The sequence below is a fragment of the Phenylobacterium sp. genome (assembly GCF_041913825.1).
Taxonomy (GTDB): domain Bacteria; phylum Pseudomonadota; class Alphaproteobacteria; order Caulobacterales; family Caulobacteraceae; genus Phenylobacterium.
This window is the reverse complement of record NZ_JAYSEO010000025.1, coordinates 1-54665: the sequence shown is the minus strand read 5'-3', so window position 1 is coordinate 54665 and position 54665 is coordinate 1. Positions and strand designations below refer to the sequence as shown.

Annotated in this window: 56 protein-coding genes (1 of these 56 running past the window's edge); 33 read left to right on the top strand and 23 right to left on the bottom strand. The window is 72.1% G+C overall.

Annotation, left to right across the window (positions count from 1 at the left end):
• The 6 genes in view from cpaB to ACE3Q8_RS18645 are tightly spaced (at most 14 nt apart) and all read left to right on the top strand, a layout consistent with a single transcriptional unit that may run on beyond the window.
• Positions 1-8, top strand: the final stretch of a protein-coding gene (cpaB, locus tag ACE3Q8_RS18670) for a Flp pilus assembly protein CpaB (protein WP_374471810.1). The gene continues 910 nt to the left of window position 1, outside the view; only the last 8 of its 918 coding nucleotides appear in the window; its start codon lies beyond the left edge, outside the window; it ends in the stop codon at positions 6-8.
• A 14-nt stretch (positions 9-22) separates the two neighbouring features.
• Positions 23-1336 (top strand): type II and III secretion system protein family protein, encoded by a 1314-nt coding sequence (locus ACE3Q8_RS18665; RefSeq protein WP_374471809.1) that lies wholly within the window; start codon positions 23-25, stop codon positions 1334-1336.
• A gap of 4 nt (positions 1337-1340) precedes the next feature.
• A complete protein-coding gene (locus ACE3Q8_RS18660) occupies positions 1341-2540 on the top strand; it encodes a CpaE family protein (RefSeq protein WP_374471808.1) in 1200 nt (399 codons plus the stop codon).
• Positions 2540-3985: a CpaF family protein gene (locus tag ACE3Q8_RS18655; RefSeq protein WP_374471807.1), complete on the top strand. Its 1446-nt coding sequence runs from the start codon at positions 2540-2542 to the stop codon at positions 3983-3985. The genes ACE3Q8_RS18660 and ACE3Q8_RS18655 overlap by 1 nt, the downstream gene beginning before the upstream one ends.
• Positions 3979-4938: a type II secretion system F family protein gene (locus tag ACE3Q8_RS18650; protein ID WP_374471806.1), complete on the top strand. Its 960-nt coding sequence runs from the start codon at positions 3979-3981 to the stop codon at positions 4936-4938. The genes ACE3Q8_RS18655 and ACE3Q8_RS18650 overlap by 7 nt, the downstream gene beginning before the upstream one ends.
• A 4-nt stretch (positions 4939-4942) precedes the next feature.
• A complete protein-coding gene (locus ACE3Q8_RS18645) occupies positions 4943-5902 on the top strand; it encodes a type II secretion system F family protein (RefSeq protein WP_374471805.1) in 960 nt (319 codons plus the stop codon).
• An 80-nt stretch (positions 5903-5982) separates the two neighbouring features.
• Here the strand turns inward: ACE3Q8_RS18645 and ACE3Q8_RS18640 are convergent, their stop codons facing one another.
• On the bottom strand, positions 5983-7056 hold the full coding sequence (locus ACE3Q8_RS18640) for a hypothetical protein (protein ID WP_374471804.1): 1074 nt from the start codon (positions 7054-7056) through the stop codon (positions 5983-5985).
• A gap of 156 nt (positions 7057-7212) precedes the next feature.
• On the opposite strand from ACE3Q8_RS18640, the gene ACE3Q8_RS18635 reads away from it, so the two are divergent.
• The 3 genes from ACE3Q8_RS18635 to ACE3Q8_RS18625 are packed head-to-tail and all read left to right on the top strand — an operon-like array spanning position 7213 to position 9922.
• Positions 7213-8517, top strand: coding sequence for a cytochrome P450 (locus ACE3Q8_RS18635; RefSeq protein ID WP_374471803.1), 1305 nt, complete (start codon positions 7213-7215; stop codon positions 8515-8517).
• 26 nt (positions 8518-8543) lie between these two features.
• Positions 8544-9542, top strand: coding sequence for a phosphotransferase family protein (locus tag ACE3Q8_RS18630; RefSeq protein ID WP_374471802.1), 999 nt, complete (start codon positions 8544-8546; stop codon positions 9540-9542).
• The gene (locus ACE3Q8_RS18625) at positions 9539-9922 is read left to right on the top strand and encodes a hypothetical protein (protein WP_374471801.1); all 384 of its coding nucleotides are present in this window, start codon (positions 9539-9541) and stop codon (positions 9920-9922) included. Before ACE3Q8_RS18630 ends, ACE3Q8_RS18625 begins: the two co-directional genes overlap by 4 nt.
• Here ACE3Q8_RS18625 and ACE3Q8_RS18620 read toward each other — a convergent pair.
• The 4 genes from ACE3Q8_RS18620 to ACE3Q8_RS18605 are packed head-to-tail and all read right to left on the bottom strand — an operon-like array spanning position 9919 to position 11390.
• Positions 9919-10341: a DUF1810 domain-containing protein gene (locus ACE3Q8_RS18620; protein WP_374471800.1), complete on the bottom strand. Its 423-nt coding sequence runs from the start codon at positions 10339-10341 to the stop codon at positions 9919-9921. The two genes, ACE3Q8_RS18625 and ACE3Q8_RS18620, sit on opposite strands and share 4 nt — an antisense overlap.
• An 11-nt stretch (positions 10342-10352) precedes the next feature.
• Positions 10353-10742, bottom strand: a complete 390-nt coding sequence (locus ACE3Q8_RS18615) for a nuclear transport factor 2 family protein (RefSeq protein ID WP_374471799.1) — start codon at positions 10740-10742, stop codon at positions 10353-10355.
• Positions 10735-11085 carry an antibiotic biosynthesis monooxygenase gene (locus ACE3Q8_RS18610; RefSeq protein ID WP_374471798.1) on the bottom strand — a complete coding sequence of 117 codons (351 nt, stop codon included), beginning with the start codon at positions 11083-11085 and terminating at the stop codon, positions 10735-10737. The genes ACE3Q8_RS18615 and ACE3Q8_RS18610 overlap by 8 nt, the downstream gene beginning before the upstream one ends.
• Entirely contained in the window at positions 11082-11390 is a 309-nt protein-coding gene (locus ACE3Q8_RS18605; protein WP_374471797.1) for an NIPSNAP family protein, read from the bottom strand. The genes ACE3Q8_RS18610 and ACE3Q8_RS18605 overlap by 4 nt, the downstream gene beginning before the upstream one ends.
• Before the next feature lie 97 nt (positions 11391-11487).
• Here ACE3Q8_RS18605 and ACE3Q8_RS18600 point away from each other — a divergent pair, with 97 nt between their 5' ends.
• From ACE3Q8_RS18600 to ACE3Q8_RS18560, 9 genes are all read left to right on the top strand, one after another.
• Positions 11488-12165: an ArsR/SmtB family transcription factor gene (locus tag ACE3Q8_RS18600; protein ID WP_374471796.1), complete on the top strand. Its 678-nt coding sequence runs from the start codon at positions 11488-11490 to the stop codon at positions 12163-12165.
• Between the two features lie 105 nt (positions 12166-12270).
• On the top strand, positions 12271-12807 hold the full coding sequence (locus ACE3Q8_RS18595; RefSeq protein ID WP_374471795.1) for a cytochrome c: 537 nt from the start codon (positions 12271-12273) through the stop codon (positions 12805-12807).
• Positions 12804-13823 (top strand): cytochrome c oxidase subunit II, encoded by a 1020-nt coding sequence (gene coxB, locus ACE3Q8_RS18590; RefSeq protein WP_374471794.1) that lies wholly within the window; start codon positions 12804-12806, stop codon positions 13821-13823. The genes ACE3Q8_RS18595 and coxB overlap by 4 nt, the downstream gene beginning before the upstream one ends.
• Positions 13820-15748 (top strand): cytochrome c oxidase subunit I, encoded by a 1929-nt coding sequence (gene ctaD / locus ACE3Q8_RS18585; RefSeq protein ID WP_374471793.1) that lies wholly within the window; start codon positions 13820-13822, stop codon positions 15746-15748. Before coxB ends, ctaD begins: the two co-directional genes overlap by 4 nt.
• Complete coding sequence (locus ACE3Q8_RS18580) at positions 15745-16350, top strand: heme-copper oxidase subunit III (RefSeq protein WP_374471792.1); 606 nt, start codon at positions 15745-15747, stop codon at positions 16348-16350. Before ctaD ends, ACE3Q8_RS18580 begins: the two co-directional genes overlap by 4 nt.
• The gene (locus ACE3Q8_RS18575) at positions 16347-16691 is read left to right on the top strand and encodes a hypothetical protein (RefSeq protein ID WP_374471791.1); all 345 of its coding nucleotides are present in this window, start codon (positions 16347-16349) and stop codon (positions 16689-16691) included. Before ACE3Q8_RS18580 ends, ACE3Q8_RS18575 begins: the two co-directional genes overlap by 4 nt.
• On the top strand, positions 16688-17560 hold the full coding sequence (locus ACE3Q8_RS18570; protein ID WP_374471790.1) for a cytochrome c oxidase assembly protein: 873 nt from the start codon (positions 16688-16690) through the stop codon (positions 17558-17560). The genes ACE3Q8_RS18575 and ACE3Q8_RS18570 overlap by 4 nt, the downstream gene beginning before the upstream one ends.
• Positions 17553-17960 (top strand): cytochrome c family protein, encoded by a 408-nt coding sequence (locus ACE3Q8_RS18565; RefSeq protein WP_374471789.1) that lies wholly within the window; start codon positions 17553-17555, stop codon positions 17958-17960. Before ACE3Q8_RS18570 ends, ACE3Q8_RS18565 begins: the two co-directional genes overlap by 8 nt.
• A gap of 37 nt (positions 17961-17997) precedes the next feature.
• Positions 17998-18903 (top strand): NAD(P)/FAD-dependent oxidoreductase, encoded by a 906-nt coding sequence (locus tag ACE3Q8_RS18560; RefSeq protein WP_374471788.1) that lies wholly within the window; start codon positions 17998-18000, stop codon positions 18901-18903.
• A gap of 68 nt (positions 18904-18971) precedes the next feature.
• Here the strand turns inward: ACE3Q8_RS18560 and ACE3Q8_RS18555 are convergent, their stop codons facing one another.
• Positions 18972-19826 carry an MBL fold metallo-hydrolase gene (locus ACE3Q8_RS18555; protein ID WP_374471787.1) on the bottom strand — a complete coding sequence of 285 codons (855 nt, stop codon included), beginning with the start codon at positions 19824-19826 and terminating at the stop codon, positions 18972-18974.
• Positions 19827-19920: 94 nt separating this feature from the next.
• Positions 19921-20346, bottom strand: a complete 426-nt coding sequence (locus ACE3Q8_RS18550; protein WP_374471786.1) for an Lrp/AsnC family transcriptional regulator — start codon at positions 20344-20346, stop codon at positions 19921-19923.
• Between the two features lie 121 nt (positions 20347-20467).
• Between ACE3Q8_RS18550 and ACE3Q8_RS18545 the strand changes: the two genes are divergently transcribed.
• From ACE3Q8_RS18545 to ACE3Q8_RS18530, 4 genes are all read left to right on the top strand, one after another.
• Positions 20468-21577 (top strand): saccharopine dehydrogenase family protein, encoded by a 1110-nt coding sequence (locus ACE3Q8_RS18545; RefSeq protein WP_374471785.1) that lies wholly within the window; start codon positions 20468-20470, stop codon positions 21575-21577.
• Positions 21578-21583: 6 nt separating this feature from the next.
• Positions 21584-23116 (top strand): aldehyde dehydrogenase family protein, encoded by a 1533-nt coding sequence (locus tag ACE3Q8_RS18540; RefSeq protein WP_374471784.1) that lies wholly within the window; start codon positions 21584-21586, stop codon positions 23114-23116.
• Positions 23117-23252: 136 nt separating this feature from the next.
• Positions 23253-24203, top strand: coding sequence for an AAA family ATPase (locus tag ACE3Q8_RS18535; protein WP_374471783.1), 951 nt, complete (start codon positions 23253-23255; stop codon positions 24201-24203).
• A gap of 4 nt (positions 24204-24207) precedes the next feature.
• The gene (locus tag ACE3Q8_RS18530; protein WP_374471782.1) at positions 24208-25560 is read left to right on the top strand and encodes a VWA domain-containing protein; all 1353 of its coding nucleotides are present in this window, start codon (positions 24208-24210) and stop codon (positions 25558-25560) included.
• Here the strand turns inward: ACE3Q8_RS18530 and ACE3Q8_RS18525 are convergent.
• The 8 genes from ACE3Q8_RS18525 to ACE3Q8_RS18490 all read right to left on the bottom strand — a co-directional run bounded on the left by ACE3Q8_RS18525 (position 25557) and on the right by ACE3Q8_RS18490 (position 36076).
• The gene (locus ACE3Q8_RS18525) at positions 25557-26129 is read right to left on the bottom strand and encodes a YbhB/YbcL family Raf kinase inhibitor-like protein (RefSeq protein WP_374471781.1); all 573 of its coding nucleotides are present in this window, start codon (positions 26127-26129) and stop codon (positions 25557-25559) included. The genes ACE3Q8_RS18530 and ACE3Q8_RS18525 overlap by 4 nt on opposite strands.
• 59 nt (positions 26130-26188) lie before the next feature.
• Positions 26189-29470 carry a carboxyl transferase domain-containing protein gene (locus ACE3Q8_RS18520; protein ID WP_374471780.1) on the bottom strand — a complete coding sequence of 1094 codons (3282 nt, stop codon included), beginning with the start codon at positions 29468-29470 and terminating at the stop codon, positions 26189-26191.
• Positions 29471-29640: 170 nt separating this feature from the next.
• Positions 29641-31854: a molybdopterin cofactor-binding domain-containing protein gene (locus ACE3Q8_RS18515; protein ID WP_374471779.1), complete on the bottom strand. Its 2214-nt coding sequence runs from the start codon at positions 31852-31854 to the stop codon at positions 29641-29643.
• A 4-nt stretch (positions 31855-31858) separates the two neighbouring features.
• Complete coding sequence (locus tag ACE3Q8_RS18510; protein ID WP_374471778.1) at positions 31859-32320, bottom strand: (2Fe-2S)-binding protein; 462 nt, start codon at positions 32318-32320, stop codon at positions 31859-31861.
• A 56-nt stretch (positions 32321-32376) separates the two neighbouring features.
• Entirely contained in the window at positions 32377-33747 is a 1371-nt protein-coding gene (locus ACE3Q8_RS18505) for a sensor histidine kinase (protein ID WP_374471777.1), read from the bottom strand.
• Between the two features lie 96 nt (positions 33748-33843).
• The gene (locus tag ACE3Q8_RS18500) at positions 33844-34551 is read right to left on the bottom strand and encodes a TPM domain-containing protein (RefSeq protein WP_374471776.1); all 708 of its coding nucleotides are present in this window, start codon (positions 34549-34551) and stop codon (positions 33844-33846) included.
• Positions 34551-35363, bottom strand: coding sequence for a YgcG family protein (locus ACE3Q8_RS18495; protein ID WP_374471775.1), 813 nt, complete (start codon positions 35361-35363; stop codon positions 34551-34553). Before ACE3Q8_RS18495 ends, ACE3Q8_RS18500 begins: the two co-directional genes overlap by 1 nt.
• Positions 35363-36076 carry a LemA family protein gene (locus ACE3Q8_RS18490; RefSeq protein WP_374471774.1) on the bottom strand — a complete coding sequence of 238 codons (714 nt, stop codon included), beginning with the start codon at positions 36074-36076 and terminating at the stop codon, positions 35363-35365. Before ACE3Q8_RS18490 ends, ACE3Q8_RS18495 begins: the two co-directional genes overlap by 1 nt.
• A gap of 138 nt (positions 36077-36214) precedes the next feature.
• Here ACE3Q8_RS18490 and ACE3Q8_RS18485 point away from each other — a divergent pair, with 138 nt between their 5' ends.
• Entirely contained in the window at positions 36215-36979 is a 765-nt protein-coding gene (locus tag ACE3Q8_RS18485; protein ID WP_374471773.1) for a class I SAM-dependent methyltransferase, read from the top strand.
• On the opposite strand, the gene ACE3Q8_RS18480 is transcribed toward ACE3Q8_RS18485, so the two are convergent.
• Entirely contained in the window at positions 36976-38847 is a 1872-nt protein-coding gene (locus ACE3Q8_RS18480; protein WP_374471772.1) for an ABC transporter ATP-binding protein, read from the bottom strand. The two genes, ACE3Q8_RS18485 and ACE3Q8_RS18480, sit on opposite strands and share 4 nt — an antisense overlap.
• Positions 38844-40700, bottom strand: coding sequence for an ABC transporter ATP-binding protein (locus ACE3Q8_RS18475; protein WP_374471771.1), 1857 nt, complete (start codon positions 40698-40700; stop codon positions 38844-38846). Before ACE3Q8_RS18475 ends, ACE3Q8_RS18480 begins: the two co-directional genes overlap by 4 nt.
• A gap of 259 nt (positions 40701-40959) precedes the next feature.
• On the opposite strand from ACE3Q8_RS18475, the gene ACE3Q8_RS18470 reads away from it, so the two are divergent.
• The gene (locus ACE3Q8_RS18470) at positions 40960-42543 is read left to right on the top strand and encodes an AMP-binding protein (RefSeq protein ID WP_374471770.1); all 1584 of its coding nucleotides are present in this window, start codon (positions 40960-40962) and stop codon (positions 42541-42543) included.
• Between the two features lie 136 nt (positions 42544-42679).
• Positions 42680-43972, top strand: a complete 1293-nt coding sequence (locus tag ACE3Q8_RS18465; RefSeq protein WP_374471769.1) for an amidohydrolase family protein — start codon at positions 42680-42682, stop codon at positions 43970-43972.
• 23 nt (positions 43973-43995) lie between these two features.
• Here ACE3Q8_RS18465 and ACE3Q8_RS18460 read toward each other — a convergent pair whose 3' ends face one another.
• Entirely contained in the window at positions 43996-44913 is a 918-nt protein-coding gene (locus tag ACE3Q8_RS18460; RefSeq protein WP_374471768.1) for a LysR family transcriptional regulator, read from the bottom strand.
• Positions 44914-44975: 62 nt separating this feature from the next.
• On the opposite strand from ACE3Q8_RS18460, the gene ACE3Q8_RS18455 reads away from it, so the two are divergent.
• Both ACE3Q8_RS18455 and ACE3Q8_RS18450 read left to right on the top strand, forming a co-directional pair.
• The gene (locus ACE3Q8_RS18455; RefSeq protein WP_374471767.1) at positions 44976-45722 is read left to right on the top strand and encodes a TorF family putative porin; all 747 of its coding nucleotides are present in this window, start codon (positions 44976-44978) and stop codon (positions 45720-45722) included.
• Positions 45723-45806: 84 nt separating this feature from the next.
• A complete protein-coding gene (locus ACE3Q8_RS18450) occupies positions 45807-46973 on the top strand; it encodes a DegT/DnrJ/EryC1/StrS family aminotransferase (RefSeq protein WP_374471766.1) in 1167 nt (388 codons plus the stop codon).
• 14 nt (positions 46974-46987) lie between these two features.
• Here the strand turns inward: ACE3Q8_RS18450 and ACE3Q8_RS18445 are convergent, their stop codons facing one another.
• Both ACE3Q8_RS18445 and ACE3Q8_RS18440 read right to left on the bottom strand, forming a co-directional pair.
• A complete protein-coding gene (locus ACE3Q8_RS18445; RefSeq protein ID WP_374471765.1) occupies positions 46988-47851 on the bottom strand; it encodes a patatin-like phospholipase family protein in 864 nt (287 codons plus the stop codon).
• Positions 47852-47902: 51 nt separating this feature from the next.
• Positions 47903-48739, bottom strand: a complete 837-nt coding sequence (locus ACE3Q8_RS18440) for a sulfotransferase (RefSeq protein WP_374471764.1) — start codon at positions 48737-48739, stop codon at positions 47903-47905.
• Positions 48740-48863: 124 nt separating this feature from the next.
• Between ACE3Q8_RS18440 and ACE3Q8_RS18435 the strand changes: the two genes are divergently transcribed.
• Genes ACE3Q8_RS18435 through ACE3Q8_RS18425 form a run of 3 tightly spaced genes read left to right on the top strand, consistent with a single transcriptional unit; the run spans position 48864 to position 51206 of the window.
• Positions 48864-49829 carry a zinc-binding alcohol dehydrogenase family protein gene (locus ACE3Q8_RS18435; RefSeq protein ID WP_374471763.1) on the top strand — a complete coding sequence of 322 codons (966 nt, stop codon included), beginning with the start codon at positions 48864-48866 and terminating at the stop codon, positions 49827-49829.
• Positions 49830-49839: 10 nt separating this feature from the next.
• Complete coding sequence (locus ACE3Q8_RS18430) at positions 49840-50625, top strand: SDR family NAD(P)-dependent oxidoreductase (protein WP_374471762.1); 786 nt, start codon at positions 49840-49842, stop codon at positions 50623-50625.
• On the top strand, positions 50622-51206 hold the full coding sequence (locus ACE3Q8_RS18425) for a histidine phosphatase family protein (RefSeq protein WP_374471761.1): 585 nt from the start codon (positions 50622-50624) through the stop codon (positions 51204-51206). The genes ACE3Q8_RS18430 and ACE3Q8_RS18425 overlap by 4 nt, the downstream gene beginning before the upstream one ends.
• A gap of 3 nt (positions 51207-51209) precedes the next feature.
• Here ACE3Q8_RS18425 and ACE3Q8_RS18420 read toward each other — a convergent pair whose 3' ends face one another.
• The gene (locus ACE3Q8_RS18420) at positions 51210-51908 is read right to left on the bottom strand and encodes an HAD hydrolase-like protein (RefSeq protein WP_374471760.1); all 699 of its coding nucleotides are present in this window, start codon (positions 51906-51908) and stop codon (positions 51210-51212) included.
• Positions 51909-51978: 70 nt separating this feature from the next.
• Positions 51979-52218 carry a hypothetical protein gene (locus tag ACE3Q8_RS18415; RefSeq protein WP_374471759.1) on the bottom strand — a complete coding sequence of 80 codons (240 nt, stop codon included), beginning with the start codon at positions 52216-52218 and terminating at the stop codon, positions 51979-51981.
• A 121-nt stretch (positions 52219-52339) separates the two neighbouring features.
• On the opposite strand from ACE3Q8_RS18415, the gene ACE3Q8_RS18410 reads away from it, so the two are divergent.
• The 3 genes from ACE3Q8_RS18410 to ACE3Q8_RS18400 are packed head-to-tail and all read left to right on the top strand — an operon-like array spanning position 52340 to position 54037.
• Entirely contained in the window at positions 52340-53086 is a 747-nt protein-coding gene (locus ACE3Q8_RS18410; protein ID WP_374471758.1) for a YebC/PmpR family DNA-binding transcriptional regulator, read from the top strand.
• Between the two features lie 5 nt (positions 53087-53091).
• Positions 53092-53298 (top strand): hypothetical protein, encoded by a 207-nt coding sequence (locus ACE3Q8_RS18405; RefSeq protein WP_374471757.1) that lies wholly within the window; start codon positions 53092-53094, stop codon positions 53296-53298.
• 43 nt (positions 53299-53341) lie between these two features.
• Positions 53342-54037 carry an MgtC/SapB family protein gene (locus ACE3Q8_RS18400; protein WP_374471756.1) on the top strand — a complete coding sequence of 232 codons (696 nt, stop codon included), beginning with the start codon at positions 53342-53344 and terminating at the stop codon, positions 54035-54037.
• A gap of 10 nt (positions 54038-54047) precedes the next feature.
• Here ACE3Q8_RS18400 and ACE3Q8_RS18395 read toward each other — a convergent pair.
• Positions 54048-54665, bottom strand: a 618-nt coding sequence (locus tag ACE3Q8_RS18395) for a hypothetical protein (RefSeq protein WP_374471755.1), incomplete at its 5' end; no start/stop codon positions are given.

Below are 54665 nucleotides of genomic sequence, written 5' to 3'. Positions count from 1 at the left end.
CCGACTGAGAGTGAGCTTACCCATGTCCCGCAAGTTCGCCGGCGCGCTCTGCGCCACCCTCGCCCTGCTCGCCGCCGGCGCGCCCGGCCCGGCCGCGGCCGACGTCTTCCAGTCGGAAGCGGCGCTCAGCCGGGTGATCTACGTGCCCCGCGACAAGTCGCTGTCGTTCCGCCTGGACCTGCCGGCCGCCAAGATCGTGGTCGCCCAGCCGGACACCGCCGAGATCGTCGCCACCACCGACCACAGCTTCTACGTCCGCGGCCTGGAGTACGGGGCCACCAACCTGCTGGTCTACGCCCCGGGCGGGCGCCTGCGCGAGGTGATCGACGTGCGCGTCGGCCACGACGCCGCGGCGCTCGAGGACGACCTGCGCCGGGCCCTGCCGGGCGAGCAGATCCAGGTGCATACGCTGGGCGAGGGCCTGCTGCTGACCGGCGAGGTCTCCACCCCGTCGGTGGCGGCCAAGGCCAAGGCTATCGCCGACCGCTTCGCCCCCGAGGCGGTGACCTCGACGCTGACGGTGCAGGCCTCGCAGCAGGTGGTGCTGGAGGTGCGCGTGCTCGAGGCCACCCGCACCGCGCTGAAGGACTTCGGCCTGTCGGGCGTGATCCAGGGCAACGACTTCATCTTCGGCTACGGCAACGGCCTGATCGGCGCGAGCCAGCCGTCCGGCGTGCTGCGGCTCTCGGGCCGTTCGGGCTCGACCACCTTCGACCTGGAGCTGCAGGCGCTGGAGGAGAAGGGCGTCGTCCGCACCCTGGCCAGGCCCAACCTGGTGGCGGTGTCCGGCGAGAAGGCCAGCTTCCTGGCCGGCGGGGAGTTCCCCTATCCGGTGCCCCAGGACCTGGACAAGATCACGCTCGAGTTCCGCACCTACGGCGTGAAGCTCGACTTCCAGCCGGTGGTCCAGGACAACGGCCTGATCAAGCTGTCGGTGGCCCCGGAGGTCAGCCAGCTCGACCCGGCCAACAGCCTGCGGATCAACGGCGTGAACGTGCCGGGCCTCACCACCCGGCGGACCTCGACCACCGTGGAGCTGAAGAGCGGCGACACCTTCGCCATCGCCGGCCTGCTGCAGAACGACTACCAGAACACGGTGCGCCAGGTGCCGGTGCTGGGCGACGTGCCGGTGCTGTCGGCCCTGTTCCGCTCGGCCCGCTGGCGGCGCAACGAGACCGAGCTCGTCATCGTGGTCACGCCCCGCCTGGCCACCGCCCAGGACCTGCGCGCCAAACCGGCGGTGAGCGGCGCCGAGCCCAACCCCATCGACATGATCCTGCTCGGGAAGGCGCTGGACAAGCCGCTGCCGCGCGACCCGCTGAAGGACGCGAAGTAAGCCGATGCTGAAGTCGAAGAAGACCCAGCCGGCCGCGACGGCGCCCTCCGCCCCCCGGGTCCTGGCGCTGGGCGCCGCCCTCGCCTCCCTGGCCGACACCGCGCTGGCCGGCGCGATCCTCGATCAGGCCGGCCTCGATCGCCTGGCCGCCGCCCGCACCGCCACCTGCGACCTCGTGCTGATCGACGCCGACGCGTGGGAGGCCCCGGCGCTGGCCCAGGCGCTGCAGGCGCTGTCCACGGCCCCTGCCGCCCCCCCGGTGCTGCTGGTGGGCGAGCGCCTGCCGACCACGGTGGTGCGCAACCTGCTGCGGCTGGAGCGCTCCGACGTGCTGGAGGCGCCGTTCACGCCCGAACAGGTGGCCCAGGCCATGGCCGCCCTGCTCGCCGCCGCCGCGCCGGCCGCGACGCCGCAGGCCGACTCCTCCCGCTGCTGGGCGATCACCGGCGCGGTGGGCGGCGCGGGCGCCACCACCCTCGCCGTCGAGGTGGCCACGACCCTGGCCGCCCGCGCCGGCAAGGAGAAGAGCGTCTGCCTGATCGACCTCAACCTCGCCGACGGCGCGGCCGCCGCCTACCTCGGCGCGCAGCCGGCGCTGCGGCTGGCCGGCATGGGCGCGTCCGCCGAGCGGATCGACGCGGCCATGCTGCAGGCCTTCGTCACGCCCGTGAGCAAGCAGCTCGACCTGCTGGCCGGCCTGCGCGAGCCCGGCGCCTTCGACGCCATCGGCCGCGAGGCGGTGCTCCGGATGCTGGAGGTCGCCTGCGAGTGCTACGAGTGGGTGATCCTCGACATCCCCCGCCACCGCCGGCCCTGGACCCTGGAGGCGCTGTCGGGCTGCGACGAGGTCCTGGTGGTCTCGGAGCTGACCGTGCCGGCCCTGCTCGCCGCCCGCTCGCTGGCCGACGAGATCGAGGAGGCGCTGGGCCCAGACCGGAAGCCGCGGATCGTGCTGAACCGCCTGGCCAGCCGGATGTTCGGCCCGGCGCCGTCGATGTCCGAGGCCGAGCGCGCGCTCGGCCGCAAGGCCGACGCCGGCGTCAGCTCCGACTGGGAAGCCGCCGCCGCCAGCGTGAACCTGGGCGGGCCGATCGCCCAGCACCGGCCGAAGTCCAAGATCGTCCGCGACGTGCAGGCCATGGTGGAGCGCCTGTCCGCCGAGCCGGGCCGCAAGGAGCAGGCCGGCGCGAAGAGGGCCGCCTGATGGGCCGCTTCAGCCTCGCCCGCCAGGCCGCCCCCGCGGCGGAGGCCGCGCCGGCCCCCGCTCAACCCGAACCGACACCGGCTGCCACCCCCGCGCCCGCGATCCCGGCCGCTCCGGCTCCCGCCAAGGCCAAGGCCGCTCCGGCCGCCGCCTCCGGCCCGCCGCGCGGCGAGCAGCTCGAGATGCGGCTCCGGCTGCATGCCCGGCTCATCGACGAGCTCGACCTCGCCAAGCTCGACAAGCTGTCGGAACCCGAGCTGCGCCGCGAGGTGATGAAGCTCACCGCCGACTTCGCGCGAGCCGAGCGGATGGCGCTGAACACCGCCGAGCTGCAGGAGCTGGGCGCCTCGATCTACGACGAGATGGTGGGCCTGGGGCCCATCGAGCCGCTGCTCAAGGACGAGAGCATCAACGACATCCTGATCAACGGCCCCTACCAGGTCTATGTGGAGCGGCGCGGCGAGCTGGAGCTGACCCCCGTCCACTTCCGCGACAACGACCACCTGCTGCGGATCGTCAACCGGATCGTCGCGGCCGTCGGCCGCCGGATCGACGAGAGTCAGCCGATGGTCGACGCCCGCCTGGCCGACGGCAGCCGGGTGAACGCGGCCATCTCGCCCATCGCCATCGATGGCGCGGCGGTCTCGATCCGGAAGTTCTCGAAGAAGCCGCTGACGCTGGAGAAGCTGGTGGAGGTGGGGGCCATGCCGCAGTGCGTGGCCGAGTTCCTCTTCGGCGCGGTGCGGGCCCGGGTCTCGACGGTGATCTCCGGCGGCACCGGCTCGGGCAAGACCACGCTGCTGAACGCGCTGTCGGCCGCCATCAGCGAGGGCGAGCGGACGATCACCATCGAGGACGCCGCCGAGCTGCAGCTCCAGCAGCCGCACGTCGTGCGCATGGAGACCCGGCCGCCGAACATCGAGGGCAAGGGCGAGATCCGCCAGCGGGAGCTGGTGAAGAACGCGCTGCGGATGCGTCCCGACCGGGTGATCCTGGGCGAGGTCCGCTCCGAAGAGGCCTTCGACATGCTGCAGGCCATGAACACCGGCCACGAAGGCTCCATGGCGACGATCCACGCCAACAACCCGCGCGAGGCCATCGGCCGCCTGGAGCAGATGATCGCCATGGGCGGCATGGCCATCAGCCCCGACGCCATGCGCGCGCAGATCGCCTCGGCGGTCGGCCTGATCGTCCAGGCCATGCGCCTGCCCGACGGCAAGCGGAAGGTCACCCACGTGACCGAGATCGTCGGCATGGAAGGCAATGTGGTGCAGATGCAGGACATCTTCACCTTCAACCGCACCCACACCGATCCCGACGGGACGGTGCACGGCGAGTTCCGGGCCTCGGGCCTGCGCCCGCGCTGCCTCGACGAAATGAACCGCCGGGGCATCCCCTACGACACGGCCAACTTCGACCCCTCGAAGGTGCTGCTGTCGTGCTGAGCCTCGCCCAGACCGCCTTCCTGGTGCTGGTGTTCGCCGCGGTGTTCACCGCCGCCCAGGCGGCCATCGGCCTCCTCACCATGGCCGGCCAGAAGCGCAAGCTGAACGCCCGCCTGAAGGTCGCCGAGAAGGTCGACGGAGTCTCGGCCCTGGTCATGGAGCTGCGCAAGCAGCGGGGCCTGAACGCCGAGGGCAAGAAGGGCGAGCGGCTGAAGTGGCTCTCGGACCTGATCGTCGCCTCGGGCGTGAAGTACGAGCCGCGCCGCTGGATCCTGATGTCGGCCACGGCCGGGGTGACGGTGGGCTTCTGCGTGGCGGTGATGACCAAGACGCCGATCCTCGCCCTGCCGGTGGCCGTGATCGTCGGCGTCGGCGGGCCGTTCTTCTGGCTGAAGCACATGGCCGCGAGCCGCGCCAAGAAGCTGGGGTTCCAGCTTCCCCAGGCGCTGGACATCATCGTCCGCAGCCTCGAGGCGGGCCACCCGGTGCCCACCGCCATCGCGCTGGTGGGCCGCGAGATGGGCGACCCCGTCGGCACCGAGTTCGGCATGGCCGCCGACGAGATCGCCTACGGCGCGACCCTGGCCCAGGCGGTCGAGCGGATGTCCGAGCGCTGCCAGCACCCGGACGTGGACCTGTTCGCCGCGACCGTGCGGCTGCAGGAGCGGGCGGGCGGCAACCTGACCGGCCTGCTGAAGCTCAACGCCAACACCGTGCGCGAGCGGCACAAGATGCGCCTGAAGATCAAGGCCGCCTCGGCCGAGGGCCGCGCCTCGGCGATGATCCTGACCGGCGCGCCGTTCTTCGCGCTGGGCTTCATCATGATCACCTCGCCCGGCTTCTACGGCGACGTCATCCACGACCGGTTCGTGCAGATCGGCATCGGCGTGCTGGGCTTCTGGATGTTCCTCGGCAACATGGTCATGCGGCGCATGATCGACATGCGGCTGTGATCCCATGACCGCGACGCAGCTTCAGACCCTCATCTGGATCGCCGGCCTGGTGCTGGTGATCGGCGCGCTGGCCGGCGCGGCCTGGATCGCGGCCACCGAGATCCGTCTGCGCGCGGTGCGCCGGCTGCGGCTGTCGCCCGCCGTCGGCGGCGGCGCCGCGCCCGTGGCGGCGCCGCCGAAGACCGCCGCGGCCCTGGGCGGCCAGCTCCTCGACACGGTGCGCCGGCTCGGCCAGCAGAGCGCCGTGCGCGACCCGGCGAAGCTCTCGCAGCTCCGCAGCCGGCTGATGCAGGCGGGCTTCTACAACCGCGAGGCGCCGGTGATCTTCCTGGGCGTCAAGGCCGCGGCCCTGGTGGTGGCGACGCTGGGGGTCGTCCTGACCCTGCCGATGATCATCGGCGGCCAGGCGGGGCTGGGCGGCCTGCTCGTCGCCTGCCTGCTCTCGGGCCTGGCGGTGATGGGCCCCGACCAGGTGCTGAAGTCGCGCAAGACGGCGCGGGAGCGGGAATACAGCGACGGCTTCCCCGACCTGCTCGACCTGCTGGTGGCTTCGGTGGAGGCGGGCCTGAGCCTCGACGCCGCGGTGACCCGGGTGACCGACGAACTCGCCCGGCGCTACCCGAACCTCACCGTCCACCTGCGCTTCCTGGTGCTGGAGCTGCGCGCCGGCCGCGCCCGCAAGGACGCCTGGAGCGCGCTCGCCGACCGGCTCGGCATCGAGGACGCCCGCGCGCTCGCCACCATGCTGCGGCAGGCCGAGGAGATGGGCACGAGCCTCGGCGACACGCTCTCGGTGTTCTCGCAGGACATGCGCGCCAAGCGGATGCTGCGGGCCGAGGAGAAGGCGCTGGCGCTGTCGGCCAAGCTGACCGTGCCGCTGATCATCTTCATCTTCCCCTGCCTCCTGGGCGCCCTGATGCTGCCGGCGGTGGCGCGGGTGATGCAGGTGTTCGGGCAGCAGTAGGCTCATCCGATGCGCCGGCGCGCATCCCCCCTCTCCCCAACCTCTCCCCTCCCACCGCGTGTGGGGGAGAGGAGGTGCTGCTAGAGGCCGTAGGGGCGATAGGGGCCGAGGATGAGCTGCTCGAAGACGCCGACACCCTGTTGCGGCGCCTCGCCGGGAGCTTCGTAGCTAGCGCGGCTGATGGCCTGGATGTGCAGGTTCTCCATGGCGCCCATGTCGGCGGCGGCGAGGTCGATGTCCTCGCGGGCCACGGCGAGCTCACCCTTCAGGGCGCCGTGCCGCCACTCCCCGCCATAGCCGATGCCGCGCATCAGGAAGGTGGTGACGGGCTCGAGCCGCACCGTCGCCTCGCCCTGGGCGAGCGGGATCTTCAGCGTCCCGCCCCTGGCGTGGCGGGTTCCGGGGATCAGGTCGACGTCCTCCATCCGCGGCGCCTCGGCGTGCCAGCCGCCCTCGGGGCCGGCCCCGTCCGGCAGGATGACGGCGCGGGTGTTCCACGGCCGGCCGTCGGGGTCGGCGTTGACGTGGAAGAAGACGCTGCGGTCCTGAAGGTTGATGGGCGTCCACTGCCAGAAGAAGCCGGGGATGCCGGCCCCCGGCGTCGGCTGCGGGTCGGGCGCGCCGACCGGGCGGATGCCCCAGGAGCGGTCGCGCGAGCCGGTCCAGCCGGAGAGTTCCTGGCGCTCGCCGTCCACCTCGATCCAGCCGGAGACGCGCACGTTCTGCGTCAGGCGGGTGTAGTCCATGAACAGGCGCGGGCCGTTGCGCTTCACGAAGCGCGGCTCCTCGATGGGGAAGGCGCGGCCCTCGAACAGCAGGTCGGCGGCCAGCCCCTCCCCGCTGACGGCGACGCGCAGCTTCTGCAGCGGCTCGAGAACCTCGATGGCGATGGGGCCGACCGTGAGGTCCATGCGCTCCAGGCCGAGCACGCGGGAGGCGTGCAGGCAGTGCTGGGTCCCGCCGCGGATCACCGAGACATGGGCGTCGGCGACGTTCAGCGCCGGGTAGACCCCGAAGGCCACGGCCACGAAGTCCCGCCCGTCGGGCGAATAGGCGTTGAAGAAGTAGCGGTCGTAGAAGTTGCGGTCGGAGCCCGCATAGGCGATCGGCTCCGGCGTCTGGTGGATCGGGTAGTCGTCGCCCCGGGTCAGCATGCAGGCTCCCTCCCGGCCTCGTCGCGGGCCGTTGTCGTCCGCCACGGCTAGCGGACCTTACCCTTGGTCAGTCTTGCGGCTTGTGGCGGCCGAGTATCAAGTGAGCCCCAAGAACAAGACAAGGGAGGCGCGCGCCCGGGCCAGCCGGGGCCGCGCATGGGCGACATGAGCGTGATGAGCGCTGCGGACCACCGCATCCCGCAGGACAAGGCCCTGGGCCTGATCGAGCCCGCCGCCTACGCCGACGGCCGCATCTACGAGACCTATCGCTGGCTGCGGAGGAACGAGCCGCTGGGCCTGGCCGAGATCCCCGGCATCGACCCCTTCTGGGTGGTCACCCGGCACGCGGACCTGCTGGAGGTGAGCCGGCAGAACGAGCTGTTCCACAGCGGCGACCGCTCCACCACCTTCACCACCCAGGCCATGGACCGCAAGGTGCGCGAAATGATGGGCGGCAGCCCGCACCTGCTGCGCACCCTGGTCCAGATGGACGCCCCGGACCACCCGAAGTACCGGGCCCTGACCCAGTCGTGGTTCATGCCGCCGAACCTGCGGGGGCTGGAGGACCGGATCCGGGCGATCGCCCGCCAGGCGGTGGACCGGATGGCCGCCCGCGGCGGGCGGTGCGACTTCGTCAACGAGGTCGCCCTGCACTATCCGCTGCACGTGATCATGACGATCCTGGGCGTGCCCGAGAGCGACGAGCCGCGGATGCTGAAGCTGACGCAGGAGCTGTTCGGCGCGACCGACCCGGAGCTGACCCGCGACGCCGAGGCGCTGGGCAAGCCGCCGGAGGAGCGCGAGTTCGACATCTCGGTGATCATCGACTTCTCGAACTACTTCCGCGAGCTGTCCGAGCGGAAGCGGGCCGAGCCCACCGACGACCTGGCCAGCGTGATCGCCAACAGCACCATCGACGGCCAGCCGATCTCCGACCTGGAAGCGATGAGCTACTACATCATCGTCGCCACCGCCGGGCACGACACCACCTCCTCGTCGGTGGGCGGGGCCATGTGGGCGCTGGCCGAGAACCCGGAGGAGTTCGCCAAGGTGAAGGCGGACCCGTCGCTGATCCCCTCGCTGGTGGACGAGTCGATCCGCTGGACCACGCCGGTGAAGACCTTCATGCGCAGCGCCACCCAGGACGTGGAGTTCGCCGGCCGGGACCTGAAGAAGGGCGACTGGCTGATGCTCTGCTACGCCTCGGCGAACCGCGACGAGGCGGTGTTCGAGGAGCCGGACCGGTTCAAGGTCGACCGCAAGCCGAACCGGCACGCGGCCTTCGGCTACGGCGCGCACCTGTGCCTGGGCCAGCACCTGGCGAAGATGGAGATGCGGATCCTCTGGGAGGAGCTCCTGCCGAGGCTGAAGTCGGTGGCGCTGGACGGCGAGCCCGCCATGAGCCAGGCCGTCTTCGTGAACGGGCCCAAGCGCCTGCCCATCCGTTTCGAGATGGCGTGACCATGGGCCATCCCCTGGAGCCGCGCGTGGCGGCGTACATCGCGGGCAAGCTGGGCTGCGAGGTGGCGGTCGAGGGCCTGGAGCGGATCTCCGGCGGGGCGAGCCGGGAGACCTACCGCTTCGTCTGCCGCTGGGCCGAGGGCGGCGCGCCGCGGTCCCGGCGGATGATCCTCCGGCGCGACCCGCCGGCCAGCCTGATCGACACCGAGCGGCGGATCGAGTTCGCGGCCTACCGCGCCTTCCACGGCTCGGCGGTGCCGGTGCCGGAGATGCTGTGGCTGGAGGAGCAGGACGGCCCCCTCGACCATCCGTTCTTCATCGCCGAGGAGCTGGCGGGCTTCCAGGCCGCGCCGCAGATGCTGCTGTCCGGCGCCTACGACGCGGTGCTGCCGAAGATCGCGGAACGCAAGTGGACGATCCTGGGCGAGATCGCCCGGGCCGACCCGCAGGCGCTGGGGCTGACCGAGGTGATGCCGGCGCCGGCGCTGGACGGCTGCTGGTCCAAGGAGCTGGCCCACTGGGAGGCCGCGCTGGACCGCGACCAGGCCGAGCCCCTGCCGATCACCCGGGCGGCGATCCGCTGGCTGAAGGCCAACCCGCCGCCGCCGGCGCAGAAGCTGTCGGTGGTCCACGGCGACTACCGGACGGGCAACTTCCTGTTCGACGAGGCCGGCGAGATCCACGGGGTCCTGGACTGGGAGATGTGCCACCTGGGGGATCCGCTGGAGGACCTCGCCTGGAGCTTCAATCCCGTGTGGGGCTTCGGCCAGCCGGATCGGGCGGGCGGGCTCGCCTCCCGGGCGGAGGCGGTGGCGATCTGGGAGCGGGCGAGCGGGCTGAAGGCCGATCCCGCGGCGCTGCACTGGTGGATCCTGTTCAACTGCGTGAAGGGCCAGGCGATCTGGGTGGGCTCGGCCCGCGCCTTCCTCGACGGCGGCAACAAGGAGCCGATCATGGTCTATCCGGCCTGGTGGCTGATCAACGCCCAGGACCGGGCGATCCTGAAGGTGATGGGCAAGCTATGAACCCGCCGGTCCCCGCCGTCCTGGCCGAACTCGCCGGCCTGGCCATGCGCTACGCCGCCCCCGACGCGCCGCCGGCCGAGCGGGCGAGCAACCTCGGGCTTGCCGCCATGCTGCTGACGCTGGCGGCCGAGGTCTGGGACGGCGCGGCGGCGAAGCTCGTCGAGGAAAACCGGGCGATCCGCACCCTGCTGGGCGAGCCCGGCGAGGACCCCGACCTGCGAATCTCCGCCCTGAAGGCCGAGAACGACCGGCTGCGCGAGGCGCTGATCGCCGCCCAGATCGAGGCCGAGCAGGCCGGCGACGCGGCCAGCGAAGACGCCATCTGGGCCGAGCTGCGCGCCGCCACCGAGCGGCGCCGGCTGTCGGTGTCGCTGGTCTAGGCCAGCAGGGCGAGCGTCCGCGGGTCGGGCTGGCCGCCGAAGTACCGGGCGAGCGCCTCGCGGAAGGCCGGCTCGGCCGGCGCGGCGGCGGCGAACAGGGTCATGGACGAGCGGAACTTCAGGTCGTCGGGGCTGCCGAAGATCTCGTGGGCGGAGCGGTCCTGCACGGCGAGCAGGGCGGCGGTGCAGGCCATCAGGCGCGGGCCCAGCACCGGGTGGGCGAGATAGGCCTTCGCCTCCTCCACGCCGGAGACCGCATACCGCTGCGCCGTCGGGCTCGAGCCCAGGCCGGCGAGTTGCGGAAAGACGAACCACATCCAGTGGGTCCGCTTGCGCCCGGCGGAGAGCTCGGCCAGCGCGGTGTCGTACACGCCGGCCTGGGCGGCGACGAAGCGGGCGAGGTCGAACGGATCTTCCATGGCCGCGCGCCTCAGGCCTCGCCCACCAGCCGGTCGATCAGCGGCTGGTCGGCGTCCAGCACCCAGCACTCGGCCAGCCGACCCTCGGCCACCCGGTAGACCAGCACGCGCTCGACCTCGGCGTCGCCGAACGCCTCGCGGGCGATGATCGACCCGCGGCCGGCGCCGCCCGCCAGGACGTCGACGATGGCCACGAGCCGCCGGCCGGTGCGCCGGGTGAACTCCACCAGCACCCGCACGGCCTCGGCCTTGCCGAGATGGTCGCCGGAGAGCGCGTTGCGTCCGCCGTAGTGCAGGACGAAGTCGTCGGCGTAGCAGGCGGTCATGGCCGCGAAGTCGCCGGCCCGCCAGGCGTCGGCGTAGCGCTCCAGCGTGCGGCGGATCTCGGGATCTTCAGCCATGGCGTGTCCTCCCCGGCGCATCAGGCGGCGCCTCCGCCCGCGCGTCCAGGCCATAGTCGCGGACCACCTGGGCCACCCGCAGGCGGTAGTCGCGGAACACCCCGCCGCGGCCCTCGTGCTGGGCGGCGCGGTGGGCCTCCTCCCGCCGCCAGGCCGCCACCGCCGCCTCGTCGCGCCAGAACGACAGGGACAGCAGCTTCCCCGGATCGGCGAGACTCTGGAAGCGCTCGATGGAGACGAAGCCGTCCATGCCGGCGAGCCGCCCGGCCAGGCCGGCGGCCAGCTCGAAGTAGCGGTCGCGCCCGGCCTCGGTGGGCGCGACCTCGAAGATCACCGCGATCATGCCGCCACCGGCGTCAGGAAGGTGCGCCGCTCGCACTGGATGAACCGCTTCTCCTGGGCCATGCGGAAGTTGGCGGCGCCGAGCGGATGGGCCTTCAGCCGGGCGCGGTAGGCCTCGTAGGCGGCGAGGCTTTCGAAGCCGATCATCGCCAGGGCGACGTCGTTCGTGCCTTCGTAGGGCATGAAGTAGCCCAGCAGGTCGCCGCCACAGGCGGGGATGATGGTCAGCCAGTTGCGGGCGTAGTCCTCGAACGCCTCGCGCTGGAAGGGGTCGATCACGTAGCGGATGCAGCAGACGACGGTCATGGGTCCTCCTTGGGAGCCCCTGCCTACCGCGGCCGGCCCCGCCCATGTTTCGGCGCCGGCCGAAGCATTCCGGCGCGGCGCGAGCTATGCTGGCCGGATGAGGCTCGGGCCCGACATCACCCGCATCGCCGCCCTGCTGGGCGAGCCGGCCCGCGCCAACATGCTGGCCGCGCTGATGGGCGGCCAGGCGCTGACCGCCGGCGAGCTCGCCCGGGAGGCCGGGATCACCGCCCAGACCGCCAGCGGGCATCTGGCGAAGCTGGAGGCCGGCGGGCTGCTGGTCCGCCGGCGCCAGGGCCGCCACAGCTACTTCGCCCTGGCCGGCGAAGAGGTGGCCGAGGCCATGGAGCAGCTCCTGGTCCTGGCCGGCCGCGAGGGCCACCTGCGCACGCGGCCGGGGCCCCGCGATCCGGCGCTGCGCCGGGCGCGGGTCTGCTACGACCACCTGGCGGGGGACGCCGGCGTGGCCATGCTGGAGGCCCTGGTGGCGACCGGGCGGATCGCCGACCACGACGGCGCGCTGGCGCTCACCGAGGAGGGCCGACGGTTCGCCGCGGCGTTCGGCCTCGACCTCTCGGCCCGCGGGCGGCGGCCGCTGTGCAAGGCCTGCCTCGACTGGAGCGTCCGGCGCAGCCACCTGGCGGGCGTCATGGGCCAGGCGCTGCTGGCGCGGATCTACGCGCTGGGCTGGGCGCGGCGGCTGGACGGCACGCGCGTCGTGCAGTTCAGCGCGCCCGGCGAGGCGGCCTTCGCGCGGACCTTCCGCCCGATCTGAGCCGCGACGGCTCCGCCTGAACGAACCCCCGCCTCGTGAGTTGATGAAGCGGGAGGATGTGGATTGGGACGCGCGATTGCCAGCATCGCGGGACGCTGCGCGGCCGTGACCGCCGTCGCCGCGCTGGGCGCCTGCAACCGCGAGCACCGCCCGCTGCAGCCGGAGCCCGCCGTCGAAACGGGGCCCAAGGGCGTGGCGGTGAGCGGCCTGTTCCCGGGCCAGCCCTCGCCCACGCCCACCGATCCGCGCGCCGTGCAGTACGACGGCAACGCCTTCCACATCGGCCAGGGCCAGACCTACTACACCTGGTTCAACTGCAACGGCTGCCACTTCAACGGCGGCGGCGGCATCGGCCCGCCGCTGATGGACGACCAGTGGCGCTATGGCGGCGAGATGGAGCAGATCTACGCCTCGATCGTGCAGGGCCGGCCGAACGGCATGCCGGCGTTCAAGGACAAGATCCCCGACCAGCAGGTCTGGCAGATCGCCGCCTATGTGAAGTCGATGTCGGGCGAGGCCGACAAGCTGGCGGCGCCCAGCCGCGGCGACAACCGGATGCGCTCCACCCCGCCGCCCAACAACCAGGACCCGCAGGGCCAGGCGGGCGACCCCGCGCCGGCGCAGTCCGGAACCGCGCGATGAGCGTGCGCCTGCCGGGGCCGCTGCGGGCCGCGGCCGCCGCGCTCCTCCTGGCCGGCTGCAGCGGAATCCAGACGACCCTCGACCCGGCCGGCGACCAGGCCCGCCACATCGACGTGGTCTGGCGCACCATGCTGGTGGTCTGCGGGATCATGTACCTGCTGGTGATGGCCTTCCTCGCCTGGGCGCTGGTGCGGGCCAGGCGCGCGCCGCCGAGCGACGCCCCGGTCACCGGCGAGACGGCGGCGGAGCCCGCCATGCGGCGGGGCCTGGCCGGCTGGGCGGCGCTGATCGCGTCCGGCCTGGTGGTGCTGACGACGGTGAGCTTCCTCGTGGACCGCAGCCTGGCCGAGCAGGGCCCGGAGCCGCTGAAGGTCAAGGTCATCGCGAACCAGTGGTGGTGGTACGTGGAGTACCAGGGCGACCTCCCGTCGGAGACGGTGGTCACCGCCAACGAGCTGCACCTGCCGATCGACCGGCCGGCAGTGATCCAGCTCACCTCCAACGACGTGATCCACTCCTTCTGGGTGCCGAACCTGGCGGGCAAGATGGACCTGATCCCCGGGCGCACGAACTACGTGGCGGTGACGCCCCGGCGGACCGGCGCCTTCCGTGGCCAGTGCGCCGAGTTCTGCGGCTTCCAGCACGCCAAGATGGCCTTCGACGTGAAGGTGGACGATGCGGCGGGCTTCGAAGCCTGGAAGCGGCGCCAGATCGCCTCGGCCGCCGATCCGGCCGCCCCGGACGCGGTGCTCGGCAAGCAGCTCTTCAACTCCAAGGCCTGCGTCATGTGCCACCGCGTGCAGGGCACGGACGCCGGGGGCTCCACGGGACCGGACCTCACCCACCTGAAGAGCCGCACCCATATCGCCGCCGGCACCCTGCCCAACGACCGCGGCAGCCTGCAGGCGTGGATCGCCGACCCGCAGTCGTTCAAGCCCGGCACCAAGATGCCGCGGGTGGACCTGACGGCCGAGGAGCTGAACGCCATCGTCGCCTATCTGGAGACGCTGGGATGAGCGCCTCGCCGACCGCGCTCGAGGCCGCCGAGCACGAGACCCTGCACCGCGCCTGGGCGGAGAAGCCCGGCCTCTGGGGCTTCCTCACCTCGGTCGACCCCAAGGAGATCGGCAAGCGCTACGTGGCCACCGGCCTCGTCTTCCTGGTGCTGGGCGGCCTGCTGGCGGCGGCGATCCGAGCCCAGCTCGCCCGGCCGGAGAGCGGGCTGATCGACCCGGACCGCTACAACCAGATCTTCAGCCTACACGGCACGACGATGATGTTCCTGTTCGCCGTGCCGATCATGGAGGCCATGGCGGTCTATCTGACCCCGCTGATGGTCGGGGCCAGGACCATCGCCTTCCCGCGGCTGGTCGCCTTCAGCTACTGGGTCTACCTGGCCGGCGGCGTGCTGATCTGGGTGGCCTTCGCGCTGGACGTGGGGCCGGAGACCGGCTGGTTCTCCTACGTGCCGCTGGCCGGGCCGCAGTTCTCGCCGGGCAAGCGCACCGACATCTGGGCCCAGATGGTCACCTTCACCGAGGTGGCGGCGCTGGCCACCGCCGTGGCCACGTCGGTCACCATCCTGAAGCTGCGGGCGCCCGGCATGACGCTGGCGCGGATGCCGCTGTTCAGTTGGGCGAGCCTGGTGACGGCGGTGATGATCATCTTCGCCATGCCCGCGGTGATGCTGTCCACCAGCTTCCTGATCTCGGACCGGCTGATCGGCACGCACTTCTACAACACCGCCGAGGGCGGCTCGTCGCTGCTGTGGCAGCACCTGTTCTGGTTCTTCGGCCACCCGGAGGTCTACATCATCTTCCTGCCGGCGCTGGGCATGGTGTCGGAGGTCGTGGCGACCTTCTGCCGACGGAGCGTCTTCGGCTACCCGGTGATGGTGCTGGCGCTGATCGCCACAGGCTTCCTGGGATTCGGCCTGTGGGTGCACCACATGTTCGCCACCGGCCTGCCGAGACTCGGCAACAGCTTCTACACCGCCGCCAGCATGACCATCGCCCTGCCCTCGGGCGTGCAGATCTTCTGCTGGATCGCGACGATGTGGGACGGCAAGCCCAGGTTCCAGACGCCGCTGCTGTTCGTGGTCGGCTTCATCGTCACCTTCGTGCTGGGCGGGCTGACCGGAGTGATGCTGGCGTCGGTCCCGCTCGACCTGCAGGTCCACGACACCTACTTCGTGGTCGCCCACTTCCACTATGTGCTGATCGGCGGGGCGGTGTTCCCACTGCTGGCGGCGATCCACTACTGGTTCCCCAAGGCCATCGGCCGGATGCCCTCCGAGACGGCGGGGCGGTGGAGCTTCTGGCTGATCTTCCTGGGCTTCCACGTGGCCTTCTTCCCCATGCACATCCTGGGGCTCTGGGGCATGCCGCGGCGGGTCTACACCTATCCGCAGGAGATGGGCTGGGGCGACCTCAACCTGCTCTCCAGCGCCGGCGCCTACGTCATGGCCGCCGGGGTGGCGGTCTACCTGCTGAACCTGATCGTCAGCGCGCGGAAGGGCGCGCCGGCCGGTCCCGATCCCTGGAAGGCGGGCGGCCTGGAGTGGGCCACCTCTTCCCCGCCGCCGACCTACAACTTCGGCCTGACGCCGGTGGTGGAAGGCCGCGAGCCGCTGTGGCTGGCCAAGGGGGCGCTGCCGGTGATGACCGGCATGGATCGTGAGCGCCGGCAGGTGCTGCTCACCAGCGTCAGCGACGCCGTCCCCGACGTACGGGAAGGCTCGCCGGAGCCCAGCATCTGGCCGTTCCTGAGCGCGATCGCCGTCACCATCCTGTTCACCGGCTCGATCTTCAACGAATGGGCCCTGGTCTGGCTGAGCCCGCCGCTGGTGATCTGCATCCTCGGATGGTTCTGGCCCCGGCCATCGCATTCCAAGCTGACGTCGCCCGAGGACGAGCGCGTTCCGCCGGGAGCCATTGCATGAGCCCGCGGATCGTCGGCGACCTCTCGCACCTGCCCACCGCCGGCTTCCGCAGCCACGGCCTGTGGTGGTGGGCCGGGGCGGGATTCATGCTGATCGAGGGCGCGGGCTTCCTGCTGGCCTTCGCCGCCTACGTCTACCTGATGAACGGGTCCACCCAGTGGCCGCTGGACGCGCCGCCGCCGGACCTGCTGTGGGGGACGCTCGGGACGGCGGTGTTCCTGGCGAGCCTGGTCCCCAACGCCTGGGCCTCCAACGCGGCGCGGCGCCGGGACCTGCCGGCCGCCCGCCGGCTGGCGGTCGCCATGACCGCGATCGGCGCCGCGATCCTCGCGATCCGGGCGTTGGAGTTCACCCACCTGAACAGCCGGTGGGACCAGGACGCCTACGGCTCGGTGACCTGGGCGCTGATCCTGATCCACTCGGTCCACCTGATCACCGACTTCCTGGACACCTTCTTCCTGACCGTCTTCCTCTTCACCCACCCGGTGGACACCGAGCGGTTCTCGGACGTGGACGACAACGCCGGCTACTGGGCCTACATCGTGGTCTTCTGGCTGCCGACCTACCTGCTGATCTACTGGGCGCCGAGGTGGGCGCCATGAAACCCGCGCTCAGCCGATCGCATCTCGCGCCCTGGGCCGGGGTGTTCCTGGGCGCCGCGGCCTGGTTCGCCCAGCACCAGACGGGCTCGAACGCCGTCTACTGGGACTGCAGGCTGGGCGGGCCGTGGCTCACCGCGGCCACCGGCCTGGCCTGCGCCGCGGTGGTGGTGGCGGGCGGGCTGATCTCGTGGAAGGCGCGCGCCGCGCCGCCGGAGAGCGCCGACCGGCCGGAGACCCGCGCCTTCGCCGCCTATGTCGGCGCCGGGACAGCGGCGATCTTCCTGCTGGCCGTGACGCTGCAGACCCTGAGCGGCTTCATCGTGCCGGGGTGCTTCCGATGATCCGGCTGGCGCTGCTGCTGGCGCTCCTGCCGGGCGCCGCCCTGGCCCACGCCCCGGAGCCGACCGGCTGGGGCGGGCCGGAGGCCTGGATCGCCGCGCCCTGGCTGCTGACCGCCGCCCTCTACGGCGCGGGGTTCCTGCGGTTGTGGCGGCGCTCCACCACCGGGCGGGCCGAGCTCGCCCGGCGCGGCCGGATCTTCGCGGCCGGGCTCGCCACCCTGGCGGTCTCCTCGCTGTCGCCGCTGCACGCGCTGAGCGGCCGCTCGTTCACCGCCCACATGATCGAGCACGAGCTGATCATGCTGGCCGCCGCCCCGCTGTTCGTCTGGTCCCGGCCGCTGGGCGTGATGCTCTGGGCCTTTCCGGCCCGCGGCCGCCAGGGGCTCGCCGCCGTCCCGCGCAGCCGCGCCGGGGCGGGGCTCTGGCGGTTCTTCTCCGACCCGCTGCTGTCGACCACCCTTCAGGCGGCGGCGGTGTGGGTCTGGCACCTGCCGTCGCTGTTCGACCGGGCGCTGAAGCACGAGGGCTGGCACGCGGCCCAGCACCTGTCGTTCTTCGTCACCGCGCTCCTGTTCTGGTCGGCCATGCTGGGGCCGAGGCGAAACGTCTGGGTGGCGGCCTTCTGCCTGTTCGCCACCTCGATGGTGACCGGCGCGCTGGGCGCGTTCATGGCCCTGTCCGAGAGCCCCTGGTACGGCCCCTACGCGGCCCTGGGCCTCGCCGCCTTCGGCCTGACCCCGGCCGAGGACCAGCAGCTCGCCGGCCTTCTGATGTGGGTGCCGGGCGGGCTGTTCCACGCCGTGGTGGCCGCCGCCCTGCTCGCGCCGCACCTGCGCGGAACGCCGCTGAAGGAGGCGCAGCATGGCTAGCAAGGCGCTGGTGGGAGGGCTGGTGGCCGGAGCCCTGGCCGTGATCGTCGGCGGGGCGGTGACGGTGGACCGGCTGCTGTCGCGCCAGGACCTCGAGAACCGCGTGCGCACCATGACCGGCGGCGACCCGCACGCAGGCAAGGCGGCCGTGCAGCGCCGCCCCTGCGGCGGCTGCCACGTGGTCCCCGGCGTGGCGGGCGCCAAGGGCAAGGTGGGCCCGCCGCTCACCGGCTTCGCGGGCCGCGTCTACATCGGCGGGCGGGTGAACAACACGCCGGCCAACCTCGTGGCCTGGATCCAGGACCCGCACCAGATCGACCCGAAGAGCGCCATGCCGCCCATGGGGATCGGCGAGGCCGAGGCGCGCGACATCGCCGCCTTCCTGCTGACCCTGAAATAGGGGAGCCGGGCGGGCCGCCGCGCGTTGCCGCTCCGCCATGGGTGACAATCAGATCCTCGACTGCCTGGTGGTGGGCGCAGGCCCCGCCGGCCTGACCGCCGCCATCTACCTCGCGCGCTTCCGCAGGACCTTCCGGGTGATCGAGTCCGGGGCGAGCCGGGCCGGCTGGATCCCGCGCAGCCACAACCACCCGGGCTTCCCCGAGGGGGTGCGCGGCAAGACCCTGCTGGCGAGGATGCGCCGGCAGGCGGAGAAGTACGGCGCGCGCATCGACGCCGGGCGGGTCGAGGACCTCCGGCGGGAGGGCGAGCTGTTCGTGGCCGAGACCAGCCTGGGCGAGGTCCGCGCGCGGGCCGTGATCCTGGCCACCGGCGTGCTGGACAACGAGCCGAACCTGCCGGGCCTCGACGAGGCGGTGGCCCGCGGCCTCGTGCGGATCTGCCCGATCTGCGACGGCTACGAGGTGATCGGCCAGCGGGTCGGCGTCCTGAGCCACGACGCGCACGGCGCGGCCGAGGCCAGGTTCATCACCACCTATTCGGACCAGGTGGCCCTGATCCACGTGGGGGCCGAGGACGCCCTCCCCGCGGACGAACGCGCCCGCCTCGCGGCCGACGGCATCGAGGTGATCGAGACGCCGATCGAGAGCGTCCGGCTGGAGAAGCGGCGGATCACCGCCCTGTGCTTCAACGGCCAGGCGCGCGAGTTCGACGTGATCTACTCGGCGCTGGGCGTCACGCCCCGGACCCAGCTCGCGGTCAAGGCCGGCGCGAGGCTGGAGGAGACCGGCCGGCTGGTGGTGGGCGACCACCAGGAGACAACCGTGCCCGGCCTCTACGCCGCCGGGGATGTCGTTCGTGGCCTCAACCAGATCTCCACCGCGCAGGGCGAGGCGGCGACCGCGGCCACGGACATCCACAACCGCCTGCGCGCGATGGCTTAGGCGGAAACGCCCTTCCTCTCCCATGCGGAACGGCCACCCCGCCCCGTCTCATGGCCCGGGAGAGCCGCCTAGGTCTCGAACCGCCACGCCGCCCCGTCGGGACGCACGTGGCCCGCGGTGGGCGTGGGGAAGTGCGTTCCGATCACCAGGCGCCCGTCGTGCGCGGCCTCGGTCAGCGCCGCCCGCCGCGTCGCGCACGCGGTCTCCGGCGCCGCATCGGAGACCGCGTTCCACTCCGGCCGCGCGATCTGGCAGGGGTGGTGCATGAAGTCGCCGGTGATCAGCGCCGTCTGCCCTGCCGACTGGATGAGCACGCTCACGTGCCCCGGCGTGTGCCCTGGCGTCGGGATCAGCTGCACCTCAGGGCACACCCGGTAGGCCGCGCTCGCGTCGATCAGCTCCACAAGCCCGGCCTCGAAGATCGGCTGCAGGCTGTCGGCCAGCATCGCCTTCGAGCTCGCCGCCTCGTCCGCCTGCCAGAACTCGAACTCGCGCCGGTCGATCAGGTGCCGGGCGTTGGGAAAGGTCGGGACCCAGGCCCCGTCCTTCAGGTGGGTGTTCCAGCCCACGTGGTCTGAGTGGAGATGGGTGCACAGCACCACCGCGATCTCCTCGGGCGCGTGGCCGGCGGCGCGGAAGTCCTCCATGAACCTCGTCTGCAGCCCGTTCCACAGCGGCAGGCTGCGCCCCTGCCGGTCGTTCCCAACGCAGGTGTCGACCACGATCTTCAGCCCTGGCGTCTCCACCACCAGCGCATGCACGCTCATCTTGGCGTGCCCATTCTCGTCCACGTAGGCCTGCGCCCAGCCGATCGCCTTGAGCTCGTCCGTGGTCGCCCCTGGAAACATGAACTCCACCGGCGCCGCCATGTCGTGCTCGTGGATCTTGCCGATCCGGACGTCGCCTACGGTCCACCGGGTCATCTGTCGCTCCTCCCGCCGAGGAGGAAGCATCCCCCCGCCGGCGCCCGACGACAACAGCCCTCTCCCGCGCTCCCGCTCCGGAGAGGAGCGCGGCCTACCGATCGAACTTCGTCGACAGCACGATGGAGCTGTTGGTGCGCTCGACGCCGGGCAGTTCGCCGATCTCGTCGATCAGGGCGTCCATCTCGCTGACGCTCGGAGCGTCCACGGTGGCGACCATGTCGAAGGGGCCGCTGACCGACTGCAGGCGGCGGACGCCGGACATCTTGCGCAGCGCCGTGGTGACGGCGGCGGCCTGCTTCGGCTCGACGGTGAGCATGATGAAGGCGTGGACGCGGGCCGCTTCGTGCTTCTCCGACAGGCGCACCGCATAGCCGGCGATCACCCCGGAGCGCTCGAGCTTGGCGAGCCGGCTCTGCACGGTCGTGCGCGAGAGGCCCAGCGCGCGGGCCAGCTCGGCCACCGGGGCCCGGGCGTTCTCGCGCAGGCGGGCCAGGAGATGCTCGTCCAAGTCGTCCATCGGCGGAGTGCTCACAGGGTTCGTCGACTCGCCCAGAATACCTGCGCAGACCGCCGAAGCGTCAATTGAAACGTGCTTGGCCATAGCCGACCCTGGCGACTGGACAATCGGGAGGCAGGCGATGCGCAAGGTGGCCGTGGTCGGGGCGGGCAAGATCGGCTCGACCGTCGTCGACATGCTGGTGGGCTCGGGCGACTACCGGGTGCTGGTGATCGACCAATTCGCCGACGCCCTGGCGAAGCTGGCCCCGAAGGCGCCGGTGGAGACGGTGGCGATGCCGATCGAGGACCCCGACGCCCTGGCCGAGAAGCTGGCCGGCTGCTTCGCCGTGGTGAACTGCGCCCCCTACCACCTGACCGTCACCGTCGCCCGGGCCGCGGCGGCGGCCGGCGCCCACTACCTGGACCTGACCGAAGACGTGGCGTCGAGCCGCGTGACGCGCGAACTCGCCAAGACCTCCGGCACCGCCTTCATCCCGCAGTGCGGCCTGGCGCCGGGCTTCATCACCATCGCCGCCTGGGACCTCTGCAAGCACTTCGACGAACTGCACGACGTGCGGCTGCGGGTGGGCGCCCTGCCCCGCTACCCGTCGAACGCGCTGAACTACAACCTCACCTGGTCCACCGACGGCGTGATCAACGAGTACTGCGAACCGTGCGAGGCGGTGGTCAACGGCGCCCTGCGCGAGGTGCCGGCCATGGAGGAGCGCGAGGAATTCGCCCTCGACGGCGTCACCTACGAGGCCTTCAACACCTCCGGCGGCCTGGGCACGCTCTGCAAGACCCTCGAGGGCAAGGTCCGCAACCTCAACTACAAGACCATCCGCTACCCGGGTCACGCCGACATCATGAAGGCGCTGCTCAACGACCTGAACCTGCGCAACCGCCGCGAGGTCCTGAAGGACATCCTGGAGAACTCGCTGCCGGCCACCCTGCAGGACGTGGTCATCGTCTTCGTCACCGTCTCCGGGATGAAGGACGGGCGGCTGATGCAGGAGACCTACGTCAACAAGATCTACGCCCAGACGGTCGGCGGCGAGATGAAGAGCGCCATCCAGATCACCACCGCCGGGGCGATCTGCGCGGTGCTGGACATGCTGGCCGACGGCAAGCTGCCGCAGCAGGGCTTCATCCGGCAGGAGGACATCCCGCTGGACGACTTCCTGGCCAACCGCTTCGGGCGGTTCTATGCCCCCGAAGACCACATCCCCCTTCGCGCCGCCGCCGAGTAAGCCCGCATGACCCTTCAGTCCAAGATCACGTCGGCCGCCGCCGACGCCGCCAAGGTGCTCGAGCGCCTGGGAGTTCCGGCCGCCCAGTGGACCGGCGGCGAGCGCCCGGTCCGCTCCCCCGTCACCGGCGAGGTCATCGGCCAGGTGCATGACACCTCGCCGGAGCAGGTGGACGCCGCCGTCGAGGCCGCCCATCAGGCGTTCCTGGCCTGGCGCACGGTCCCGGCGCCGCGCCGGGGCGAGCTGGTCCGCCTGTTCGGCGAGGAGCTGCGGGCGGCCAAGGCCGACCTCGGCGCCCTGGTCACCCTGGAGGCCGGCAAGGTCACCTCCGAGGCGCTCGGCGAAGTGCAGGAGATGATCGACATCTGCGACTACGCCGTCGGCCTGTCGCGCCAACTGTTCGGCCTGACGTTGGCCACCGAACGGCCTGACCACCGGATGATGGAGACCTGGCACCCGCTGGGCGTGGTGGGGATCATCTCGGCCTTCAACTTCCCGGTGGCGGTGTGGTCGTGGAACTCGGCGCTGGCGCTGGTCTGCGGCGATCCCTGCATCTGGAAGCCGTCAGAGAAGACGCCGCTGACCGCGCTGGCGGTGCAGGCGCTGTTCGAGCGCGCGGTCGCCCGCTTCGGCGACGCCCCGGCCAACCTGTCCGCGGTGGTGATCGGCGGGCGCGAGGTGGGCGAGCGGCTGGTCGACCATCCGAAGGTCCCGCTGGTCTCGGCCACCGGCTCGACGGCCATGGGCCGGGCGGTGGGCCCCCGGCTGGCGCAGCGTTTCGCCCGCGCGCTCCTGGAGCTCGGCGGCAACAACGCGGCCATCGTGGCGCCGAGCGCCGACCTCGACCTGGCGCTCCGCGGCATCGCCTTCGCGGCCATGGGCACGGCGGGCCAGCGGTGCACGACGCTGCGCCGCCTGTTCGTCCACGAGAGCCACTACGACGCCTTCCTGCCGCGGCTGAAGGCGGCCTACGCCTCCGTGCCGGTGGGCGATCCGCGCGAGGCCGGCACGCTGGTGGGCCCGCTGATCGACGCGGGCTCCAGGGCGCAGATGGAGAAGGCCCTCGCCGATGCGAAGGCCGCCGGCGGCCAGGTGCACGGCGGCGAGGCCGTGGAGGTCCCCGGCTGCCCGGACGCGGCCTATGTCCGGCCGGCGCTGGTCGAGATGCCGGCCCAGGCCGACGTGGTCCGCCGCGAGACCTTCGCGCCGATCCTCTACGTGATGAAGTACAAGGACCTGGCCGAGGCCATCGCCCTGCAGAACGACGTGCCGCAGGGCCTGTCGTCCTCGATCTTCACCAACGACATGCGCGAGGCCGAGCTGTTCATCAGCGCGGCGGGCTCGGACTGCGGCATCGCCAACGTCAACATCGGCCCCTCGGGCGCCGAGATCGGCGGGGCGTTCGGCGGCGAGAAGGAGACCGGCGGCGGCCGCGAGGCGGGCTCGGATAGCTGGAAGGCCTACATGCGCCGGGCCACCAACACGCTGAACTACGGCCGCACCCTGCCGCTGGCCCAGGGCGTGAAGTTCGACGTCTAGGCCTTTGCGTCGTCGTCCCCGGGCTCGTCCCGGGGATGACGGAGGAACGGAGCGGGGACGAACACCCGTTTGCCAGCCGGGCCCGGGCGGGCCACTATCGGCGCTTTCAGACTGCCCATTTCGAAAGCGCCAGACTTTGACCCTTACCCCCGTGGCCGCGAAGCCGGCGGCCGATCCCTTCGCGTCCGTGGACGCCCTCGTCGAGGGCCTGGCCGGCGTCGGCTACATCGCCTCGCGCCGCATCGCGACCGCCCTCTACATGGCCGCGCACCTGCAGAAGCCGATCCTGGTGGAGGGCTCCGCCGGCGTCGGGAAGACGGAGCTGGCGCTGTCCACCGCCGCCCTGCTCGACCACCCGCTGATCCGGATGCAGTGCTACGAGGGGCTCGACGAGTCCAAGGCGCTGTACGAATGGAAGTACGGCAAGCAGCTTCTCTACACCCAGATCCTCAAGGACCGGGTCGGCGAGAGCCTGGCCGACGCGCCGACCATGGACGCCGCCATGGCCCGCCTGCACGGCATGGGCGACCTGTTCTTCTCCGAGCCCTTCCTCGAGCCGCGCCCGCTGATGAAGGCGCTGAAGCAGGACGGCGGCTCGGTGCTGCTGATCGACGAGATCGACAAGTCGGACGAGGCGTTCGAGGCGTTCCTGCTGGAGGTGCTGTCGGCCTACCAGGTGTCGATCCCGGAGATCGGGGTGGTGAAGGCCAAGACCCCGCCGCTGGTGTTCCTGACCTCCAACAACGTCCGCGACCTGGGCGACGCGCTGAAGCGCCGGTGCCTGCACCTGCACATCCCGCTGCCGGAGCCGGCGCTGGAGGAGCGGATCGTGCTGACCCGCGTGCCGGGTGTCGAGGGGCGGCTGGCGCACGACCTGGTGGCCTTCGTCCAGTCGCTGCGCACCCTGGACCTGCGCAAGGCGCCGTCGATCTCCGAGACGGTGGACTGGGCGCGCGCGCTCATCCTGCTGCACGCGGCGAGCCTGGACCCCGCGATCGTCAAGGACACGCTGAACGTCATCCTGAAGTTCGAGCAGGACATCGCCCAGGTGGAGCCGCAGATCGTGGAGCTGCTGGGGCGGCGGTGAGCTGATGCAGCACACGCTCCAGGACTTCCTGCGCGCGCTGCGCGCCGCCGACGTGCGGGTCTCGCCCGCCGAGGCGATCGACGCGGCGCGGACGGTCGACACCGTGGGCTATGCCGACCGCGAGCTGTTCAAGGACGCGCTCTGCGCCACGCTCGCCAAGTCGCAGGCCGAGGTGGAGGCCTTCGACCGGACGTTCGAGACCTTCTTCGCGCGCCGCAGCTTCGACCTGCCGCCGCCTCCGGAAGGCGGCGAGCCGGAGGCCGGCGACGCCGGGGGCGAGACGCCGGACAACCCGCTCGCCCAGGCCCTGCTCGAGGGCGACACCGCCACCCTGCAGCAGCAGATGGAGGAGGCCGCCCGCCGGGCCGGGGTGGCCGAGATCCGGCTGTCCACCCAGCGAAGCCGGATGACCCGGCGGCTGCTGGAGGAGATGGGGGTCGGCGAGATCGAGAAGATCATCGCCAACGCCCGGCGCTTCCCGGAGAGCGAGGGCCTGGCCGAGCGGCTGGACGCGCGCCGCCGCGCCCTGATGGCGGAAGCGCAGCAGTACGTGGAGCGCCAGCACGAGCTCTATGCGGCGGGCTCCGGCCGGGCGCTGCGCGAGGAGATGCTGGCCAGAAAGGCGCTGAACGCCGAGGGCGGCATCGACCCCGTGGACCTCGCCATCATGCAGCAACTGGTGCGCAAGATGGCCAAGCGGCTGGCCGACCGCTACTCGCGCCGTCGGCGGACCAACCGGGTTGGCCACCTGGACGTCCGCCGGACGCTGCGGAAGTCCATGGGCTACGGCGGCGTGCCGTTCGACATCGTCTGGAAGTCGGAGAAGGTGGAGAAGCCCTCCATCGTGGCGATCTGCGACGTGTCGAAGTCGGTGGCGGCGGCGGCGCAGTTCCTGCTGACCTTCCTCTACTCGCTGAACGAGGTGGTCGACCGGCTGGACGCCTTCGCCTTCTCGGGCCGGCTGATCCCGGTGGGCGAGATCCTCGATGAGCACGAGGTGGAGCAGGCGATCCTGAAGGTGCTGCAGACCATCGGCTTCCAGCAGACCGACTACGGCCAGGCCCTGGCCGACTTCAGCGAGCAGCACCTGGACCGGCTGGACCGCCACACCACGGTGATCTTCCTGGGCGACGGGCGGACGAACTTCGCCAACCCGCGCCTCGACCTGATGAACCAGATCCACCAGCGCAGCCGGGCGGTGATCTGGCTGAACCCGGAGCCCGAGAGCTACTGGGGCCAGGGCGACAGCGTCATGGACCGCTACGCCCGCTACTGCCACGTGGCGAAGACCTGCAACACGCTGGAAGGCCTGGAGCGCGTGATCGAGGACGTGCTGCGGGCCTACCTGCCGCACTAGACGCGCTCGTAGGTCCCCACCAGGACGCCCTTGGCGAGCACGTGGCCGCGCATCGCCTGGACGACCGCCTTGCGGCCGGGCGCGTGGGCGAAGTCGAGCTTCTTCGAGAGCGCGAAGAGCTGGAAGCAATAGAGGTGCGGCCCGTGGCCCGACGGCGGATCCGGCGGCAGCCAGGCGGTCTGAAGGTAGGAATTGCGGCCGAGGTTCTCGTCCAGGCCGCGGTGGCCGGGGCTCCTGAACTCTCCCTCGGGCAGGGTCTCCATGGCCGGCGGCAGGTCCCAGGCCAAGAGGTGGACGAGCGGTTCGGCGCCCGGCGCGTCCGGGTCCTCCACGATCAGCACGAGGCCCTCCGTCCCCGGCGGCAGGGCGCGCCAGCGGAGCGGCGGCGAGATGCGCTCGCCGTCGGCGGTGTAGCGGGGCGGGATGGACTCGCCGTCGTCGAAGGCCTCGCTCTCCAGCGGGATGGTGTCGGCGATGTCGCCGAAGTCGTCCTCGGCGACGATCTTCTCGTAGCCGGCGCGAACGCCGCGCAGCGCATGGCCGATCCCCGACGGAATCTTCTCGAGCATGGCAGGGTCCCTCCTGTTCGGCAGGGGAACGCCGGCCGCTCGGGGTTCGATCCGGCGGCTTACCAGACGTCGACGAACGGCCGCTTCTTGCCCGGCCCGCGCGGCGGGACGGGACAGGCCTTGAGGCCGCGCAGCAGCCAGGCGCGGGTCTCGGCCGGGTCGATGACGGCGTCGATCTCCACCACGGAGGCCACGGAGAGCGCCTTGCCGTTCTCGTACATCTTGCCGACCAGCTTCTCGAACAGGGCCTGGCGTGCGGCGGGGTCGGTCTCGGCCTCCAGCTCCTTGCGGTAGCCCAGGCGCACGGCGCCCTCCAGGCCCATGGGTCCGAACTCGGCGGTGGGCCAGGCGAGCATCATCGCCGGCGCCGAGAAGTCGCCGCCGGCCATCGCCTGGGCGCCCAGGCCGTAGCCCTTGCGAAGGACGACGGTGAACAGCGGGACAGAGAGGCTGGTGGCGGTGACGAACAGGCGCGAGCCGCGGCGGACGGCGGCGGTGGTCTCGCTCTGCGGGCCGACCATGAAGCCCGGCGTGTCGCAGAGCGACAGGACCGGCACGTCGAAGGCGTCGCAGAGCTGCAGGAAGCGGGCGCCCTTCTCCGCGCCTTCGGAATCGATCGCTCCGCCCAGGCGCCGCGGATCGTTGGCGATCAGGCCGAGCGGCCGGCCCTCGATGCGCAGGAAGCCGGTGATCATCCCGGGGCCGTAGCCGCCGCGCAGCTCGATCCAGCTCCCCTCGTCGGCCAGGGTGCGGATCACCGCGCGCACGTCGTAGGCGCGGACGCGGTTCTCCGGGATCAGGTGGCGCAGGCGCCGCTGGTCCGCGCAGGTCCAGTCGCGGACCGCCCCCTGGAACATGCCGAGGATCTGCTTCGCAGCGGCGGTGGCCTCCGCCTCGTCCGCCACGAGCAGGTCGAGCGCGCCGTTGGCGTAGAGCACGTCGGAGGGGCCGATCTCGTCGGGGGTGAAGACGCCCAGGCCGCCGCCCTCGATCATCGCCGGGCCGCCCAGGCCGATGTTCGAGTAGCGGGTGGCGATGGTGACGTCGGCGCAGCCGAAGAAGACGGCGTTGCCGGCGAAGCAGCGGCCGGAGTTGATGGCGATCCGCGGCGCCACGCCCGAGAGCCGGGCGAAGGTGGTGAAGCTGGTGGTGTCGAGCGACGAGGCCGAGAGCTGGCCGCCGTCCACGTCGCCGGGCCGGCCGCCGCCGCCCTCGGTGAACCAGACGATCGGCGCCTTCCAATGCTCCGCGAACTCGAGGATCCGGTCGGTCTTCTTGTGGTTGAAGTGGCCCTGCGTGCCGGCCAGCACGGTGAAGTCGTAGGCCAGGCCCACGCAGCGGGCGCGGTCCTCGCCGAAGACGTCTCCGTTCACCTCGCCCACGCCGACCACGATGCCGTCGGCCGGGGTGTTGGCGCGCAGGTCCTCGAGGCTTCGGCGGCGACGCTGGGCGGCGACCGCCATGGCCCCGAACTCGTTGAAGCTGCCGGGATCGAACAGGTCGGCGAGGTTCTCGCGGGCCGTGCGCTGGCCCGTGCGGCGGCGGCGGGCCACGGCTTCGGGGCGGGCCTCGTCGAGGGTCAGGCGGTGGCGCTCGATCACCTCGGCGAGGTCGGGACGGACGGCGTCGAGGTCGATGTCGGCTTCGGCCGCGGCGTCGGCGTCGGCCTGGCCGGTCGGCTCCAGATAGGCCAGGGGATGGCCCTCGAAGACGGTGTCTCCGGGCGTGACGGTGAGCTGGCGCAGCACGCCGGCGGCGGGCGCCTCGACGACGTGCTCCATCTTCATGGCCTCGAGCACCAGGAGCGGCTGGCCCCTGCGCACTGTCTCGCCCGCCGCGGCCTGCAGCGCGATCACCGTGCCCTGGAGGGGCGCGCGCACCGGGCTGGCGCCCGGCGGGCCCTCCGGCTCGCGGCCGGGGCCGGCGGCGGCCGGGCCGGTCTGGGCGGCGGCGTCGAAGTAGAGCCTGGGATGAGCCTCGGGCGCGCCGACGAGCGCGTCCATGTGCGCCTCGATGAAGCGGGTGTGCACGTCGCCGGCCGCGACGGCCGGGTGGGCCAGGAGGTTCTGCAGGAAGCCGAGGTTGGTGGCCGAGCCCTCGATGCGGAACTCCGACAGCGCCCGGTAGGCCTTGGCCACGGCGCGCGAAAGGCCGCCGGCGCCGGCGTGGACGACCAGCTTGGCGAGCAGGCTGTCGAACCGGGCGCTGGTGGCGTAACCGGCGTAACCGAAGCCGTCGACCCGCACGCCGGGGCCGGACGGGGGCTCGTAGACGCTCAGCGTTCCGCCGGCGGGCCGGGCCGAGCCGTCGGGCGCCATGGTCTCCAGGTTCACCCGCGCCTGCACGGCGTGGCCGCGCGGGACCGGGACCTGGCCCTGCGAGAGGCCGAGGTCGGCGAGGCGGGCTCCGGCGGCGAGCTGGAGCTGGATCCGGACGAGGTCGAGGCCGGTGACCTCCTCGGTGACGGTGTGCTCCACCTGCAGGCGGGCGTTGGCCTCGATGAACACGGCCTCCTCGCCCGCCACCAGGAACTCGACGGTGCCGAGGCCGCGGTATCCGGCCGCCCGCGCGAGATCGACGGCGTGGCCGAACAGCCGCTCGCGCAGCGCCTGGGGCAGCATGTCGGCCGGGGCGATCTCCACCACCTTCTGGCGCTGGCGCTGCAGGCTGCACTCGCGGTCCCAGAGGTGGGAAACAGCCGTTCCGTCGCCGGCCACCTGCACCTCGACGTGCCGGGCGCGGGGCAGGAAGCGTTCCACATAGAGGGCGGCGTCGCCGAACGCGGCCCTGGCTTCCGAGGCGCAGCGCTCCCAGGCGGCCTCGAGTTCGGCGAGGTCCTGAACCGGCCGCATGCCGCGGCCGCCGCCGCCGGCCACGGCCTTGACCATGACGGCCCCCTGCTCGGCCAGGAAGGCGCGGGCCTCGTCCAGGGTGGTCGGTCCCTCCGTGCCCGCCGCCACGGGGACGCCGCACTGCCGGGCCAGGGCCCGGGCGCGGGCCTTGTCGCCGAACAGCTCGAGCGTCTCGGGCGAGGGGCCGACGAACGCCAGGCCGGCCTCGGAGCAGGCGCGGGCGAAGGCGGCGTTCTCGGACAGGAAGCCATAGCCCGGATGGACGGCGTCGCAGCCGGCCTCGCGCGCCGCGCGCACCAGGCCTTCGACATCGAGGTAGGCGGCGGGCCCGGAGCCAGCCAGGGCGACGGCGGCGTCGGCCGTGCGGGTGTGCAGGGAGCCGGCGTCGTCCTGCGAAAACACCGCGACGGTGGCGAGGCCCATCTCGGCCGCCGTGCGGGCGATGCGCACGGAGATCTCGCCCCGGTTGGCGATCAGCAGCTTCTGCACGGCGTCCCCTCAAACACTTGTTTAGGAGACATTTGGGCCGATCGGAGCGCCGGAGCCAACCCCTGCTCTGCGTCGGCAGGGGCCCTCGGGCGGACGCCCGGAGAGGGAGAGGCCCAGCCACCCCTCTCCCAGCCCTCTCCCTCACTTCGTGTGGGGGAGAGGAGCCTGGGTCAGGCCTTCAGCATCGACGCGTCGATGGGCAGGCTGCGGATCCGCTTGCCGGTGGCGGCGAAGATGGCGTTGGTGAGCGCCGGGATCACCGGCGGCAGGGCCGGCTCCCCAAGGCCCGTGGGGTTGTTGTCGGAGAGCACCCACTTCACCTCCACCGGCGGCGCCTCGTTGATGCGCATCAGGGGATAGGTGTCGAAGTTGCCCTCGACGGCGCGGCCGTTCTCGATGGTGATCTTCTGGTGCAGGGCCTCGGAGAGGCCGTCCAGCACCGAGCCCTGGACCTGATTGATGGCGCCGTGGGGGTTGATGATCTGGCGGCCCACGTCGCCGGCCACCCAGACCTTCTTCACCTTCACCTCTCCGGCCGGCGAGACGGCCACGTGGCAGACCTCGGCGAAGTAGCCGAGGTGGCTGTAGTAGCAGCCGACGCCGAGGCCCTCGCCCTTGGGCAGGCGGCCGCGGTTGGCCCAGCCGGACATCTCGCCCACCGCCTTGAGCACGCCGGCCATGCGGCCCGCGGCGTAGGCGGAGGGCGCCTCGCCCACCACCGCCTTGTCGCCCAGCAGCTTGAGCTGGAAGGCCAGGGGGTCGGCGCCCGCCGCATGCGCCAGCTCGTCGATGAACGACTGCATGACGAAGGCCAGCGCATTGGAGCCCGGCGCCCGCAGCGGGCCGGTGGGCACCCCCAGCGGCATGACCGAGACGTCGAAGCGGCAGTTGGACACGAAGCGGCCCGGGAACTCGTTGGGGCCCATGCCGGCGCTCGGCGCGAAGCCCGTGCCTTCGCCGAACGAGACGAAGTGGTCGTGGAAGGCGACGACATCGCCCTGGGCGTCCAGGCCGCCGCGCAGGAAGTGGAAGCCCGCCGGACGATAGATGTCGTTGCGCATGTCGTCTTCGCGCGTCCACAGGAGCTTCACCGGCGCCCCGGCCTCCCGCGCGATCCAGGCGGCCTCGACCATGTAGTCGTTGGCCAGGCGCCGGCCGAAGCCGCCGCCGCCGCGGATCATGTGGATGGTCACGTCCTCGGGCTTGATCCCGAGGGTGCGGGCGCAGAGCTGGCGGCCGGGCTCGGGGTTCTGGGTCGGGGCCCAGATCTCCAGCTTGCCGTCCTTCCAGGCGGCGGTGCAGTTCTGCGGCTCCAGCGGCGCGTGGGCCAGGAAGGGATAGGCGTAGGCCACCTCCACCGTCTTGGCGGCGGACTTCATGGCGGCGTCCACGTCGCCGTCGTTGCGGGTGTTGCGCTGCGGCTTGCCGGCGGCCAGCTCCTTCGCCTTGGCCGCGAAGCCCGCGGAGGACTGCGCCGAGGTGGGATGCTCCTGCCACTGCACGTTCAGCCGGTCGCGGCCCTTGCGGGCGGCCCACCAGTTGTCGGCGACCACCGCCACGCCCGGCAGCAGGCCGGCGCCGATCTGGCCGGCCGGCGGATGCAGCGCCTTGGGATCGCCCTCGACCACGAAGGCCTTCCGGACGCCCTTCACCCCTTGCGCCGCGGCGAGGTCGGCGCTCGCCACGCGGGCCCCGAACACCGGCGCCTTCTCGAAGGTGGCGTAGAGCATCCCGGGCAGCCGCACATCGATGCCGAACAGCGGCTGGCCGGTGACGATCTTCGGCGTGTCGTACTGCGGCGTGGGGCGGCCGATGATCCGGTAGTCCTTGGGATCCTTCAACGGCAGGGTCTTGGGATCCGGCGCCGTGATCCCGGCGCAGCGGCCGGCCAGCGACCCGTAGGTCGCCTTGCGGTTCGAGGCCTTGTGGAGGACGACGCCGGCCTGGGTGGAGCACTCGCCCGGCGGGCAGTTCCACGCCTGGGCGGCGGCCTGGATCAGCATGGCGCGGGCGACGGCGCCCACGCGGCGCTGCTCTTCCCAGTGCAGCGGGGTGGCCATGGAGCCGCCGGCGAACTGCCGGCCGTAGACGGCCGGATCGCTGTCGGCCTGCTCGATGCGGACCTTCTCCCAGGGGATGTCCAGCTCCTCGGCGATCAGCATGGGCAGCATGGTCTTGATGCCCTGGCCGACCTCGGGGTTCTTGCTGGTGATGGTGACGAGCCCGTCGGGCGCCACCTTCACGTAGGCGTTGATGGCGGCGAGGCCGCCGGCCGGGGCCTGGGCCTGCGCCTTCGAGGCCACGGAGAAGCCGATCACCAGGCCGCCCGCGCCGGCCGTGGTCAGGAACTCGCGCCGGGAGGCGCCGGTCATTTCCAGGGTCATGGGATCAGGCCTCCCGCTGGCCGGAGGCGCGCTTGATGGCGGCCCGGATGCGCGTGTAGGTGGCGCAGCGGCAGATGTTGCCGCTCATCGCCGCGTCGATGTCGGCGTCGGTGGGCTTCGGGTTGCTGACCAGCAGGGCGGTGGCCGACATGATCTGGCCCGGCTGGCAGTAGCCGCACTGGGCCACGTCGAGCTCGCTCCAGGCCTGCTGCACCTTCTTGCCGACGGCGGTGGCGCCGATGCCCTCGATGGTGGTGACCTTACCCTGCACGGCGGAGGTGGGGGTCACGCAGCTCCGGATCGGCTGGCCGTCCACGTGCACCGTGCAGGCGCCGCACTGGGCGATGCCGCAGCCGTACTTCGGCCCGACGATCCCGAGCGTGTCGCGCAGCGTCCAGAGGAGCGGGGTGTCCGGATCCACGTCGGCGTCGTGGACCTTGCCGTTGACGTTGAGCTTGAAGGCCATGGCGCTCCTCCCTTTGCGGCCATGGTAGGGCCCAGAGGGGCGCGGCGGCAAGCGGCTCAGCCGGCGGTGGGGAACTCCACGCGGGCCTCGAAGCCCCCCGGGCGGTAGTCCACGGCGACCTTGCCGCCGAAGGGCGCCAGCGCTGTCTGCAGCACCCGAGAGCCGAAGCCGGTCCGGGCCGGCTTCTCGGCCGGCGGGCCACCGCTCTCGCACCAATGCAGGACCACGCGCCCGGCGGCCCCCTCCTCCGGCACGATGCGCACCTTGCCGTCGCGGGCGGAGAGCGCGCCGTACTTCACCGCGTTGGTGGCGAGCTCGTGCAGCAGCAGGCCGACGGCGGTGGCCATCTGGCCGGCGATGGTCACCGGCTCGAGGCCCGCGGCGATCTCGAATCGGGCGAGGCCGAAGGGGCTCAGCACCCGCTCCAGCACGGCGGAAAGCGCCACCGGGTTGCCGCCCGTCTCGGTGACCAGGTCCTGGGACTTGGCCATGGCGTCCAGGCGGGCGACGAGCACGGCCTCGAAGTCGGCGACGCTGGTGGCGGTGCGGGCGGTCTGGCTGACGATGGCCATCATCACCGTGAGCCCGTTCTTCGCCCGGTGGGCCAGCTCGCCCATCAGCAGGGCGCGGCGCTCCTCCGCCGTGCGCCGCTCGGTGACGTCGAGCGAGGTGCCGAGCACCACGCCCGTCTCTCCGTTCTCCTTCAGGACCCGCCCGTGGGTGAGGATCCAGCGGACGGCGCCGTCGGGAGCGACCACCCGGTGCTCCACCTGGAAGTCGCCGCCGGCCTCGGCGGCGTCGCGGTAGGCCTCCTGCACCTGCGGCAGGTCTTCCGGGTGAATCAGGTCCATGTAGCGGTGGATGTCCACGTGGGCGTCCGGGGCGAGGCCGAACAGCGCCTTGTTCCGCTCGGACCACAGCACCTCGGCGCCGCGCGGATCCCATTCCCAGAGGCCGAGGCCGGTGGCTTCGACGGCGAGCTGCAGCCGCCGGCGCTCCTCCGCCAGCTCGTCCGACAGCCGCCGCGTCTCGGTGATGTCGGTCTGCAGGCCTTCCCAGAGGGTCGAGCCGTCCGGCAGCGCGCGGGGATAGGAGGCGACCCGGTGCCAGCGCACCTCCCCGTCGGCGCGGCGCATCTGCACTTCCACCTCGAAGGCCCGACGGCCGGCCAGGGCCGCCTGTTCGGCGGCGGCGAAGGCGGCGCGGGACTCCGGGAGGATCAGGTCGTAGAGCGCGGCGCTGTCGGCCAGCACCGCCTCCGGCGGGACGCCGTTGAGCTGCAGGCAGGTGTCGCCCACCTGGACGAACCGGCGGCCCTGGCCGTCGGCCGGCACGATCACGCGGTAGGGCATGCCGAGGCCGAGCGCCTCCGCCACGTCGTGGAAAGGCCGCGTCAGGGCGTCAGAAGTGTCGGGCCCGTCCGCCACGGCCTCTCCTGGACTTCGGTCGGCCGCAATCTGGGGGGCCGCACAGCGCCGGACAACACGCAATGGCGGGGTCGTTTCGACGCAGGTCGCCATCCTCTAGTCGCGGGGCAGCAGCACCACGGCGTCCGGCAGCTCGTTGGGGTTGTCGGGACCGGCGGGGAAGCGCTCCGCCAGCACGTCGCCGCACAGGCCGACCGCCGCGGCGAAGCCGGCGCCGGGCTCGCCGCGCTTCAGGCCGGCGGTGAGCGCGGCCATGGCCCGATCCCAGACCTGCGGCTCCACCTGGCCGGCGATCCCCTCGTCGGCGATCAGTTCGGCCATGTGCTCCCAGAGCGAGACGTAGATCAGCACGCCGGTGCGCTCGCGGGTGGCGTGCAGGTTCTTGCCGAGGAACTGGGCCTGGGCCTCGCGGCGGACGCGCTCGCGCTTCAGCCCGCGCGGGGTGAGCAGCCGGCGCACCGGACCGAGGCTGACGACCAGGGCGGTGGCGACGAACAGCACGAGCTGCAGCACGATGGCGCCCATCAGCGTCTCGCGCGCCGCCGCGCCGGCCGCGGCCGTCACCTGCGCCGCGGTCCAGCCGCCGCCGAAGTCGGGCACGCCCGGGTGGACGCCGACCAGCAGCAGGAGCGCCGGGCCCAGCAGGGCGACGCCGGCCGCCCAGGCGAGCGGGGTCTCGAAATAGTCCGAGCTGTCGTCGGCCACCACGCAGTAGATCTCGCCCGAGGTCCGGGCCTCGGCCTCGCGCACGGCCGCCTGGATGGCCGCCAGGTCGGAGGGAGACAGCAGGGGTTCCTTGGCCATCACCAGCTCCCCGAGGATCCGCCGCCGCCGAACGAGCCGCCGCCGCCGGAGAAGCCGCCGCCGCCAAAGCCGCCGCCGCCCCAGCCGCCGCCGCGATGCCGCCCGCCGCCGCCCGACATCAGGATCGGCAGGAGCCACCAGAGCCCGCTGGAGCCGCGCCGGCGACGGCGCCCGCGGCCGAAGGCGCCCAGGATGCCGCTCAGCACCCAGAACGCGATGAACAGGAAGAAGATGAGCGCGAACCCGCCGCCGCCATCGGACTGGGCCGGGCGCGGCGCCGCAGCCGCCTGGGCCACGCGCGCCTTCGCCTCCTCGTCGGGCAGGGCGAGCTGCTGGATCACCGCCTCGGTCCCGGAGACCACCCCTTGCTCCATCTGCCCTTGGCGGAAGTAGGGCAGCACCCGCTGCTGCAGGATGACGTTGGAGAGGGCGTCGGTGAGGACGCCCTCGAGCCCGTAGCCCACCTCGATGCGCACCTTGCGCTCGGCGGGGGCCACCAGGAAAACGACGCCGTTGTCCTCGCCCTTCTGCCCGATCCCCCAGGCGCGGCCGAGCTGGTAGCCGTACTCCTCGATCTCGTAGCCCTGCAGGTCGGGGATGGTGGCCACCACCATCTGCCGGCCGGTCTGGGCCTCGAGCTGCTCGAGCTCGCCGGTCAGCTTCTGCTCGGTTGCGGCCGACAGCATGTCGGCGTTGTCGACCACGCGGCCGGTGAGCGGCGGGAAGTTCGGCTGGGCGAAGACCGTGGCCGGCGACCCGACAAGGACCAGGAGCGCGAGGACGACGCCCCGCGCTCCCGCAAGCCAGTCCATCACTGCGCCGGCGCGGGCGTCGCGCTGGGGGCCGGGCCGACCGGCGGGGCCGCCGAGGTGGGCGGCGCGGAGCCGGGGGCCGCGCCCTGCGGCAGGGGCGCGCCGGGCTGGGTCCCGCCGAAATCGACGGTGGGCGCGCTCTGCGCGGCCGCCGAGGCCTGGAAGAGCTGCATGGGCTGGGAGCCGGAGTGGATGGTCTTGGCCCACAGCACGGTGGGGAAGGTCCGCAGGCTCGTGTTGTAGTCCTGGACGGAGGCGTTGTAGTCGCGCCGGGCCACGGCGATGCGGTTCTCGGTGCCCTCGAGCTGGCTCTGCAGGGCCAGGAAGTTCTGGTTCGACTTCAGGTCAGGATACTGCTCCTGGATGACCATCAGGCGGCCGAGCACGCCGGTCAGGCGGTCCTGCGCCTGCTGGTACTGCTGGAACCGGGCCGGATCGGTGATCGTCGAGGCGTCCACCTGGACCTGGGTGGCCGAGGCGCGGGCCTCGATCACCTCGCGCAGCACGGTGCGCTCCTGGGTGGCGTAACCGCGGACGGTCTCCACCAGGTTCGGGATCAGGTCGGCGCGGCGCTGGTACTGGTTCTGGACGTCGGCCCAACGCGCGCGCGCGGCCTCCTCCTTTGTGGGGATGGTGTTGATGCCGCAGCTGGCCAGCACAGGCGCCATCAGCATCACGGCCACCAGGGCCAGGCGTTTGCGAAGCATGTTCACGTGTCCGAGGCTCCCAAGAGTCCAAGCTTCAGCTTGGTGTCCCGTGAATGTGGCCCCGACATTGATCCGGCGCAATCGCGCGGGCATTGACCGGGACCGGAGCCATTGAAGCTCCGGGATGTCGCAGGGGTTCCTTCGATGGCGCAGGCGCGCCCCTACTACGCCGACAGGAGCCTGAGCGCGGCCTTCTACGAGGTGGTTACGGCGGCGGACGCGCGGCTGCAGGGCGACCTCGACATCTATGCGGACCTGGCGCCGGCCGGAGGCTCGGTGCTGGAGCTCGGCGCGGGCTCCGGGCGCGTGGCCTTCGCCCTCGCCGAACGCGGCCTGCGGGTCACGGGCGTCGAGATCGCCCCCTCCATGCTGGCCCAGGCGCAGGCGCGGCTCGCCGGCCTGCCGCCGGAGGTCGCCGGACGGGTGGAGCTGCGCCGCGGCGACATGACGGCGCTGGACCTGAAGCGGACCTTCGACCTGGTGCTCTGCCCCTACTTCACCCTGGCGCACGTCCCGGCCGGCACCGCCTGGCGCAACACCTTCGCGACCGCCGCCCGGCACCTGGCGTCGGGCGGGCTGGCCGCCTTCCACCTGCCGCTGGCCGAGATCATGCGCCTGCCCGCGCCGCCCAGGGACGCCGTGGTCCTCGACCAGGCCCTGCCCGGCGGCGGACGCCTGCAGTTGCACGTGCTGGAGCGGACGTTCAGGGACGGGATCGGCCGCCTGGACCAGGTGGTCGAGTACGTGGAGCGCGACGCGTCAGGCGCGGTGGTCCGGCGCTCGCCCGAGCGGCTGACCTACTATGTCGCCGATCCCGAGCCGGCGGCCGCCGCGGCCGGCCTTCTGAAGGACCGCGACCCCGTTCCCCTCGGGGGCGTGGGCGAGATCTGGGTGTTCCGGAAGGCCTAGGTGCGGGTGGCGAACTCGGCGTCGCCGGTGTCGCCCACCGCCTGGTCGTCGAAGCTGGCGTGGGCCGAGGCGTAGAGCCGCCGGTAGAGGCCGCCCGCGCGCATCAACTCGTCGTGGCCGCCCTGCTCGAGGATGCGCCCCTGCTGCAGGACGACGATCCGGTCGGCGTCGCGGATGGTGGCCAGCCGGTGGGCGATGACCATGCAGGTGCGCCCCGCGAACAGCACCTTCAGCGCCTGCTGGATGGCCTGCTCCGTGAAGCTGTCGATGTTGGCGGTGGCCTCGTCGAGGATCAGGATCTGCGGGTCGGCGACCAGGGCGCGGGCGAAGGAGATGAGCTGCCGCTGGCCCACCGACAGGTTGCGCCCGCGCTGGCCGAGCGGGGTGTCGTAGCCGTCCGGCAGGCGGCTGATGAAGTCGTGCGCCGACACCGCCCTCGCCGCCGCGATCACGTCCTCGCGGGTGGCGCCCCTGGTGTTGTAGCGGATGTTCTCCTCGATCGTGCCGGTGAACAGGAACGGTTCCTGGAGCACCATGGCGATCCGCCGGCCGAGGCTGTCGAGGGTCACGTCGCGCACGTCGTGGCCGCCCACCAGCACCTGGCCCGCGTCCGCGTCGTAGAAGCGGTGGGTGAGCGCGATGATCGAGGTCTTGCCGGAACCGGTGGGACCGACCAGCGCCACCACCTCGCGCGGCTTCACCTCGAAGCTGATGTCGTGCAGCACCGGGCGGGCCGGGTCGTAGCCGAAGGTCACGTTCCGGAACTCGACGCGGGGCTCGAAGGCCTGCAGCGCCACCGCGTCCGGCTTGTCGCGGATGGTCACCGGCACGTCCAGCACCTCGAAGATGCGGTGCGCGGCGGCCATGGCGCGCTGCATCACCGTGTACTGCTGGGAGAGCATCCGCACCGGGTCAAAGAACCGCTGCACGTAGAGGACGAAGGCGACCATCACGCCCACCTCCAGCCGCCCGGCGAGCACCGCATGGCCGCCCATCACGATGACGATGGCCATGGCGACGCCGGTCAGCACGTCGACCGTAGGGACCATGATCTGGGTGAGCCAGGCGGCGTGAGTCTGGGCCTTGAAGTTGGCGTCCGCCATCCGCCGGTAGAGCTTGAAGTTCAGCGCCTCGCGCCGGGTCTCCTGCACCGTGCGGATGCCGTTGATGTTCTCGGCCAGCGCCGAATTGGCGGTAGACGATGCGTCGCGGGCCTCGCGGAAGGCCTTCTTGGAATAGGGCAGCCAGACCGCGCGGATGGCGATCAGCGCCGGCAGCACCGCCAGGGTCAGGAGGCCGAGCTGCAGGTCGAGGCTCAGCAGCACCACGGTGATGGCGACCAGGATCAGGATGTCGCCAACCGCGCCGGTGGTGCTCTCCAGGAGCTCCTGGAGCGCGGCCACGTCGCCCTGCAGCCGGGCCATCATCCGCCCGACGTGGGTGCGGTCCATGAACGACAGGCTGACGTCCTGCAGGTGGGCGAACATGGCCCGGCGGATGTCGAAGATCACCCGTTGGGCCATCCGCTGGATCTGCCACTCGCCGTAGACCTGGGTGGCGATGAACACCGCCGCGGCGACGGCGAAGAGCACCAGGGTGCGCGCGAAGGCGGCGGCGTCGACGCGGACCAGGCTGTCCACCGCCTTGCCGATCAGCAGCGGGATCGAGACGTTGGCCGCGGCCGCGGCGAGGACCGCGACCTGGGCGCCCAGGAACGCCTTCCGGTGCGGGGCGAGCCAGGCGACGAAGCGCCGGGCGACGCGCGGGTCGAAGGTCCCGAAGACGTCGTCGCCCTCGGGCGAACCCAGCGAGGCGCGCGGCGCGCGGCGGCGCTCCTCGGCAGGACCGGGTTCCGGCTCGAGGCTCATGCCGGGGCCTCCTCGAGCGTCGCGCCGGTGTCGGCGCGGGTCTGCAGGGCATAGAGCTCGGCGTAGGTCCCGCCGCGCGCGACAAGCTCCTCATGGCCGCCGCGCTCGACGATGCGGCCCTCGTCCAGCACCAGGATCTCGTCGGCATGCATCAGCGACGACAGCCGGTGGGCGATGATGACCGTCGCCTTGGTCTCGGTGGCGCGGGCGAGGCCCTCGCGCACCTTGCGCTCGGTCACCGCGTCGATGGCGGCGGTGGAGTCGTCGAAGATCATCACGCCGGGCCCCGGCACGACCCCGCGGGCGATGCTCATCCGCTGGCGCTGCCCGCCGGAGAGGGCCACGCCGCGCTCGCCGACGCGCGTGTCGTAGCCCTGCGGCAAGGCGGCGATGTGCTCGTGGATCTGGGCGGTGCGCGCCGCCGCCTCGATGCGCGCGTCCTCGGCCCAGGGGTCGGCGTAGGCCACGTTGTGGCCCACCGAGGCGTCGAACAGGAAGGCCTCCTGCTGGACGAGGCCGACGTACCTGCGCAGCGAGGCGAGCGTCACGTCGCGGATGTCGGTTCCGTCGATGGTGATCCGGCCCTCGGTGGGGTCGTAGAAGCGCGGGATGAGGTTGGCGAGCGTCGACTTGCCCGAGCCCGGCGGGCCGACGATGCCGACCGTACGGCCCGGCCGGACTTCAAAGCTGACATCCTGCAGGATCGGCTTGCCGCCCGGCTGGAAGCGGAACCCGACGCCCTCGAACCGCAGCACGCCCTCCGGGGCCTCCAGGGGACGCGCGCCGGGCGCGTCGCGCACCTCCGGCTCCAGGTCCAGCACCTCGAACAGGCGCGAGCCGGAGGACGTCGCCCGGGCCATGGAGTTGACGATCATCGCCACCTGTCGGATCGGCGCCTGCAGGAGGGTCATGTAGGTGAGGAACTCGGTCAGCCGGCCGACGGTCATCTCGCCGGCGAGCACCTTTCGGCCGCCCAGCCACAGCAGCAGGCCGAGCGAGACGTGGAAGCTGGCGTTCATCCAGGCGACGCCGGTGAAGCGCAGGGTGATCCGGCGGTCCTGGAAGGCGATCACCGCCTGGGCGGCGCGGTCGAACTTGGCGAGCTCGAAGGCGCGGCCGGCGAAGGCCCGCACCACGCGGATGCCCTGGAGGTTCTCCTCCATGGTCAGGGTGAGCTGGCCCATCAGCTCCTGAACCTTCAGCCAGGTGACCCGCAGCAGGAAGCCCATTCGGGCGAGGGCGACGGCCGCCACCGGCACGAAACCCAGGCCGACCAGCGCCAGCACGGGCTCGGTGGTCACCATCATGGCGGCCGCGAACCCGACCAGCAGGACGAGGGTGAAGCCGGGGACCAGGGCCCCATTGATGAAGGCGCGCGCGCCCTCGAGGTCGAGCATGCCGCGGGTGATGAGGTCGCCGGAGTGCACCCGGTCGTGGAAGCCGAACGACAGCTTCTGCAGGTGCTGGAAGAAGGCCAGCCGCAGGTCGTTGGCCACCCGCTGGCTGAGGTGCTCGCCGAGGTAGCCCGACCACATGGTGAGCAGCCCGCGGGCGACGGTGGCGGCGACCACCAGGGCGGCGCTGACCACCAGGGCTGTACGGGCCTCGCCGGCGTGGGCGGCGCCCTGGGCGAGCAGCGCCTGGGCCTGGTCGACGGCGCGTCCGAACAGCCGGGGCAGGGTCAGGCTGGCCGCCGCCGAGCCCAGGGATGCGCCGATGGTCAGCGCCACCCGCCAGGGGTAGCGCATCGCCAGCCCGCCGATCCGGGCCAGCACCGAAGGCATGGCCGTGACGTCCACCGTGGGGACGTCGGACAGCGCCGCGCTTCGCCCCTCGGGGGGCGAATCACTCATCCCGCTTCATCCGTCTGCTATGGGTCCGGGATTGTGGGGCGCCGCCACACCCATAGCTAGCGCGGTTTTGTTGCACAGCCGGCAGGTTGTCCGTGCAGGCCGCCCGCGCTCCATCGGGCGCCGTTGGGGAATTGGCGCCCGTCCGTCGCCGTGATTTGCTGCCGTCCGAGGCCGGACGACGGCGCGGACCGATTAGCCCGCGGCCCCGGACCTCCAATGACATGACGAGCGCCGCCGGATCAGGCGCGGGAGGAATTTGATGGAAGCCTTGAAGGAACGCATGGACCTGGACGCGCGGCTGGCCGCCGCGCAGATGAACGGGATGACCGCCGCCGTGTGGGCGCAGGTCCAGCCGGACAAGCCGTGCGTCATCGACCCGGACGGCACCCAGCGGACCTTCGCCGAGGTGAACGCCGCGGCCAACCGGATCGTGCGCCTGCTGCGCGGCGCGGGCCTGAAGGCCGGGGACGGGGTGGCGCTGGTCTGCTCGAACCGGCACGAGTTCGTGGAGGTGCTGGCGGCCACCAAGCGCGGCGGCTTCCGGATCACGCCGGTGAACTGGCACCTCACCGCCGACGAGATCGCCTACATCGTGCAGGACTGCGAGGCCAAGGCGCTGTTCGCCGAGGCGCGCGTGGCGGCGAGCGGCCCGGCCGCCGAGCAGTGTCCCGACCTGCGGGTGAAGGTGGCCATCGGCGGCGATATCGCGGGCTTCCTCGACTACGACGAGGCGCTGGCCGGGATCGACGCGTCCGACATCGAGGACCCGGTGCTCGGCAACCAGATGATGTACACCTCGGGCACCACCGGCCGGCCCAAGGGCGTCTTCCGTCCCACGCCGCAGATCGCGCCGCCGGGGATCTACGAACAGCGCGGCTACGACAGGGACTCGGTCCAGCTCTGCGCCGGCCCCGCCTACCACGCGGCCCCGCTGGCCTTCGACGTCAACGCCGCCCTCGGCGCCGGCTGCCCGCTGGTGTTCCTCGACAAGTGGGATTCCGAGCTGGTCCTGAAGACCATCGTGGAGCGGCGGGTCACCCACCTGCACCTGGTGCCGATCATGTTCCAGCGGCTGCTGGCCCTGCCGGACGAGGTGAAGGCCCGCTACGACGTCAGCCACGTGAAGTACATCATCCACGGCGCGGCGCCCTGCCCGCCCGAGGTGAAGCTGGCGATGATCGAGTGGTTCGGGCCGGTGCTGCACGAGTACTACGCCGGCTCCGAGGGCGGCGCGGGCTTCATGATCAGCTCCGAGGAGTGGCTGAAGAAGCCGGGCTCGGTGGGCAAGCGCCCCGCCCTGCTCGGCTCCAAGATCCTCGACGAGGAGGGCAACGAGGCCCCGCCCGGCGTGCCGGGCACGATCTATCACCAGCTCCCGCCGGGCGGCGGCTTCACCTACTTCAAGGACGAGGCCAAGACCCAGGCCAGCCGGGTGGGCGACTACTTCACCATGGGCGACGTGGGCTACTTCGACGAGGACGGCTACCTGTTCCTCACCGGCCGCAACGCCGAGACGATCATCTCCGGCGGGGTGAACATCTACCCTCAGGAAGTGGACAACGAGCTGATCAAGCACGACGCGGTGGCCGACAGCTCGACCGTGGGCGTGCCCGACGACCAGTGGGGCGAGCAGGTCCGCGCGGTGATCATGCTGAAGCCGGGTTACGAGCCCTCGGCCGAGCTGGAGCAGGAGATCCTGGCCTTCGCCCGGGCCAACCTGCCGGCCTTCAAGGTCCCGAAGAAGGTGGATTTCGTCACCGACCTGCCGCGCTCCGAGGCCGGCAAGATCCAGCGCAACAAGGTCCGGGCGCCCTACTGGGAAGGGCGCAAGCGGCAGATCTGATCGCCGCTCCGCCGACAAGCTCCCCCACCCTCTTCCCCAGGCCTGCGGTTCGGGGGAGAGGAGGGTTCGGACAGGCTTCCAACTCTGCAGGGCTAAGCTTAGGGTCGCCGCCTCAGTACCCGGGGGAATCTTCCAGATGAAACGTCTCGTCGCCGGCGCGCTGCTCGCCGCCGCCATCGCCCTGCCCGCCGCCGCCCAAGCGCCGGCCCAGGCCACCTTCGTGCAGGCCGGCCGCCTGCTGGCCGATCCCGCCTCAGGGCGGGTCGAGACGCAGAAGACCCTGGTGATCCAGAACGGCAAGGTCGTGCGCATCGTCGACGGCTTCGTGTCCGAACCGGGCGGGAAGGTGGTGGACCTGCGCGACAGCTTCGTGCTGCCGGGCCTGATCGACAGCCACGTGCACATCACCAGCCAGCAGGGGCCGAACACCCGGCTGGACGAGGTCACCCAGTCCTCCGCCGAGCAGGCGATGGTCGGGGCCCGCTACGCGCACCGGACGCTGCTCGCCGGCTTCACCACGGTCGCCGACCTGGGAGGCGACAACGATGCGGTCTTCGCGCTCCGCAAGGCGATCTCGCTGGGCGACGTGCCCGGTCCGCGGATCGTCGCGGCCGGCTCGGCCATCTCGGTGCACGGCGGCCACGGCGACGTGAACGGCCTGCGCGAGGACATCATGCACGTCCTGCGGCCCGGCTCGGTCTGCTCCGGCGCCGACGACTGCCGCCGCGCGGTGCGCGAGCAGGTCTGGAAGGGCGCGGACGTGATCAAGATCACCGCCACGGGCGGCGTGCTCTCCAACACCGCCGCCGGCCTCGCCCAGCAGTTCTCGCAGGAGGAGCTGGACGCCATCGTGGACTCCGCCCACCGGATGGGCCGCCGGGTCACCGCCCACGCCCATGGGGGCGACGGGATCAACTCGTTCCTGAAAGCCGGTGGCGACTCGATCGAGCACGGCACCTACCTCGACAACGAGGGGATCGCCCTGCTGAAGAAGAACAAGGGCTATCTGGTGCCCACCCTGATGGCCGGCGACTTCGTCTACCGGATCGCCTCGGGGCCGAACAACTTCTTCACCCCGGCCCAGACCGCCAAGGCGCTGGAGGTCGGGCCGAAGATGCTGGACATGGCCAGGCGGGCCCACCAGGGCGGCGTGAAGATCGCCTTCGGCACCGACACCGGCGTCTCGGCGCACGGCGACAACGCCCAGGAGTTCGCCCTGCTGGTCCGCGCCGGCCTGACGCCGCTGCAGGCCATCCAGTCGGCCACGGTGAACGCCGCCGACCACCTGGGCCTGCAGAACGAGGTGGGGGCGCTCACCCCCGGCAAGGCGGCCGACCTGATCGCCGTCCAGGGCGACCCGCTGGCCGACGTCACCGTCCTGCAGCGCGTCGGCTACGTCATGAAGGCGGGCGTCCAGGCGAAGCCCTGAGGCGCAGCTCCCGAGCGCGGCGGTCAGCCCACCGCCGCGCGCACCTCGCCGAGGAACCAGTCGAGGCCGGGGTCCCGGATCCCGGCCCGGCGGACCGCCGACACCCGGATCACTTCCGGCTCCGCAAACGGGATGTCGAGCACCTGCAGCCCCAGGCGCTCGGCGTGCCGCTCTGCGAGCCTCCGCGGCACGGTGCCGATGCCGTCGGTGGAGGCCACCAGCATCATGACCGTCAGCCAATGCGGCACGGCCGCCAGCATGGTCATGCCCGGAAACTCGCGGGAGCCTTCCGGCGGCCGCTCCGCCGCGGTCTCGCTGCGGGACCAGGCGAAGATGTGGCCGGTGGCGCGCCAGCCGGCCTCGTCGATGGTCGTGGCGACGGTCGGGTGCCCCTGCCTGGCGATCACCGCATAGACGTCCTCGAACAGCGGCTCGACCACATAGCCGGCCCGTGGCGCGCCGAACCGGCCGAGCGCCAGGTCGCACTCGCCCCGACGCAGGGCCTTATAGGCCTCGTCCTCCGACGCATGGCCGATGGCGAAGGTCACGCCGGGCGCAACGGCGGCGAAACGCTGGATCAGCTCGGCGCCGATCAGGGCGGTGACGAACTCCGGCGCGGCCACCGCGAATAGCCGCCGGCTGGTGGCGGGGTCGAAGCCGGCCTGCGGCGTGAGGGCTTCGCCGCTCAGCGCGATCAGCGCCTCGATCTTCGGACCGAGGTCCAGCGCCCGCCGGGTGGGTTCGAACCCGTGCGGCCGGCGGATGAAGAGCTGATCGTCGAACAGCTCGCGCAGGCGGCCCAGCGCATGGCTGATCGCCGGCTGGGACAGGCCCAGCCGCTCGGCCACCGCGCTGGCGCGGCGCAGGCGCAGGAGCTCGCGAAAGACCAGCAGCAGGCCGAAGTCGAGGCGCCTGATTTTGTTCAGGTCGATATCACTCATTCAGCGAATTCAGTAACACTGATCTCCGAGCGCAGCTAGGCCAATGGGGAAAGGAGCTCCCCATGCGCCTCACCATCGTGCCCCCAGCGACCGCCGCGCTCGCCCTGGCCATGGTCGCCCTCCCCGCCTCGGCGGGCGAGTGGGGCGGCCTCTTCCCGTCTGTGGGCGTAACCAGCGACTACAGGTACCAGGGCGTCAGCAACTCGGACGGGCATCCGGCCGTGCAGGGCAATGTCCATTACTGGCGGCCGGACGGTCTCTACGCCGGCCTGTTCGTCAGCCAGGTGGACTTCAACGACGGCTCGACGTCGTTCGAGACGGACTGGTACGCCGGCAAGACCTGGGACCTCGACCGCGGCCGCACCCGCCTCGCCGCCGAGGCGATGTACACGGCCTTCCCGGACAACGAGACCTGGGGTCCCACCTACGACTTCCTGCAGCTCAAGCTCGCCGCCCGCCGTCAGCAGGGGCCGCTCGCGCTCACCGCCACGGGCAGCTACGTGCCGCAGGCCTCCTACGGCTCCGGCCAGGCCTGGCGGCTGGAAGGCGGGGCGGACTACGCGCTGAATCGCAACCTCACCGTCAAGGCGCAGGTGGGGAAGCGCTGGATCGACCGGGGCTCGGACCGCGCCTACTGGAGCCTGGGCGCGTCGTTGGGGGTCGGCGGCTCGCCGCTCTGGCGCGACTATGTCTTCGAGCTCCGCTTCCAGGACACCGACCGCGGCAAGCGCGACTGCGGCTACAATCCCGACATCTGCGGGCCGGCGCTGGTGGGCACGGTCACGGTGAACCTGAAGCCGATCCTGTAGCAGAGCGACACCAAGCGTGTTTTGGCCGCGCGTCCCGGCGCGTGGCATACGGCCCCCGCTTCGAGAGAGAGGGGCCGTCCCCGCATGCCTATTCCGTTCATCGACCTGCAGGCCCAGCGCCAGCGCCTTGGCCAGCCGCTGGAGGATGCGATCCTCAAGGTCGTGCGCTCGGGCGCCTACATCATGGGCCCGGAGATCGCCGCGTTCGAAACGGCCATGGGCGTGTTCGGCGAGGCGCCCTTCGTGCTGTCGTGCGCGTCGGGAACGGACGCCCTGCTGCTGCCGCTGATGGCGTGGGGGATCGGGCCCGGCGACGCGGTGTTCTGCCCCTCCTTCACGTTCGCGGCGACGGCCGAGGTGATGCCGCTGGTCGGCGCCTCGCCGGTGTTCGTCGACATCCGGCCTGACACCTACAACATGGATCCGGCGAGCCTCGACGCGGCCATCGCGCAGGTGAAGGCGGACGGGACGCTGACCCCCAAGGCGATCGTCGCCGTCGACCTGTTCGGCCAGCCGGCCGACTATCCGGCCCTGCGCGAGATCGCCGACCGGCACGGCCTGAAGCTGATCGCCGACAGCGCCCAGGGCTTCGGCTGCACGCTGGCCGGCAAGCACCCGATCCACTGGGCGGACGTCGCCACCACCTCGTTCTTCCCGGCCAAGCCGCTGGGCTGCTACGGCGACGGGGGCGCGGTGCTGTCGAAGGACGCCCGCTTCCACGACCTGCTGGTGAGCCTGCGGGTGCACGGCCAGGCGGTGAAGTCGGACCTGGAGGGCCGCGAGTTCGCCCACGACCCGCGCTACCTGAACCTGCGGGTGGGCACCAACAGCCGGATGGACACCATCCAGGCCGCCGTCCTGCTCGAGAAGCTGAAGATCTTCCCCGACGAAATCGCGGCGCGGAACCGGGTCGCCGCCCGCTATGCCGAGGGCCTGTCGGACGTGGTGAGCGTGCCGAAGGTCATCGAGGGCGGGGTCAGCGTCTGGGCGCAGTACACCATCGAGGCGGAGAACCGGGACGGACTGGCCGCGGCCCTGCGGGAGAAGGGCGTGCCGACCGCCGTCTACTATCCGATCCCGATCCACCGGCAGGCGGTCTATTCGGGCTATCCGACGGCGCCCGGCGGCCTGCCGGTCACCGACGCCAAGGCGGAGCGGGTGATCAGCCTGCCCATGCACCCGTACCTGACCGAGGACGACCAGGACCAGGTGATCGCCGCCATCCGCGCCTTCGTGAAGGCGAACGGCTGACGCCCTCCGCGGCGCTACCCCCAGATCTCCTTGAGGATGGCGGCCTGGAGACGGCCTTGGGCGAGGCCGGCCTGGACGGCGCCGGGGACGCGGGCGGCGTCCATCAGGTTCGGGCCGAAGGCGTCGGCGCTGGCCTCGTCGGGACCGATGACCACCACGGTGGCGCCGCCGTCCTGCAGGGTCTGGACTTCCTCGTCCAGCTTGGCCTGAACCCGCGCGGCGATGTCCGGCGGACCGGCCAGCCGCACGGCCACCACGACGACGATGTCGTAGCCCGCCGCCATGTCGGCGTTGGTGGAGGAGCGCATGCCCCCGTCGATGTAGCGGCGCCCCTCGATGGTGACGGGCGGATAGATCCCCGGCACGCTGCAGCTCGAGGCCACGGCCCGGTTCAGCGGGACGCCGGAGCGCGCCGTCCACAGCTTGAACCCGCCGTCGGCGGCGTCCACCGCCGTGCAGGCGAAATCCTTGGCGGGCCAAGCCTCCTGGGCGGCGAAGCGGGCGCCGAAGCTCGCCAGGAATGCCTCCTCGTCGATGGTCTCGGCCTCGAGGGCGAAGGCGCCGATCTCGGCCCGCACCTCGGTCGGATTGCGCTTGCCGGACTGGGCCTCGGCCATCAGCGCCACGAGCCGGCCGAGGTCGGGCGCCGGAGCGGCGGGGCGTGTCGCGCCGCGGCCGGGGTCGGACGGCGGGTCGGCGAAGGTCGCCGGGTCGACGCCCAGCGCGAGGCGCGCGCCAACGAAGGCGCCGGCCGAGGTGCCCAGGACGAAGTCGGCCTGTCCCAGATCGACCCCGCCCTGCGCGAAGCCGGCCACCAGGCCGTTCTCCCAGCCGATCCCCACCGGGCCGCCGCCGCCCAGCACCACCGCACGCGTCATTGACCGTCCTCCCGCCCGGGCAGGGTCGGGCGCGCCGCCCCGTCTGTCACGTCAAACATAGCCGTTCTCGCGCATCAGCTCGCCGCAGGTCTCCTCCAGCATGGCGAGCGCCTCCGGTTCGAGCCGGCCAACCCAGTCGCCGGCCACGCCCTTGCGCAGGAAGGAGGAGAGGTCTTCCTCCCCCGGGCTGCGGCCGGACTGAGCCTCGAAGGAGGTCGCCGAGACCACGGCCTCCACCGTCGGCGCGTCGGCGGCCACGTCCAGGAAGCCGAACAGCCGGCGCGTCTCGCCATGCGGATCGGCCAGCAGGTCCTCGTAGCGCAGGCGATGGACCAGGCCTGGGTGGGCGGCGGCGAAGGGGGCGATCGGCCGGACGTTCCTGGCCCAATCCTCGACGCCCGTTCGCATCACCTGCAGGCGGCGCTCCGAGCCCGGCTCCACGGCGTCGGCCATGTTGGCCCGCACGGCGTGACCGACCCGGGACATCAGCGTGTCACGCGGGTCGCGCACGATGTAGACGACGCGGGCCTGCGGGAAGAGCCGGTGCAGCGCGTCGAGGTGCAAGGCGTAGCGCGGGGTCTTGTCGCCCACCCAGCGCACCTGCGGCCCCGGGCCGCGGGAGGTCAGCCGGCGCAGGATGAAGGCCCGCGCGAGCTCGTCGAACTCGGCCTGGTCGATCTGGCCGTAGTAGGGCCGGCCCTCGTAGACGCGGGTCGCCTCGGTGACGAGGGCGGCGTTGTACTTGCGGATCACCTCGGCCAGGGGGACGGTGAAGCGGCCGATGAAGTGCCCTTCGCCCGAGCACATCACCTCGGGATGGGCGTCCAGCACGCGCTGCAGCCAGGTGGTGCCCGACTTGGGCGCCCCGCAGACGAAGAAGACGTTCACCGGCTCGATTCCCCGCTCGTTCGCTCCGCTTCTAAGCGGGCGGGGCGGCTGCCCGCCAGCCCTTGCGCCGGCCGGGCTCGCATGGGAAGCCTAGCTTCAAACAGACGTTTGACGGGAGGGTGGATTGAAGGCGGCGGTCTACTACGAGAACGGCGGTCCCGAGGTCTTCCGCTACGAGGACGCTCCGGACCCCGAATGCCACCCGAAGGGGATCGTCATTCGCGTGGAGGCGGTCTCCATCGAGGGCGGCGACGTGCTCAACCGGTTCGGCGGCCAGCTCGTCACCCGGCCGCACGTGGTCGGCTACCAGGCCGCCGGCGAGGTGGTCGAGGTCGGCGCCGAGGTGACCGGGCTGCGGGTCGGCCAGAAGGTGGTCACCGTCGGCTCCCACGGCAGCCACGCCGAGCTGCGCGCCGTACCCGCCGCCACCGCATGGGCGATTCCCGACGGCATGGACGTGCGGCAGGCGGCCGCGGTGCCGGTGCCGTTCGGCACGGCCGACGACTGCCTGTTCGAGTTCGGCCGGATGAAGAAGGGCGAGGTCGTGCTGGTGCAGGCCGGGGCGTCGGGCGTCGGCGTGGCGGCCATCCAGCTCGCCGCCCGCGCCGGGGCCGCCATGGTGCTGGCCACCGCCTCGTCGGACGAGCGGCTGGAGCCCCTGAAGCCGCTCGGCCTGACGCACGGCATCAACTACCGCACCCAGGACGTGGTGCAGGAGGTGGCGCGGCTGACCGACAAGCACATGGCCGACGTGATCGTCGACAGCGTCGGCGGCCCCACCTTGCAGACCTCGATCCTGTCGCTGGCCTACCGCGGCCGGGTGTCGATGGTGGGCAACGCCGGCCGCGAGCCGCAGCGGGTGGACGTGGGCACGCTGATGGGCGGCAACCGTTCGCTGTCGGGCGTCTTCCTGGGCGCCGAGATCATGACGCCCCGCGTGCGCGACAACATCCAGCGGCTGATCGGCGACGTCCACACCGGCGCGCTGAAGGTCCTGATCGACCGCGAGTTCCCGCTGTCGGAGGCCGCCGAGGCGCACCGCTACATCGAAAGCCGCCAGGCCGTCGGCCGCGTGCTGCTGATCCCCTAGGAGGAGAAGAATGGCTCGACTGTCAGGCCGCACGGCCGTCATCACCGGGGCGGCCAGCGGCATCGGCCGCGCGGCATCCATCCTGTTCGCCAAGGAAGGCGCAAGCGTGCTGTGCGTCGACCGGGCCGGCACCGTGGACGAGACCGTCGCGGCGGTGACCGCCGCCGGCGGCCGCGCCGTGGCCATGACCGGCGACGCCGGCGACGAGGACTGCGTGCGCGAGTACATCGCCCGGGCCCAGTCGGAGTTCGGCGGGCTCGATATCGTCTGGGCCAACGCCGGCATCTCGGGCGGCTGGGTGGACTACCAGGACCAGGACGCCGCCCACTGGGCGGAGATCCTGCGCATCAACCTGATCGGCGCCTTCCTGGCCGTGAAGCACGCCTCGGCCGTGATGATCCCCAAGGGCAAGGGCTCGATCATCCTGACCGCCTCCGTCGCCGGCATCCGCTCGGGCGCAGGCGGCTCCCCCTACTCCGCCTCCAAGGCCGGCGTGATCAGCCTCGCCCAGACGGCGGCCAACGAGTTCTACGGCACGGGCGTGCGGATCAACGCCATCGCGCCCGGCCTGATCGAGACCGGCATGACCAAGCCGATCTTCGACGGCGCGCGGGCCCGCGGCAATGAGGACAAGATCGGCCAGCTCAACCCGCTGACGCGCTACGGCGTGCCCGACGAGATCGCCCACGCCGCCCTGTTCCTGGCGTCGGACGAGAGCTCCTACGTCAACGGCCAGACGATCGCCGTGGACGGCGGCCTGTCGACCTCCCACCCGGTCGTGCGCCGCAAGCGGTGATCTACCTCGTCCGGCACGGCGAGACCGCCTTCAACCGCGAGCGGCGGCTGCAGGGCCATGTGGACTCCGAACTCACCGAGCTCGGCGTCCGCCAGGCTCAGGCGGTGGCCCGGCTGCTCGCCGACCTGACGCGCGGCGAGCCGGGTTGGCGGGTGATCTCGAGCCCGCTCGCCCGCGCCCGGCGCACGGCCGAGTTCGTGGCGCAGGCCGTGGGCGCCGAGGTGGAGGAGGACCGCCGGCTCATCGAGCTGTCCTGGGGCGAATGGGATGGGCGGCTGCGCCGCGAGCTGGAGGCCGCCTACCCGGAGGCATTCGGCCGCTCCGGCTGGGCGTTCGACGCGCCCACCGGCGAGACCTACGAGCAGGTCTGCGCGCGCATGGCGGACTGGCTGGCCAGCCTGCCGCCGGAGCCGGAGCGGCGGGTGATCGCCGTCAGCCACGGGGTCGCCGGCCGGGTGCTGCGCGGCGTCTACGCCGACCTCGGCCGCGACCGCACGGTGGACCAGGACGTGCCGCAGGACGCGGTCTACCGCCTGCAGGATGGCCGGATCGGCCGCATCGACTGCGAGCCGCTCGGCTGACCTCTAGGGCTCCCGGCCGTCGCGGTGCGAACCCGGGAAGGCCGAAGCGGAGAGGGCCGCTGTGAGCGCGCTCACCGCGTCGAAGGTGACGTCCGGGCGGTGGGCTTCGAGCACCTCGGCGGTGGCGTAGCCCCAGGTGACCGCCGCGCAGGCGAGGCCGGCGTCGCGGGCGGCGTCGATGTCGCGCACCTCGTCGCCGACGCAGAGGGTCTCCGCCGGGGCGACTCCGCAGCGCTCGACCACCTCGCGGAACTTGGCCGCCTTGCCGAACAGCGAGGCGCCGCAGGCGTAGGCCGCCACCTGGCCGGCGAGCACGGGGCCGAGGATGCGGCGGATGGTGGCCTCGGCGTTCGAGCTGACGATGGCGACCTTCGCCCCGCGGGCCGCCAGGGCGGAGAACAGCTCGGGCACGCCGTCGAACAGCCGGATGCGGTCGGCCCCGGCTGCGCCCATGCGGCGGGCGTCGCGCGCGATGCCGGGCAGCTTCCACAGCGGGCAGCGCAGATAGGCCAGGACCTCGCGGTTGCTGCGCCCGCGCAGCATGGCGATCTCGGCGTCGCTGACCTGCCGCAGGCCGTGCTTGCGGGCGAGCTCGCCGAACAGGCCGAACATGAAGGCGGCGCTGTCGGCCAGCGTGCCGTCGAAGTCGAAGATGATCAGCCGGGCCCAGGAGAGGTCCGGCGGGGCGGTGTCGGCGGGCATGGTCTCGGCAGCGCTTGCAACCGGGCCTGACTACAGGGCCGGCGGCCGGCCGCAAACCCGCCGCGCGGCCTCAGTGGATCGAGCTGCGCCAGCGGCGGAGGTTGGGCAGGGTGACCCGCCGCTCCGGCTTCAGCCAGTGCATCATGGCGAGCACCGCCACGGTGGTGAGCGCGCCGAGCGCGAAGGCGCCCGCCGCGGCCATGGAGATCCCGGCCGGACCCACGCTCATCGGCCGGGGCTCCATCCAGTGCACGACCTCCCCGTTGGGCTCGTTCGGCAGGACGTCGTCCCAGTCCTCGTGTTCGCTCATGGCGCCGGCTCCGCTGAAGCTCCCTCGTGGGCCTCAACCCGCGCGCATGGCGGGGGTTCCTTTTCCCCGCGCCTCAGGGGTAGAAGCGGCGCGACCCTCTTCGACCCGCCTGCGACGGACCATGGCCGGACACTCAAAGTTCAAGAACATCATGCACCGCAAGGGCCGCCAGGACGCGGTCCGCTCGAAGCTGTTCTCCAAGCTCGCCCGCGAGATCACCGTCGCGGCGAAGGCGGGGCTGCCCGATCCGGCGATGAACCCGCGCCTGCGGCTGGCGGTCGCCAACGCCAAGGCCGAGTCCATGCCCAAGGACAACATCGACCGGGCGATCAAGAAGGCGATCGGCGGCGACGCCGAGACCTATGAGGAGATCCGCTACGAGGGCTTCGGCCCCGGCGGCGTTGGCGTGATCGTCGAGGTGCTGACCGACAACCGCAACCGCGCGGCGGCCAACGTGCGGGCGATCTTCTCGAAGAACGGCGGCAACCTGGGCGAGACGGGCGCCGTCTCCTTCATGTTCGACCGCGTGGGCCAGATCGTCTATCCGGCCTCGGCGGGCTCGGAGGACGCGGTCATGGAGGCGGCCATCGAGGCGGGCGCCGAGGACGTGGAGTCCGACGAGGAGAGCCACACCATCTACACCGCCTTCGAGGGCCTGAACGAGGTGGCCCAGGCGCTGGAAGCCACGCTCGGCGAGGCCAAGTCCACCTCGATCGCCTGGCGGCCGAAGAGCCGCACGCCGGTGGAAGGCGACGCGGCCGGCACGCTGATGAAGCTGATCGACAGCCTCGACGACGACGACGACGTCCAGAACGTGTGGTCGAACGAGGACATCGCCGCCGACGAACTCGAGCGGCTGGCGGGCTGACCCCGGTGGCGCGCAAGGAAGATCCCCGCGTCACCGACCTGGCCCGCTACCGGCGGGCGCGCGAGCAGGCGCGCCGCCGTCCCCCGCCGCCCCCGACCCGGCCGCAGAGCGCCAACCAGCCTCTGCTCGGCTCGCGCCGCAACGCGGGCCTGATCCTCGTCCTGGTGCTGATCGTCCTGGCCGCGCTGTGGGTCGGGCCGATGTTCCTGTAGCGGCCTCGCAACCGATCGCGCCGTGACGCTATTGTGACGCGTCATGGGATCCGAGGTCTTCTTCCAGTACGTGCTGCCGGTCCTGGGCGCCGCCATCGCCGGCGCCGCGATCGGCCTCGAGCGCGAGTTCCGCGGCCGCCCGGCGGGCCTGCGCACACACATCCTCGTCTGTCTGGCCTCGTCGCTGCTGATGCTGGCGGCGGTGCACCAGATGCGCTGGCTGACCGACACCCCCGACGAGGTGGTGCGGATCGACCCCGTGCGGATGGCCCACGGCATCCTGACCGGTATCGGCTTCCTCTGCGGCGGCGTGATCTTCCGGCACGGCTTCTCCGTTCACGGCCTGACCACCGCCGCGTCGCTGTGGATCACCTCGGCGCTGGGCACCCTCTACGGCGTCGGCTTCTACGGCCTGGCGATCGGCGGCACGGTTTCCACCCTGGCCGTGCTGGTGCTGCTGCGGACCGTGGACGATCGGATCCCGACCACCACCATCCTCGACGTGGCGGTGCGCTACCGGCGCGGCGACAAGTTCCCCCAGCCGGAGTTCCTGGCCCTGGCGCACGACCTGGGGCTGCGGGCCTCCGGCGTCGGCCACCGGCTGCTGCGCGGCGGCGAGGTCATCGAGCTGTCGGCGACCCTGCGCGGCTCCACCAACACGAAGGCCGAGGTGCTGGCCGAGCGGCTCTGCGCCGACGACCGTGTGGTGGAGTACGACGTGAAGCCCCGCGACGACTGAGCCTCAGCGCCTACCGGCTCCACTCGGCGAACTGGCGGCCGCCGGCGGCCTCGAACGCCACGCGGTCCACGTCCACCAGGACGAGGCAAAGCGGCCGGCGATCGGGATGCAGGCTTCGGCAGCGGATCGGCCGGCCGTCCTCCGGCGCGGCGATACGGCCCTCCAGCACCAGGCGGAAGCCGCCCTCGCCCGGCGGCGGCTCGGGCGGGACCTTCTCCGTGACCTCGTAGGCGCGCCCGCCGCGGCGCGTCACGCGCGAGCTGCCGGCTTCGAACACGCGGACCAGCGCCACCGTTTCCTCGGCCGGCGCGGCCCCCGGCGCCGCGACCGCCGGCGCCGGGCAGGCTTCGGTGGTCATCCAGGGTCGCCGGAGCCAGAAACCGTCGATCAGCTCGGTCTCCGGCGTCCCGGCCAGCTCGCGGGCCCAGGGCGCGTCCGTCCAGGTCTCGGGGCGGACGGTGATCTTCAGCGCCTGGCGCCCGGCGTCATAGCTCCAACCCGACGCGGCCTCGGGCGTGGGTCCCGCGCAGCCGAACGGCAGGCGAAGGGCGAAGCGGCGGCCGCCCAGCGCGGCGGCCTCCTGGGGATAGGCCCCGCCCGCGGCGGCCGCGGCGGCGGCCGCATCGAC

Excerpts from the sequence above, each read along its gene's own strand:
- ACE3Q8_RS18665 (WP_374471809.1), top strand. The coding sequence starts at position 23 with ATGTCCCGCAAGTTCGCCGGCGCGCTCTGCGCCACCCTCGCCCTGCTC.
- ACE3Q8_RS18660 (WP_374471808.1), top strand. The coding sequence starts at position 1,341 with ATGCTGAAGTCGAAGAAGACCCAGCCGGCCGCGACGGCGCCCTCCGCC.
- ACE3Q8_RS18655 (WP_374471807.1), top strand. The coding sequence starts at position 2,540 with ATGGGCCGCTTCAGCCTCGCCCGCCAGGCCGCCCCCGCGGCGGAGGCC.
- ACE3Q8_RS18645 (WP_374471805.1), top strand. The coding sequence starts at position 4,943 with ATGACCGCGACGCAGCTTCAGACCCTCATCTGGATCGCCGGCCTGGTG.
- ACE3Q8_RS18640 (WP_374471804.1), bottom strand. The coding sequence starts at position 7,056 with ATGCTGACCCGGGGCGACGACTACCCGATCCACCAGACGCCGGAGCCG.
- ACE3Q8_RS18635 (WP_374471803.1), top strand. The coding sequence starts at position 7,213 with ATGGGCGACATGAGCGTGATGAGCGCTGCGGACCACCGCATCCCGCAG.
- ACE3Q8_RS18625 (WP_374471801.1), top strand. The coding sequence starts at position 9,539 with ATGAACCCGCCGGTCCCCGCCGTCCTGGCCGAACTCGCCGGCCTGGCC.
- ACE3Q8_RS18620 (WP_374471800.1), bottom strand. The coding sequence starts at position 10,341 with ATGGAAGATCCGTTCGACCTCGCCCGCTTCGTCGCCGCCCAGGCCGGC.
- ACE3Q8_RS18615 (WP_374471799.1), bottom strand. The coding sequence starts at position 10,742 with ATGGCTGAAGATCCCGAGATCCGCCGCACGCTGGAGCGCTACGCCGAC.
- ACE3Q8_RS18610 (WP_374471798.1), bottom strand. The coding sequence starts at position 11,085 with ATGATCGCGGTGATCTTCGAGGTCGCGCCCACCGAGGCCGGGCGCGAC.
- ACE3Q8_RS18605 (WP_374471797.1), bottom strand. The coding sequence starts at position 11,390 with ATGACCGTCGTCTGCTGCATCCGCTACGTGATCGACCCCTTCCAGCGC.
- ACE3Q8_RS18600 (WP_374471796.1), top strand. The coding sequence starts at position 11,488 with ATGAGGCTCGGGCCCGACATCACCCGCATCGCCGCCCTGCTGGGCGAG.
- coxB (WP_374471794.1), top strand. The coding sequence starts at position 12,804 with ATGAGCGTGCGCCTGCCGGGGCCGCTGCGGGCCGCGGCCGCCGCGCTC.
- ctaD (WP_374471793.1), top strand. The coding sequence starts at position 13,820 with ATGAGCGCCTCGCCGACCGCGCTCGAGGCCGCCGAGCACGAGACCCTG.
- ACE3Q8_RS18580 (WP_374471792.1), top strand. The coding sequence starts at position 15,745 with ATGAGCCCGCGGATCGTCGGCGACCTCTCGCACCTGCCCACCGCCGGC.
- ACE3Q8_RS18575 (WP_374471791.1), top strand. The coding sequence starts at position 16,347 with ATGAAACCCGCGCTCAGCCGATCGCATCTCGCGCCCTGGGCCGGGGTG.
- ACE3Q8_RS18570 (WP_374471790.1), top strand. The coding sequence starts at position 16,688 with ATGATCCGGCTGGCGCTGCTGCTGGCGCTCCTGCCGGGCGCCGCCCTG.
- ACE3Q8_RS18565 (WP_374471789.1), top strand. The coding sequence starts at position 17,553 with ATGGCTAGCAAGGCGCTGGTGGGAGGGCTGGTGGCCGGAGCCCTGGCC.
- ACE3Q8_RS18560 (WP_374471788.1), top strand. The coding sequence starts at position 17,998 with ATGGGTGACAATCAGATCCTCGACTGCCTGGTGGTGGGCGCAGGCCCC.
- ACE3Q8_RS18555 (WP_374471787.1), bottom strand. The coding sequence starts at position 19,826 with ATGACCCGGTGGACCGTAGGCGACGTCCGGATCGGCAAGATCCACGAG.
- ACE3Q8_RS18550 (WP_374471786.1), bottom strand. The coding sequence starts at position 20,346 with ATGGACGACTTGGACGAGCATCTCCTGGCCCGCCTGCGCGAGAACGCC.
- ACE3Q8_RS18545 (WP_374471785.1), top strand. The coding sequence starts at position 20,468 with ATGCGCAAGGTGGCCGTGGTCGGGGCGGGCAAGATCGGCTCGACCGTC.
- ACE3Q8_RS18540 (WP_374471784.1), top strand. The coding sequence starts at position 21,584 with ATGACCCTTCAGTCCAAGATCACGTCGGCCGCCGCCGACGCCGCCAAG.
- ACE3Q8_RS18530 (WP_374471782.1), top strand. The coding sequence starts at position 24,208 with ATGCAGCACACGCTCCAGGACTTCCTGCGCGCGCTGCGCGCCGCCGAC.
- ACE3Q8_RS18525 (WP_374471781.1), bottom strand. The coding sequence starts at position 26,129 with ATGCTCGAGAAGATTCCGTCGGGGATCGGCCATGCGCTGCGCGGCGTT.
- ACE3Q8_RS18515 (WP_374471779.1), bottom strand. The coding sequence starts at position 31,854 with ATGACCCTGGAAATGACCGGCGCCTCCCGGCGCGAGTTCCTGACCACG.
- ACE3Q8_RS18510 (WP_374471778.1), bottom strand. The coding sequence starts at position 32,320 with ATGGCCTTCAAGCTCAACGTCAACGGCAAGGTCCACGACGCCGACGTG.
- ACE3Q8_RS18500 (WP_374471776.1), bottom strand. The coding sequence starts at position 34,551 with ATGGCCAAGGAACCCCTGCTGTCTCCCTCCGACCTGGCGGCCATCCAG.
- ACE3Q8_RS18495 (WP_374471775.1), bottom strand. The coding sequence starts at position 35,363 with ATGGACTGGCTTGCGGGAGCGCGGGGCGTCGTCCTCGCGCTCCTGGTC.
- ACE3Q8_RS18485 (WP_374471773.1), top strand. The coding sequence starts at position 36,215 with ATGGCGCAGGCGCGCCCCTACTACGCCGACAGGAGCCTGAGCGCGGCC.
- ACE3Q8_RS18480 (WP_374471772.1), bottom strand. The coding sequence starts at position 38,847 with ATGAGCCTCGAGCCGGAACCCGGTCCTGCCGAGGAGCGCCGCCGCGCG.
- ACE3Q8_RS18475 (WP_374471771.1), bottom strand. The coding sequence starts at position 40,700 with ATGAGTGATTCGCCCCCCGAGGGGCGAAGCGCGGCGCTGTCCGACGTC.
- ACE3Q8_RS18470 (WP_374471770.1), top strand. The coding sequence starts at position 40,960 with ATGGAAGCCTTGAAGGAACGCATGGACCTGGACGCGCGGCTGGCCGCC.
- ACE3Q8_RS18465 (WP_374471769.1), top strand. The coding sequence starts at position 42,680 with ATGAAACGTCTCGTCGCCGGCGCGCTGCTCGCCGCCGCCATCGCCCTG.
- ACE3Q8_RS18460 (WP_374471768.1), bottom strand. The coding sequence starts at position 44,913 with ATGAGTGATATCGACCTGAACAAAATCAGGCGCCTCGACTTCGGCCTG.
- ACE3Q8_RS18455 (WP_374471767.1), top strand. The coding sequence starts at position 44,976 with ATGCGCCTCACCATCGTGCCCCCAGCGACCGCCGCGCTCGCCCTGGCC.
- ACE3Q8_RS18450 (WP_374471766.1), top strand. The coding sequence starts at position 45,807 with ATGCCTATTCCGTTCATCGACCTGCAGGCCCAGCGCCAGCGCCTTGGC.
- ACE3Q8_RS18445 (WP_374471765.1), bottom strand. The coding sequence starts at position 47,851 with ATGACGCGTGCGGTGGTGCTGGGCGGCGGCGGCCCGGTGGGGATCGGC.
- ACE3Q8_RS18430 (WP_374471762.1), top strand. The coding sequence starts at position 49,840 with ATGGCTCGACTGTCAGGCCGCACGGCCGTCATCACCGGGGCGGCCAGC.
- ACE3Q8_RS18420 (WP_374471760.1), bottom strand. The coding sequence starts at position 51,908 with ATGCCCGCCGACACCGCCCCGCCGGACCTCTCCTGGGCCCGGCTGATC.
- ACE3Q8_RS18415 (WP_374471759.1), bottom strand. The coding sequence starts at position 52,218 with ATGAGCGAACACGAGGACTGGGACGACGTCCTGCCGAACGAGCCCAAC.
- ACE3Q8_RS18410 (WP_374471758.1), top strand. The coding sequence starts at position 52,340 with ATGGCCGGACACTCAAAGTTCAAGAACATCATGCACCGCAAGGGCCGC.
- ACE3Q8_RS18400 (WP_374471756.1), top strand. The coding sequence starts at position 53,342 with ATGGGATCCGAGGTCTTCTTCCAGTACGTGCTGCCGGTCCTGGGCGCC.